The 51193-nt window shown below is 70.4% G+C and carries 46 protein-coding genes and 1 tRNA gene; 24 read left to right on the forward strand and 23 right to left on the reverse strand.

From position 1 onward, the window contains the following. Window positions 1–91 precede the first annotated feature (91 nt). The 5 genes from ACWDN5_RS23695 to pdhA form a co-directional block, all read right to left on the reverse strand. Window positions 92–2038, reverse strand: coding sequence for an ABC transporter ATP-binding protein (locus ACWDN5_RS23695; RefSeq protein ID WP_449677811.1), 1947 nt, complete (start codon window positions 2036–2038; stop codon window positions 92–94). A gap of 20 nt (window positions 2039–2058) precedes the next feature. Further along, window positions 2059–2643, reverse strand: coding sequence for a TetR/AcrR family transcriptional regulator (locus ACWDN5_RS23700; protein WP_310969700.1), 585 nt, complete (start codon window positions 2641–2643; stop codon window positions 2059–2061). Between the two features lie 123 nt (window positions 2644–2766). Continuing rightward, on the reverse strand, window positions 2767–4095 hold the full coding sequence (locus ACWDN5_RS23705; RefSeq protein WP_310969628.1) for a dihydrolipoamide acetyltransferase family protein: 1329 nt from the start codon (window positions 4093–4095) through the stop codon (window positions 2767–2769). A gap of 16 nt (window positions 4096–4111) precedes the next feature. Further along, window positions 4112–5104 carry an alpha-ketoacid dehydrogenase subunit beta gene (locus ACWDN5_RS23710; protein ID WP_449677812.1) on the reverse strand — a complete coding sequence of 331 codons (993 nt, stop codon included), beginning with the start codon at window positions 5102–5104 and terminating at the stop codon, window positions 4112–4114. Beyond that, on the reverse strand, window positions 5104–6309 hold the full coding sequence (gene pdhA, locus ACWDN5_RS23715) for a pyruvate dehydrogenase (acetyl-transferring) E1 component subunit alpha (RefSeq protein WP_310969626.1): 1206 nt from the start codon (window positions 6307–6309) through the stop codon (window positions 5104–5106). The genes ACWDN5_RS23710 and pdhA overlap by 1 nt, the downstream gene beginning before the upstream one ends. A gap of 360 nt (window positions 6310–6669) precedes the next feature. Here pdhA and ACWDN5_RS23720 point away from each other — a divergent pair, with 360 nt between their 5' ends. After that, window positions 6670–8088: a M20/M25/M40 family metallo-hydrolase gene (locus tag ACWDN5_RS23720; RefSeq protein ID WP_449677813.1), complete on the forward strand. Its 1419-nt coding sequence runs from the start codon at window positions 6670–6672 to the stop codon at window positions 8086–8088. Here ACWDN5_RS23720 and ACWDN5_RS23725 read toward each other — a convergent pair. Further along, entirely contained in the window at window positions 8085–8645 is a 561-nt protein-coding gene (locus ACWDN5_RS23725) for a TetR/AcrR family transcriptional regulator (RefSeq protein ID WP_310969624.1), read from the reverse strand. The genes ACWDN5_RS23720 and ACWDN5_RS23725 overlap by 4 nt on opposite strands. 81 nt (window positions 8646–8726) lie before the next feature. Here ACWDN5_RS23725 and ACWDN5_RS23730 point away from each other — a divergent pair, with 81 nt between their 5' ends. Then, complete coding sequence (locus ACWDN5_RS23730) at window positions 8727–9725, forward strand: hypothetical protein (protein ID WP_449677814.1); 999 nt, start codon at window positions 8727–8729, stop codon at window positions 9723–9725. On the opposite strand, the gene ACWDN5_RS23735 is transcribed toward ACWDN5_RS23730, so the two are convergent. Genes ACWDN5_RS23735 through ACWDN5_RS23745 form a run of 3 tightly spaced genes read right to left on the reverse strand, consistent with a single transcriptional unit; the run spans window position 9722 to window position 13177 of the window. Next, complete coding sequence (locus tag ACWDN5_RS23735; protein ID WP_310969622.1) at window positions 9722–10564, reverse strand: transglutaminase family protein; 843 nt, start codon at window positions 10562–10564, stop codon at window positions 9722–9724. The two genes, ACWDN5_RS23730 and ACWDN5_RS23735, sit on opposite strands and share 4 nt — an antisense overlap. Continuing rightward, window positions 10561–11508 carry an alpha-E domain-containing protein gene (locus tag ACWDN5_RS23740; protein ID WP_310969621.1) on the reverse strand — a complete coding sequence of 316 codons (948 nt, stop codon included), beginning with the start codon at window positions 11506–11508 and terminating at the stop codon, window positions 10561–10563. Before ACWDN5_RS23740 ends, ACWDN5_RS23735 begins: the two co-directional genes overlap by 4 nt. 10 nt (window positions 11509–11518) lie before the next feature. Next, window positions 11519–13177: a circularly permuted type 2 ATP-grasp protein gene (locus tag ACWDN5_RS23745; protein WP_310969620.1), complete on the reverse strand. Its 1659-nt coding sequence runs from the start codon at window positions 13175–13177 to the stop codon at window positions 11519–11521. Window positions 13178–13326: 149 nt separating this feature from the next. Between ACWDN5_RS23745 and ACWDN5_RS23750 the strand changes: the two genes are divergently transcribed. From ACWDN5_RS23750 to ACWDN5_RS23770, 5 genes are all read left to right on the forward strand, one after another. Further along, complete coding sequence (locus ACWDN5_RS23750; RefSeq protein WP_310969619.1) at window positions 13327–14265, forward strand: ABC transporter substrate-binding protein; 939 nt, start codon at window positions 13327–13329, stop codon at window positions 14263–14265. A 15-nt stretch (window positions 14266–14280) separates the two neighbouring features. Then, entirely contained in the window at window positions 14281–15213 is a 933-nt protein-coding gene (locus tag ACWDN5_RS23755) for an amino acid ABC transporter permease (protein ID WP_310969618.1), read from the forward strand. Next, entirely contained in the window at window positions 15210–15983 is a 774-nt protein-coding gene (locus ACWDN5_RS23760) for an amino acid ABC transporter ATP-binding protein (protein ID WP_310969617.1), read from the forward strand. The genes ACWDN5_RS23755 and ACWDN5_RS23760 overlap by 4 nt, the downstream gene beginning before the upstream one ends. A gap of 56 nt (window positions 15984–16039) precedes the next feature. Beyond that, the gene (locus tag ACWDN5_RS23765; RefSeq protein WP_310969616.1) at window positions 16040–18343 is read left to right on the forward strand and encodes an oxidoreductase; all 2304 of its coding nucleotides are present in this window, start codon (window positions 16040–16042) and stop codon (window positions 18341–18343) included. 176 nt (window positions 18344–18519) lie between these two features. Then, window positions 18520–18990 (forward strand): SRPBCC family protein, encoded by a 471-nt coding sequence (locus tag ACWDN5_RS23770; protein WP_449677815.1) that lies wholly within the window; start codon window positions 18520–18522, stop codon window positions 18988–18990. On the opposite strand, the gene ACWDN5_RS23775 is transcribed toward ACWDN5_RS23770, so the two are convergent. Continuing rightward, window positions 18980–19555: a hypothetical protein gene (locus tag ACWDN5_RS23775; RefSeq protein WP_449677816.1), complete on the reverse strand. Its 576-nt coding sequence runs from the start codon at window positions 19553–19555 to the stop codon at window positions 18980–18982. The genes ACWDN5_RS23770 and ACWDN5_RS23775 overlap by 11 nt on opposite strands. Window positions 19556–19720: 165 nt before the next feature. On the opposite strand from ACWDN5_RS23775, the gene ACWDN5_RS23780 reads away from it, so the two are divergent. The 3 genes from ACWDN5_RS23780 (at window position 19721) to ACWDN5_RS23790 (ending at window position 24252) form a co-directional block, all read left to right on the forward strand. After that, the gene (locus ACWDN5_RS23780) at window positions 19721–21538 is read left to right on the forward strand and encodes an NHL domain-containing thioredoxin family protein (RefSeq protein WP_449677830.1); all 1818 of its coding nucleotides are present in this window, start codon (window positions 19721–19723) and stop codon (window positions 21536–21538) included. A 1-nt stretch (window position 21539) separates the two neighbouring features. Further along, on the forward strand, window positions 21540–21872 hold the full coding sequence (locus ACWDN5_RS23785) for a GroES family chaperonin (protein ID WP_013230909.1): 333 nt from the start codon (window positions 21540–21542) through the stop codon (window positions 21870–21872). 322 nt (window positions 21873–22194) lie between these two features. Then, on the forward strand, window positions 22195–24252 hold the full coding sequence (locus ACWDN5_RS23790) for a VanW family protein (RefSeq protein ID WP_449677831.1): 2058 nt from the start codon (window positions 22195–22197) through the stop codon (window positions 24250–24252). Window positions 24253–24256: 4 nt separating this feature from the next. On the opposite strand, the gene ACWDN5_RS23795 is transcribed toward ACWDN5_RS23790, so the two are convergent. Both ACWDN5_RS23795 and ACWDN5_RS23800 read right to left on the reverse strand, forming a co-directional pair. Next, entirely contained in the window at window positions 24257–24964 is a 708-nt protein-coding gene (locus ACWDN5_RS23795; RefSeq protein ID WP_449677817.1) for a leucine-rich repeat domain-containing protein, read from the reverse strand. Further along, window positions 24961–25800, reverse strand: coding sequence for a helix-turn-helix transcriptional regulator (locus ACWDN5_RS23800; protein ID WP_310969611.1), 840 nt, complete (start codon window positions 25798–25800; stop codon window positions 24961–24963). The genes ACWDN5_RS23795 and ACWDN5_RS23800 overlap by 4 nt, the downstream gene beginning before the upstream one ends. 111 nt (window positions 25801–25911) lie before the next feature. On the opposite strand from ACWDN5_RS23800, the gene ACWDN5_RS23805 reads away from it, so the two are divergent. After that, a complete protein-coding gene (locus ACWDN5_RS23805) occupies window positions 25912–27315 on the forward strand; it encodes an MFS transporter (protein ID WP_449677818.1) in 1404 nt (467 codons plus the stop codon). Between the two features lie 63 nt (window positions 27316–27378). On the opposite strand, the gene ACWDN5_RS23810 is transcribed toward ACWDN5_RS23805, so the two are convergent. The 4 genes from ACWDN5_RS23810 to mug form a co-directional block, all read right to left on the reverse strand. Next, window positions 27379–27654 (reverse strand): GlsB/YeaQ/YmgE family stress response membrane protein, encoded by a 276-nt coding sequence (locus ACWDN5_RS23810; RefSeq protein ID WP_176173976.1) that lies wholly within the window; start codon window positions 27652–27654, stop codon window positions 27379–27381. Window positions 27655–27791: 137 nt separating this feature from the next. Next, window positions 27792–29627: an acyl-CoA dehydrogenase gene (locus tag ACWDN5_RS23815; protein ID WP_449677819.1), complete on the reverse strand. Its 1836-nt coding sequence runs from the start codon at window positions 29625–29627 to the stop codon at window positions 27792–27794. 159 nt (window positions 29628–29786) lie between these two features. Then, the gene (locus ACWDN5_RS23820) at window positions 29787–30572 is read right to left on the reverse strand and encodes a response regulator transcription factor (protein ID WP_310969608.1); all 786 of its coding nucleotides are present in this window, start codon (window positions 30570–30572) and stop codon (window positions 29787–29789) included. 261 nt (window positions 30573–30833) lie between these two features. Further along, the gene (gene mug / locus ACWDN5_RS23825) at window positions 30834–31394 is read right to left on the reverse strand and encodes a G/U mismatch-specific DNA glycosylase (RefSeq protein WP_449677820.1); all 561 of its coding nucleotides are present in this window, start codon (window positions 31392–31394) and stop codon (window positions 30834–30836) included. 195 nt (window positions 31395–31589) lie between these two features. On the opposite strand from mug, the gene ACWDN5_RS23830 reads away from it, so the two are divergent. Next, on the forward strand, window positions 31590–31766 hold the full coding sequence (locus ACWDN5_RS23830) for a hypothetical protein (protein ID WP_003058066.1): 177 nt from the start codon (window positions 31590–31592) through the stop codon (window positions 31764–31766). On the opposite strand, the gene ACWDN5_RS23835 is transcribed toward ACWDN5_RS23830, so the two are convergent. Further along, window positions 31707–32333 carry a VanZ family protein gene (locus tag ACWDN5_RS23835; RefSeq protein WP_449677821.1) on the reverse strand — a complete coding sequence of 209 codons (627 nt, stop codon included), beginning with the start codon at window positions 32331–32333 and terminating at the stop codon, window positions 31707–31709. The genes ACWDN5_RS23830 and ACWDN5_RS23835 overlap by 60 nt on opposite strands. A gap of 208 nt (window positions 32334–32541) precedes the next feature. On the opposite strand from ACWDN5_RS23835, the gene ACWDN5_RS23840 reads away from it, so the two are divergent. The 4 genes from ACWDN5_RS23840 to ACWDN5_RS23855 all read left to right on the forward strand — a co-directional run bounded on the left by ACWDN5_RS23840 (window position 32542) and on the right by ACWDN5_RS23855 (window position 36611). Continuing rightward, a complete protein-coding gene (locus tag ACWDN5_RS23840) occupies window positions 32542–33621 on the forward strand; it encodes a Gfo/Idh/MocA family protein (RefSeq protein WP_449677822.1) in 1080 nt (359 codons plus the stop codon). 39 nt (window positions 33622–33660) lie between these two features. After that, window positions 33661–34440 (forward strand): alpha/beta fold hydrolase, encoded by a 780-nt coding sequence (locus ACWDN5_RS23845; protein WP_449677823.1) that lies wholly within the window; start codon window positions 33661–33663, stop codon window positions 34438–34440. Window positions 34441–34554: 114 nt separating this feature from the next. Next, window positions 34555–36246: a bifunctional metallophosphatase/5'-nucleotidase gene (locus tag ACWDN5_RS23850; protein ID WP_449677824.1), complete on the forward strand. Its 1692-nt coding sequence runs from the start codon at window positions 34555–34557 to the stop codon at window positions 36244–36246. A 38-nt stretch (window positions 36247–36284) separates the two neighbouring features. Continuing rightward, window positions 36285–36611 carry an MmcQ/YjbR family DNA-binding protein gene (locus tag ACWDN5_RS23855; protein ID WP_310969602.1) on the forward strand — a complete coding sequence of 109 codons (327 nt, stop codon included), beginning with the start codon at window positions 36285–36287 and terminating at the stop codon, window positions 36609–36611. Here the strand turns inward: ACWDN5_RS23855 and ACWDN5_RS23860 are convergent. Both ACWDN5_RS23860 and ACWDN5_RS23865 read right to left on the reverse strand, forming a co-directional pair. After that, complete coding sequence (locus tag ACWDN5_RS23860) at window positions 36604–37131, reverse strand: GNAT family N-acetyltransferase (protein ID WP_449677825.1); 528 nt, start codon at window positions 37129–37131, stop codon at window positions 36604–36606. The two genes, ACWDN5_RS23855 and ACWDN5_RS23860, sit on opposite strands and share 8 nt — an antisense overlap. A gap of 2 nt (window positions 37132–37133) precedes the next feature. Beyond that, window positions 37134–37511, reverse strand: a complete 378-nt coding sequence (locus ACWDN5_RS23865) for a nitroreductase family deazaflavin-dependent oxidoreductase (protein WP_449677826.1) — start codon at window positions 37509–37511, stop codon at window positions 37134–37136. An 86-nt stretch (window positions 37512–37597) separates the two neighbouring features. On the opposite strand from ACWDN5_RS23865, the gene ACWDN5_RS23870 reads away from it, so the two are divergent. Then, on the forward strand, window positions 37598–38248 hold the full coding sequence (locus ACWDN5_RS23870) for a hypothetical protein (RefSeq protein WP_310969599.1): 651 nt from the start codon (window positions 37598–37600) through the stop codon (window positions 38246–38248). Here the strand turns inward: ACWDN5_RS23870 and ACWDN5_RS23875 are convergent. Next, window positions 38245–39444, reverse strand: coding sequence for a cytochrome P450 family protein (locus ACWDN5_RS23875; protein ID WP_449677827.1), 1200 nt, complete (start codon window positions 39442–39444; stop codon window positions 38245–38247). The genes ACWDN5_RS23870 and ACWDN5_RS23875 overlap by 4 nt on opposite strands. 118 nt (window positions 39445–39562) lie before the next feature. On the opposite strand from ACWDN5_RS23875, the gene ACWDN5_RS23880 reads away from it, so the two are divergent. After that, window positions 39563–39913 carry a YciI family protein gene (locus ACWDN5_RS23880; RefSeq protein WP_310969597.1) on the forward strand — a complete coding sequence of 117 codons (351 nt, stop codon included), beginning with the start codon at window positions 39563–39565 and terminating at the stop codon, window positions 39911–39913. Then, on the forward strand, window positions 39910–41136 hold the full coding sequence (locus ACWDN5_RS23885; protein WP_310969596.1) for an RNA polymerase sigma factor: 1227 nt from the start codon (window positions 39910–39912) through the stop codon (window positions 41134–41136). The genes ACWDN5_RS23880 and ACWDN5_RS23885 overlap by 4 nt, the downstream gene beginning before the upstream one ends. On the opposite strand, the gene ACWDN5_RS23890 is transcribed toward ACWDN5_RS23885, so the two are convergent. Next, a tRNA-Gly gene (locus tag ACWDN5_RS23890) sits at window positions 41128–41198 on the reverse strand. The genes ACWDN5_RS23885 and ACWDN5_RS23890 overlap by 9 nt on opposite strands. A gap of 110 nt (window positions 41199–41308) precedes the next feature. On the opposite strand from ACWDN5_RS23890, the gene ACWDN5_RS23895 reads away from it, so the two are divergent. Continuing rightward, complete coding sequence (locus ACWDN5_RS23895; RefSeq protein ID WP_449677828.1) at window positions 41309–42502, forward strand: oxygenase MpaB family protein; 1194 nt, start codon at window positions 41309–41311, stop codon at window positions 42500–42502. A 22-nt stretch (window positions 42503–42524) separates the two neighbouring features. Then, on the forward strand, window positions 42525–43106 hold the full coding sequence (dcd, locus tag ACWDN5_RS23900) for a dCTP deaminase (protein ID WP_003058109.1): 582 nt from the start codon (window positions 42525–42527) through the stop codon (window positions 43104–43106). On the opposite strand, the gene ACWDN5_RS23905 is transcribed toward dcd, so the two are convergent. Then, window positions 43103–44296: an FAD-dependent oxidoreductase gene (locus tag ACWDN5_RS23905; protein WP_310969594.1), complete on the reverse strand. Its 1194-nt coding sequence runs from the start codon at window positions 44294–44296 to the stop codon at window positions 43103–43105. The two genes, dcd and ACWDN5_RS23905, sit on opposite strands and share 4 nt — an antisense overlap. A 73-nt stretch (window positions 44297–44369) precedes the next feature. Between ACWDN5_RS23905 and ACWDN5_RS23910 the strand changes: the two genes are divergently transcribed. The 3 genes from ACWDN5_RS23910 to ACWDN5_RS23920 all read left to right on the forward strand — a co-directional run bounded on the left by ACWDN5_RS23910 (window position 44370) and on the right by ACWDN5_RS23920 (window position 50169). After that, window positions 44370–44846: a MarR family transcriptional regulator gene (locus tag ACWDN5_RS23910; RefSeq protein WP_449677829.1), complete on the forward strand. Its 477-nt coding sequence runs from the start codon at window positions 44370–44372 to the stop codon at window positions 44844–44846. A gap of 105 nt (window positions 44847–44951) precedes the next feature. After that, complete coding sequence (locus ACWDN5_RS23915; RefSeq protein ID WP_449677832.1) at window positions 44952–49322, forward strand: DUF7507 domain-containing protein; 4371 nt, start codon at window positions 44952–44954, stop codon at window positions 49320–49322. 145 nt (window positions 49323–49467) lie between these two features. Then, a complete protein-coding gene (locus ACWDN5_RS23920; protein ID WP_310969591.1) occupies window positions 49468–50169 on the forward strand; it encodes a CAP domain-containing protein in 702 nt (233 codons plus the stop codon). A 7-nt stretch (window positions 50170–50176) separates the two neighbouring features. On the opposite strand, the gene ACWDN5_RS23925 is transcribed toward ACWDN5_RS23920, so the two are convergent. Next, window positions 50177–51121, reverse strand: a complete 945-nt coding sequence (locus tag ACWDN5_RS23925; protein WP_449677833.1) for a cation diffusion facilitator family transporter — start codon at window positions 51119–51121, stop codon at window positions 50177–50179. Window positions 51122–51193: the final 72 nt, after the last annotated feature.

Genomic DNA, 51193 nt, shown 5'->3' on the forward strand with positions numbered 1-51193 from the left:
CCGCCGCCATCTGGCACAACCGCACCACCAGCCAACCCATCACCCGATCCCTGACCGCCTACGACCACTGACCGAGTTACGCATCACTCGTCTAGCTCGGCACCTCGTCCAAGTACGCCCGCGCCTGCAACGTGAACAGCTCGGCGTACCCCGCCTTCGCCGCCATCAGCTCCTCGTGCGTGCCGTACTCGGCCACCTTCCCGTGGTCCAGCAACAGGATCCGCTCCGCCTGCCGGACCGTCGAGAACCGGTGCGAGATGTACAGCGTCGTCCGCCCTTCGGACAGCGAACGCAACCGCGAGAACAGGTCGTGTTCGGCCTGTGCGTCCAACGCCGACGTCGGCTCGTCGAGGATCAGGATCGGCGCCTCCCGCTGGAACGCCCGGGCCAGGGCGATCTTCTGCCACTCGCCGCCGGACAGGCTGACGCCCTGGTCGAACCAGCGTCCGAGTGGGCTGTCGTACCCCTGCGGCAGCCGCTCGATGCGCTCGTCCGCTCCGGCCCGCCTGGCCGAATTCTCGATGTGCGGCCGATCCTCCAGCCGGGAGAGTTCACCCAGGCCGATGTTCTCCGCCGCAGTTCCCTGGTACGTCACGTAGTCCTGGAACATCGCGCTGATCCGGGCGCGCAGTTCGACCGGGTCGTACTCGCGGATGTCCACGCCGTCGAGGCGGATGACGCCGCCGGTCGGGTCGTACAGCCGGCACAGGAGCTTGAACAATGTCGACTTGCCCGCGCCGTTGCGGCCCACCACCGCCACCGTCTCGCCCGGGCGGATCTCGAAGCTGACGTCCTCCAGCGCCGGCTCGTCCGAGCCCGGGTAGGCGAAGGTCACCGAATCGAACTCGATGTGACCATCCACAACAGACGGGAACGGCCGGGGTGCCGCGGGCGCCGTGATCTCCGGCTTCGTGTCCAGGAACCGGTACAGCGTGTCCAAGTAGAGATTGTTCTCGTACATCCCCGAAAACGCCGTGAACAGGCCGGACACCGACGTCTGCACGGACGTCGCCGCGGCCGTGTACAACGCCAGGTCGCCCAGGGTGAGCCGGCCGCCGACCGCCTCCAGGGCGATGTACAGCGCGATCGCCGAGCCCGCGAGCGTGCTCAGCAGCCCCCAAGCCGTCGAGCTGACGTTGCGGTTGATCGTCAGCTTCCGCTGCCGCTCGTACGAGACCACGCCGAGCCGGCGGAAGCGGTCGACGAAGTACGGGCCGAGCCCGAACAGCTTCGTCTCCTTGGCGTACGTGTCCGTTGTGACCAGCGAAGACAGGTAATCCATCCGCCGCTTGATCGGTGACATCAGGAACGTCAGCCAGAACGCGCGCGAGCCGTACTTGGACTGCGAGATGAACGCCGGGATCGGCGCCACCAGCGCGACCAGCGCCAGCAGCGGGCTGATCGCGACGAGCAGCGCGATCATGCTGCCGAACGTGATCAGCGTCCGCACGAGCCCCAGCGCGGAGTTCATCATCGACAGCGGCCGCGTCGGCGCTTCCTGCGCGGCCTGGCGCAGCATGTCGTAGGACGCCGACCCCTCGAAGTACGCGAGGTGCAGCTCGCTCGCGTGCGCCATCACCTGGTGGCGGATGGTCAGCGTCATGCGCTCCTGCAGCAGCGACTGCGCGATCGACGTCAGCGCGCTGCTGATCGCGGTCGCGGCGAGCACGCCGAACTGGAACAGGGCGACGTTCACGATGTCGCCCGTGGTCCCCTTGCCCTGGATCGCCGCGACGACGGCGTCGAGCAGCAGCTTCGCGACGTACGCGGTCACTGTCGGCAGGAGCCCCGACAGCAGCGTGATCAGCGCCAAGAGGATCGTCAGGACCGGGCTGGCCTGCCAGGTCAGCTTGACGACCTTCGGCAGGCCGCGGACCGTGCCCGCCACCGACGTCTTCGCGCGCCGCAGCCGCGAGCGCAGGTCCTTCGGCTGGTCGTCCTGCTTCGGTTCGGGAATGTCGACGGGCCCGGTGAGCCCGCTCTCCGGCACCGTGACGGCGTGCCGCCGTCTTCCTCGCCGAGCCAGCATGAACTCCATGCCGCCCCCACCGCCCGGGATCACTGAGCCTCCACCGCGCCGTGCAGGAAGACGTCGACCACCTGGCGCGTGGTGGGCGCGTCGTCGACCGGGGCCATCCGGCGGCCGCCGAACAGCAGGGTCAGGAACAACGCGGCCAGCTGTTCGGGGCTCAGCCGCAGCCGGTCCTTCTCGGGCTCGAACAGTTCGGTGATCGCGCCGCGCATGGCGGCCATCGACTCGCTGCGGCCGCCCTTCATCGTGCGGTTCTTCAGGCGCTGCTCGGGGTCGCGCTGCTTGTGCCTGCCGGTCGCGTGCAGGGCGCCCATCAGCGCGCCCATCCGCTCGAAATGCGCGCCGAGCGCTTCGGCGGCCTCGACGAGCCGGTCCGCCAGGGGTTGTTCGATGGGGATTTCGGCGATCGCGTCGAGGACGTGGTCGGGGCGCAGCACCTCGGCGGTGCAGGCGTCGAACAGCTCGTCCTTGTCCTTGAACGCGCGGAAGATGGTGCCCTCGCCGATGCCGGCGGCGCGGGCGATCTGGCTGGTCGTGACCGCCGTGCCGTGCTCCATCAGGAGCGGCAGCACCGCGTGCACGATCATGGCGCGCCGGTCTTCGGCGCTCATGCTCGGCGCTCTGCGCCGGGTCTCGGGTGCTGGTGTCATGCCACCAGTGTGCGGAGTGAGCACTCACTCCGTCAAATGAGTAAAAGTGAAGGCCGCCCGAAGGCGGCCCTCACCTGCGAAAACTCAGTACGTCATGGCCATCGCCGGGTCGGCCAGGAGGGCGCCGACGTCGGCGAGGAACTCCGAGCCCTGCTGGCCGTCGACCACTCGGTGGTCGAAGCTCAGCGACAGCTGGAGCACCTTGCGGACCTTGATTTCGCCGTCCACCACCCACGGCTGGTCCTTGATCGCGCCGAGGCACAGGATCGCGGACTCGCCCGGGTTGATGATCGGCGTTCCGGTGTCGACGCCGAACACGCCGACGTTCGTGATCGTGATCGTGCCGTTCGCCATGTCCGCCGGGGACGTCTTGCCCTCGCGGGCGGTGTCGGTCAGGGCCGTCAGCGCCTGAGCGAGCTCCTTCAGCGACATTGAGTCGGCGTCACGGACCTTCGGCACGATCAGGCCGCGCGGGGTGGCCGCGGCGATCCCGAGGTGGACGTAGTCCTTGTAGACGATCTCCTGCGCCGCTTCGTCCCAGACGGCGTTGACGTCCGGCGTCCGCTTCGCCGCCAGGCACACGGCCTTCGCGGCGAACGTCAGCGGCGTGACCTTGACCCCGGCGAACTCCCGCGACTTCTTCAGCTTCTCGCGGAACTCCATCATCGGCGTGACGTCGATGGTCAGGAACTCCGTGACGTGCGGAGCGGTGTACGCGCTCTGCACCATCGCGGCCGCGGTCATCTTCCGGACGCCCTTGATCGGCACGCGCCGCTCGCGGGACCCGTTGTCCGCGACGGCGGTGACGACCGGAGTTCCGTTGGCGGCACGCTCGACGTCGTCGCGGGTGATCACGCCGCCCTCGGCGGTGCCGGTCAGCGCGTGCAGGTCGACGCCGAGGTCCTTCGCCAGCTTCCGCACCGGCGGCTTCGCCAGCGGGACGTACCCACCGCGCGGAGCAGCCGGGGCCGCGGGCGCCGGAGCGGCAGGGGCCGGAGCAACAGGCGCCGGAGGAGCCGCAACCGCGGCCGCGGGAGCCGCACCCTTGCGGGCACGCCGCTGCGTGACCACCGTCTTGGAGCCGTAGCCGACCAGCGGCTTCATCTCCTCCTCGGCCGGTTCGGCGGCCGGCGCGGCCGGTGCCGGAGCGGGCGCCGCGGCGCCGCCGGGGTCGACGTCGATGGTCAGGATCGGCGTGCCGACCTCCACTGTCTGCCCCGGCTCGACGTGCAGCTCCGTGACGACCCCGGCCCACGGGATCGGCAGCTCCACGGCGGCCTTCGCGGTCTCGATCTCGACCACGATCTGGTTCACCGTCACCGTGTCGCCCGGCTTCACGTGCCAGGACAGGATGTCGGCTTCGGTCAGCCCCTCCGCCGTGTCGGCCAGGGGGAATTGCTTGTACGTGGGCATTGCGTGGAAATCCCCCTTACCAGGCGAGCGAGCGGTCGACGGCGTGCAGCACCCGGTCCAGGTCGGGGAGGTAGTGCTCCTCGAGCTTGGCCGGCGGGTACGGCGTGTCGAACCCGGTCACCCGGAGGACGGGCGCTTCCAGCGAGTAGAAGCACTCCTGCTGGACGCGCGCGGCGATCTCCGACGTCAGCGACGACTCCGAGGGCGCCTCCGACAGCGCGATCAGCCGTCCGGTCTTGCGCACCGACTCGAACACCGGGCCGAGGTCCAGCGGCGAGAGCGTGCGCAGGTCGATGACCTCGAGGGACTTGCCCTCGTCCTCGGCCGCGGCGGCCGCGTCGAGGGCGACCTTCACCGACGGGCCGTACGCCACGACCGTCGCCGTCGTGCCTTCGCGCACGACCTGCGAGGAGAACGCCGGAACCGGTGTGCCGGTGACGTCGATTTCGGCCCGCAGCGCACCCGAGTGGTACAGCCGCTTCGGCTCGAAGAACAGCACCGGGTCGTCCGACTTGATCGCCTCCTGGATGCCCCAGTAGGCGTCGACGGCGTTCGAAATGGACACGACCTTGAGGCCCGGGATGTGCGCGAACAGCGACTCCGGCGACTCCGAGTGGTGCTCGACCGCGCCGATCCCGCCGCCGAACGGCACCCGGATCACGACCGGCATCTTGATCTTGCCCTGCGTCCGGTAGTGCAGCTTCGCCAGCTGCGAGGAGATCTGGTCGAAGCCCGGGAAGATGAAGCCCTCGAACTGGATCTCGCAGACCGGCCGGAAGCCGCGCACGGCCAGGCCGACCGCGGTGCCGATGATGCCCGACTCCGCGAGCGGCGTGTCCAGCACGCGCTGCTCGCCGAAGTCCTTCTGCAGGCCGTCGGTGATCCGGAAGACGCCGCCGAGCTTGCCGACGTCCTCGCCCATGATCAGGACCTTCGGGTCCTCTTCCATCGCGCGGCGCAGGCCGAGGTTGAGGGCCTTGCCGATGGTGAGTTTCTGGAGGTCGGACATCAGTGCTCACCCGCCGATACGAAGCCGTCGAGGTAGGACAGGAACTCTTCGCGCTGCGCGTCCAGCACCGGGTTGCCCTCGGCGTAGACGTTGCTGAAGATCCGCTCCGGCGGTGGCTCGGGCATGTTGAACGTGTACTCGCGCAGGTCGGCGGCGAAGGTGTCCGCCTCGGCCTGGACGCTGTCGAAGAACGCCTGGTCGGCGTAGCCGCCGCGGGCCAGGTACGCGCGGACGCGCTCGATCGGGTCCTTGAGCTTCCACTCCTCCAGCTCGTCGGAGAGCCGGTAGCGGGTGGGGTCGTCGGTCGTCGTGTGCGCGTCCATCCGGTAGGTGAACGCCTCGATCAGCACCGGGCCGTTGCCGTGGCGGCACTCGTCGAGCGCCCAGCGCGACACCGCCAGGCAGGCCAGGACGTCGTTGCCGTCGACGCGGATGCCGGGGAAGCCGTAGCCGCGGGCGCGCTGGTACAGCGGCAGGCGCGACTGGCGCTCGGTCGGCTCCGAGATGGCCCACTGGTTGTTCTGGCAGAAGAAGACGAGCGGCGCGTCGTAGACGGCGGCCCAGACGAAGCCCTCGTGGACGTCACCCTGCGAAGTGGCGCCGTCGCCGAAGTAGACGATGGTCGCTTCGCCGTCGTCGTCGCCGACCTTGCCCTCGAACTTCTGGCCCATCGCGTAGCCGGCGGCGTTGAGCACCTGGTTGCCGATCACGATGGTGTACGGGTGGAAACCGTGCTGCCGGTAGTCCCAGCCGCTGTGGTCGGTGCACCGGAAGATGCCCAGCAGGTCCTTCATGTCGACCCCGCGCGCGTACGCGACGCCGTGCTCGCGGTAGCTGGGGAACGCCATGTCGTGGGCCTTCAGCGCGCGGCCGGAGCCGATCTGCGCGGCCTCCTGGCCGAGCAGCGGGACCCAGATGCCGAGCTGGCCCTGGCGCTGCATGGCGTTGGCCTCGCGGTCGGCCCGCCGGACCAGGACCATGTCGCGGTACAGGCCGCGGAGCGCCTCGGCGTCGACGTCCTCGACGTACTTGTCGAACTGGGGCGAGGGAACCCGTTCGCCTTCGGGGGTGAGCAGCTGAGTCAGCTCAGCGCCACCTTCGCTGGTTGCCCGCAATCCGGCGATCACCTGCTCGGGGGACGGCTGGGCCGCGACGGCGGCCGGCCCGTCTCCGGGCTCCGGGTGCGTCCACTGTTCGGACGGCATGCGCAGTACTCCTCGGTGTCGGTGCCTCTGGCGGCCGCTTGTGGCGACCACAGCGACTGCACCGGCGGGGACCAGCGCATCGGGTCCGAAGCGCTCGGTCACCGTCGGCGTTGACGGTTCACGCCGACATCCTGGCACGAAGGTCCGCGCTTTGGTGAGACGCGGTTGCTGATTTGTTGCTGAGAAAGGGGCCCTGAACAGGGGAAACGCTAGGAAGCCCGAGCATCGGACCTACGAGAGTAGGGAATCGACGCGCGCCCTCACCAGGCGTGCTTCGGCCGGGTGATCACGTGATCACCCGCCTTGGTGGCGATGTTGTGACGTGCCGCACTGTCGGACCCCCGTGGCACGATGGGCCGGGTGGAGCAGAAAACCGTGCGTGAATCCGTAGTGGCGTCGTGGACCGGCGACGTCATCCCGAGCCTGTCCGGACTGGTGGCGATCCCCGCCTTGTCCCCGGCCTTCGACGCCGACTGGGCGAACAGCGGCCACCTCGCCGCCGCCGTCGACCACGTCCGCGCGTGGATCGCCGGGCGTGACCTGCCCGGCGCCACCCTCGAGGTCGTCCAGCTCGAAGACCGGACCCCGCTGTTGCTCGTCGACGTCCCGGCGACCCCGGGCGCGGCGGACAAGGGCACCGTCCTGATGTACGGCCACCTCGACAAGCAGCCCCCGGTCGGCGGCTGGTCCGAGGGCCTCGGCCCGTGGACCCCGGTGATCCGCGACGGCCGGCTGTACGGCCGCGGGTCCGTCGACGACGGCTACTCCGGCTACGCGGCGACCACGGCGATCGAAGCCGTGCACGCGGCCGGCGGCGAGCACGCCCGCATCGTGCTGCTGCTGGAGACCGGCGAGGAGTCCGGCAGCCCCGACCTGCCCGCCTACGTCGAGCACCTGGCCGACCGGATCGGCGAGGTGTCGCTGGTGATCTGCCTCGACGCCGGCGGCAGCGACTACGAGCGGTTGTGGCTGGTCACCAGCCTGCGCGGGATGCTGCACCTGGACGTCACCGTGCAGCTGCTGGGCTCGGCGCAGCACTCGGGCATCGCGTCGGGTGTCGTCGCGAGCTCGTTCCGGATCCTGCGCCACCTGATCGAACGCCTCGAAGACAGCGCGACCGGCGAGCTGCTGCTGGACGAGCTCAAGGTCGACGTCCCGGCGAACCGGCTCTCCGAGCTCAAGGCCGTCTCGCAGGACTTCCCGGAGGCGCTGTCGAAGGCGTTCCCGCTGGTCGAAGGCGGCCGCGTGATCACCGAGGACGCGCTGGAGCTGATGCTCAACAACGCGTGGCGCCCGACGCTGTCGGTGATCGGCGCCGACGGCTTCCCGAGGCCCGCCGACGCCGGCAACGTCCTGCGCGAGAGCACGACGTTGACGCTGAGCTTCCGCCTCCCGCCGACGGCCGACGCCGAGAAGGCGCTCGAAGCCGTGAAGCGCGCCCTGACCACGGACGTCCCGTACGGCGCGAAGGTGACGCTCGGCTCGCCGCAGGCGGAGAACGGCTGGAACGCGCCGACGGAGTCGCCGTGGCTGACGACGGCCCTGCGCACGGTCAGCGACGAGGTCTTCGGCCGCCCCCACCGCGCCACCGGCATGGGTGGCTCGATCCCGTTCATGGGCCTGCTCTCCCGGAAGTTCCCGGAGGCGCAGTTCCTGGTCACGGGTGCCTGCGGAGCCGACTCGAACATCCACGTGCCGGACGAGTGGCTGCACCTGGACTACGCGCAGCAGGTCACCGAGGCCGTCGCGCACATCCTGGACGCGCACGCGCGCGGCTAGCGGCAAGCCTCCCGGAACGCTTCGGCGGCCGCGTCGAGGTAGGCCGGGAAGTCGTGGGCGCCGCCCGAGTCGATCCAGCGGTCGAAGGCGTCGCCGAGGATGATCGCCGCGACCTGGGCTGCGGGTTTCGCCAGCTCGGGCGCGGTGCCCCGGCGTTCGAGGGCGTCCCGGATCGCGGCCGTGATCGCGGCGGCCTTGCTCCGCTCGCGTTCGCGGAGTTCGGGCGTCGCCGCGATGACCGTCCGGCGTTCCGGTGACGGGTCGACGAGCTGCGTGACCCGCGTGCCGACTTCGGCCAGCGCGGTGAGCGCGGTCCGAAGCGGTGACTCGCCTTCTTCGGCGGCGAGCACCGCTTCGGCGACCGCGGGCGGCAGCTGTTCCGCGCCGGCGAAGAGGACTTCGCGCTTGTCGGGGAAGTAGCGGAAGTACGAGCGGCGCGTGATCCCGGCGCGCTCGGCGATCTGCGTGATCGTCACGGCGTCGTAGCCGTGCTCGGCGTACAGCTCCAGCGCGGCTTTCCGCAGCCGGTCCGCGGTCCCGGGATCCCATCTGGCCACGGCTCAGCCTAACCGACGTCTCAGTGTGTCATCACATGCTAGCCTCAGTGATGACACACTGAGACGTCACTGGAGGAAACCGTGGAGATCTGGGTTCTCGGCGCAGCGGGCCGCACCGGCCGGGCCGTCACCGCCGCACTGACCGCACGCGGGCTGCCGGCCGTGCTGGTCGGGCGCGACCGGGCGCGGCTCGAGGCGCTCGGCGGGGAGTTCGTCGTCGCCGACGGGGCCGACGCCATCGCGGCGGAAATCCGGCGCCGGCGGCCGGCGGTCGTCATCAACACGATCGGCGAGTACGCGGCGACGGCCCCCGCGATCGCCCGCGCGTGCCTGCCCGGGGGTCACTACCTCGACCTGGCCGCGGACCTCGTCGCCGTCTCGCGGCTGCTCGACCTGCACGAAGAGGCCCAGGCCGGCGGCAGCACCTTCCTGACGGGGGTGGGCTTCGGCGTCCTGGCCACCGAGGCCGTCGTGGTGAAGCTGTGCGAAGGACAGCCGACGCCGGCCACGGTGCGGGCCGACGCACTGGCGTCCGTCGCCGTCGAGGGAGGCGCCGTGGGGGTCGCGCTGGCCGCCAGCATCGTCGACGCCCTCACCGGGGCCAAGACCGGCGCGGCCCCCAGAACCATCGCGCTGCCGGACGGCGAGTCGGTGACGGCGGCGGGTGTTTCCTCGGGCGAGGTGATCGCCGCTCAGCGTGCGAGCGGCACGCCGGACGTCACGGTCTACTCCGGACTCGCGCCGGTGTCGCCGGTGGTCCGGGCGCTGGTGCCGCTGCTCGGCCGGCTGGTGGCGATCCCGGTCGTGCGCCGGTTCGCCGTCCGGCGGCTCGCCGCGGTCCGCTCGAAGCCCGCTCCCCGCCCGCGCACGCACTCCTGGGGCCACGCCGTCGTCACCTGGCCGGACGGCACGACGCGCGAAGGCTGGCTCCGCGCGGGCGAGGGCATGGACTTCACGGCGGCGGTCGTCGCCGAGACGGCCGCCAGGCTCGCCCGTGGTGACGGCAAGCCCGGCGCCCACACCCCGGCCGCGGCGTTCGGGGCCGGCTTGGCCGAAGCCGCGGGCGGGGCCTTCCTCTAGGCCAGCCGGGTCAGGTGCACCGAGACGTCCAAAGTGGACTGCCCACCGCCGGTGAAGATCCCCTTCAACGGCGCCACGTCCGCGTAGTCCCGCCCCATCGCCACCCACACGTGCCGCGGGCCGACCGGGATCGCGTTCGTCGGGTCGTACGCCCACCAGCCGCCGGTCCAGACGTCGACCCACGCGTGGGACTCGCCTTCGACCACCTCACCGAGCTTCGCGTCCGGTTTCGTGTGGAGGTAGCCCGACACGTACCGCGCCGGGATGCCGATCGCGCGCAGCATCACCAGCGTCACGTGCGCGAAGTCCTGGCACACGCCTTCGCGCGCCTGCCAGGCGTCCGTCGCCGTCGAGTGGACGCCGGTGGTGCCCGGCTGGTACTTGAGCTGCTTGTTCACCCACTCGCACACCGCCAGCACCGCGTCCGCCGGGTCGAGGCCCGTCCGCAGTGAACGGGCCTCGCGCGCCAGCGTGACGTCTCGCGGGGTGTAGTCGGTCGGGGTCAGGTACTCGGTGCGGTGGTCGATCACCGTCTCGGACCGCAGGTCCTTCCACGACGCCGTGCGGATCGGCTCCGCTTCGTCGGCCGTCTCGACCACCGAGGTCGCCAGCACGGTGAACTCGGTGTGCGGCGCGTGGAGGTCGAACGACGTCACGACCGTGCCCCAGTAGTCCGTGTACCGGTAGGCACGGGTGGCCGGGGTCGTCTCGATGCGCGTCGCGACCGTCGTCTGGCGGCGGTCCGAACGCGGGGTCAGCCGGGCCTCGTTGTACGACTGCGTCGCCGGTGTCGCGTACCGGTAGCCCGTCCGGTGCGCCACCCGCAGCTGCCACGTCACAGTGAAACCTCCGCACCGCTCCACGCCACCCACGGCGACGTGCTGAAGTACTGCAACGACACCGCTTCCCCGATGTCCCTGATCGACGTCTGCAGCGCCGCGAGCCGCCGCGGCAGATCGGTGAGCAGCTCCGACGGGCGGAGGAACTCCAGCTCGCTGCGGGCGCGGCCGAGCTCGCGCAGGGCTTCGGACTTCTCGTTGCTGCGCGAGCCACCGCCCGGATCGAGCCGCTGCAGGCATTCTTCGGCCTGCCGCAGCGCGTGGAACACCGAGCGCGGGAACAGCGTGTCCCGCAACAGGAACTGGACGACGCGGCCGGCGTCGAGCGCGCCCCGGTAGGTCCGCAGGTAGGTGTCCTGCGCGCCGGCCGAGCGCAGCACCGTGATCCAGCCCGGTGAGGACGCGCGGTCGGCGACCCGGGACAGCAGTAGCCGCACCACCATGTCGGCGCGTTCGATCGAGCGGCCGAGCACCATGAACAGCCAGCCGTCGTCGCGCGACATCGTCGAGTCGGCGAGGCCGGCGAACATCGCCGCGCGCTCCTCGACGAACGACAGGAACGCGTGCGGCCCGGCGCGGCGGGCGTAGCGCTGCCGGTCGGGCACCGCGTTCCAGGTCGCGTTCAGGCATTCCCACAGCTCGGTCGAGACGACTTCGCGGGCGCCGCGCGTGTTCTCGCGCGCCGAGTTGATCGAGCCGACGATCGACGCGGGGTTGTCCTTCCCGTACGCGACCAGCTCGGTCAGCTTCCACACGTCGAGGGACTCCGTGCCCGCCGGGTCGATGCCCAGGACGGCCAGGAGCTGGCGGCTCGCGTGGTCCGGGTCGACGGTCGCGTCTTCGAGCAGCTGGTGGACCGAGACGTTGAGGATGCGGGAGGTGTCGTCGGCGCGCTCGACGTACCGGCCGATCCAGTACAGCGACTCCGCGTTGCGTGCCAGCATGCGGACCTCCCTAGCTCTGCTGTTGCTGTTGCTGCTGCTGGGACGTCGTCAGCTCGGGCCCCTGCTCGGCGGCCAGTCCATCCACAGCGGACATGGCGCCGAGTGCGGGCCGCTCCAGTTCGCGTTCGGCCGTCGACGCCCGGGACGCGAGCACCCAGGTGTCCTTCGAGCCCCCGCCCTGCGAGGAGTTGACGACCAGGCTGCCCTCCGGCAGCGCCACCCGGGTCAGGCCGCCGGGGAGGACGAAGATCTCCTTGCCGTCGTTGACGGCGAAGGGCCGCAGGTCGACGTGCCGCGGCGCGAGCCGGTCGTCCACCTTCGCCGGCACGGTCGAGAGCTGGACCACCGGCTGCGCGATCCAGCCGCGCCGGTTCGCCCGCACCTTCCGCCGCAGCGTGTCGAGGTCCTTCTTCGACGCTTCCGGCCCGAACACGATCCCGTACCCGCCCGAGCCCTCGACCGGCTTGACGACCAGCTCGTCCAGGTGGGCCATGACGTGGTCGAACTCGTCCGGCAGCCAGCAGCGGAAGGTGTCCACGTTGGGCAGCAGCGGCTTCTCGTTCAGGTAGTACTTCACCATCTCCGGCACGTAGGTGTAGACGAGCTTGTCGTCGCCGACGCCGTTGCCGATGGCGTTCGCGACGACGACGTTGCCCGCGCGCGCCGCGTTCTGGATGCCGGCCACGCCGAGCACCGAGTCCGGCCGGTAGTGCACCGGATCGAGGAACTCGTCGTCGATCCGCCGGTAGATGACGTCGACCTGGCGCTCGCCCTCGGTGGTCCGCAGGTAGACGACGTTGTCGCGGCAGAACATGTCCCGGCCTTCGACGAGCTCGACGCCCATCAGCCGGGCCAGCAGCGAGTGCTCGAAGTACGCCGAGTTGTGCACGCCGGGCGTGAGCACGACGACCGTCGGGTCGGCGACGTTCGCCGCGGACGCCGCCCGCAACGCCCGGAGCAGGTGCGACGCGTAGTCGCCGACCGGTCGCACCCGGTGCTGGGCGAACAGGTCCGGGAAGACCCGGGCCATCGTGCGCCGGTTCTCCATCACGTACGACACCCCGGACGGGTTGCGCAGGTTGTCCTCCAGCACCCGGAACGTGCCCTCTTCGTCGCGGACCAGGTCCACTCCGGACACGTGGATGCGCACGCCGTTCGGCGGGGTGATGCCGAAGGCCTCCCGGCGGAAGTGCTCGCACGAGGTGATCAGCCGCCGCGGCAGGACGCCGTCGCGCAGGATCTGCCGGTCGCCGTAGACGTCGGCGAGGAACGCCTCGAGCGCGCGGACGCGCTGGGCGACCCCGCGCTCGAGCTTCGTCCACTCGGCGGCCTGGATCACCCGCGGCACCAGGTCCAGCGGGAACGGCCGCTCCTGCCCGGACAGCGAGAACGTGATGCCCTGGTCGACCATCGCCCGGTCGAGGGCCTGGGAGCGGGACTGCAGGTCGTGCGCGTCGAGGGCGGCGATCGACTCGTAGAGCGCCCGGTACGGGCCGCGGACCGTGCCGTCGGCGGCGAACATCTCGTCGTAGGCGCCGGCGTGCGGCCGTTCCGGCGAGAGGTATCCCTCGAACCGGTCTCCCGGACGGGTGATCCGGCTGGTCGCCGCCTTCCTCGCGCGTCGACCGGAGGGGGGCAGCCGCGGCGGGGTGGCGTTCATGGTCGACATCCTTACCCACTCCCCGGGCCGGACGCGATACCCGGCGGTACGACGAGCGACGGTCTAAACATCGCCGTAACTTCACGGTGCTGTGCTTTGGTATGGATGAGTGGCAATATGCGTGCTCTCAGAACCTGAGAACTACGAGGAGTGACGACGTGGCCCGAGGAACCCAGCTCAAGGCGATCGCCCTGCTGCCTGCGTTCGCCCTGGTCGGCTTGACCGTGGCGTGCGGCGCGGGAGGGAGCGGCGCGGGCAACGTCGGCAGCAGCAGCTCTGCTCCTGCCGCGGGCACCGGAACGGGTGACGCGGGTGCGGTCGCCAAGGACGACGCGCTGGCCGCCATGGTGCCCGCCGACATCAAGGCCGACGGCAAGATCGTGGTCGGCCAGGACCAGAGCTACCCGCCGAACGAGTTCGTCGACAACGGCAAGCCGGCCGGCTTCGACGTCGACCTCGGCACCGCCATCGGCCAGGTGCTCGGCGTCCAGATGGACTTCCAGAACGCCGCCTTCGACGGCATCATCCCCGGCATCGGCGCCAAGAAGTACGAGCTGGCGATGTCGTCGTTCAGCATCAACGCGGAGCGGCTGCAGTCGGTCGACATGATCTCCTACTACAGCGCGGGCACCTCGCTGGCCGTGCTGAAGGGCAACCCGGACGGCCTGAAGGCCGACGACCTGTGCGGCAAGAAGGTCGCCGTCCAGAAGGGCACCACGCAGGTCGAGGACCTCGACAAGAAGAACGCCGCCTGCACCGGCGCGGGCAAGCCCGCGATCGAGGTCACCCAGCTGCAGGCCCAGACCGACGTCAACCTGGCCCTCACCGCCAAGCGCGTGCAGGGCGAGCTGGCCGACTCCCCGGTCATCGACTACGCGGTGAAGCAGACCAACGGCCAGCTCGAGTCGGTCGGCGCGCCGTACGACACGGCGCCGTACGGCATCGTGCTGCCGAAGAACAGCGGTGACTACGGCAAGGCCGTCCAGGGTGCGATCCAGAAGCTGATCGACAGCGGCGCGTACAAGAAGATCCTGGACAAGTGGGGTCTCAACGCCGCCGGCGCGGTCACCAAGTCGGAGATCAACCCGGCTTCCTGAGATAGGACGTAGTTCGTGAGTTCCTCCGAAGCGCCTCCCGGCGAGGCGCCGATCGAAGCCGAGCCCATCAAGGCCGTCCCGGTGCGCCACTACGGGCGCTGGGTGGCCGGGGTGATCATCCTCTTCCTGGCGTTCATCGTGATCCGCAGCGTGATCACGAACGACGCACTGCAGTGGCCGGTCGTCGGGGACTACCTCTTCGACGACCGGGTGCTGCGGGGCCTGCAGAACACCCTGATCCTGACCGTGATCTCGATGCTGATCGGGATCGTCGGCGGCATCCTGCTGGCCGTGATGCGGCTGTCCCCGAACCCGTTGACCTCGGGTGCGGCGGCCATCTACATCTGGCTGTTCCGCGGCACGCCGCTGATCACGCAGCTGGTGATCTGGAACTTCCTGGCGCTGGCCTACCCGCGCCTGGGCCTGGGCATCCCGTTCGGGCCGGAGTTCGTCAGCTGGGACACCAACCAGCTGATCACCCAGTTCACCGCGTCGCTGCTCGGCCTCGGGCTCAACGAAGCCGCGTACATGGCGGAAATCGTGCGCGGCGGCATCCAGTCGGTCGACTCCGGCCAGCTGGAGGCGGCGAGCGCGCTCGGCATGAGCCGGACGAAGACGCTGCGGCGGATCATCCTCCCGCAGGCGATGCGGGTGATCATCCCGCCGACCGGCAACGAGACGATCTCGATGCTGAAGACGACGTCGCTGGTCGTGGCCATCGGGTACTTCGAGCTGATGGTCGCGGTGCAGACCATCTACTCGCAGAACTACAAGACGGTCCCGCTGCTGATCACGGCGGCCGCCTGGTACCTGTTCATGACGTCGGTGCTGACGCTGGTCCAGATCCAGATCGAGAAGCGGTTCGCGCGCGGGACCTCGCGGGACGTGGTCCAGCGGCAGGGCTGGGCGTCGAGGATGTTCAGCCGGGGTGGAGGGAACGTCACATGACGCCCGTGGTGTCCGCGCAGCGGATCTGCAAGAGCTTCGGCAGCGTCGACGTCCTCAAGGGCATCGACCTCGAGGTGCACGAACGCGAGGTGCTCTGCCTGATCGGGCCGTCCGGCTCGGGCAAGTCGACGCTGCTGCGCTGCATCAACCACCTCGAGAAGATCGACGCCGGCCGGCTCTACGTCGACGGCGTGCTGGTCGGCTACCAGCAACGTGGCGACAAGCTGCACGAGCTGCGCGAGAAGGAGGTCGCGCTGCAGCGCAAGGACATCGGCATGGTGTTCCAGCGCTTCAACCTCTTCCCGCACATGACGGCGCTCGAGAACATCATGGAGGCGCCGATCCAGGTCCGGCGCGAGCCGAAGGCCCAGGTCCGGCAGCGTGCGCTCGAGCTGCTGGAGCGCGTCGGCCTCGCCGACAAGGCGAAGAACTACCCGGCGCAGCTGTCCGGCGGGCAGCAGCAGCGCGTCGCGATCGCCCGGGCGCTGGCGATGCAGCCGAAGCTGATGCTGTTCGACGAGCCGACGTCCGCGCTGGACCCGGAGCTCGTCGGCGACGTCCTGGGCGTGATGAAGCAGCTCGCCAAGGACGGCATGACCATGGTCGTCGTCACGCACGAGATGCAGTTCGCGCGCGAGGTGGCGGACAAGGTGCTGTTCATGGACGGCGGGGTCGTCGTCGAAGAAGGGCCGCCCGACCAGGTCATCGGGGAGCCGCGTGAAGAGCGGACGAAGGCGTTCCTCGCCCGGGTGCTCAACCCGAACGCCTGACGAAACCCGTTCGGATTCGCTAGTTTGAAAGCGGGTGAGGGAGGGGGCGGGGACTTTTGTCGACCGAAAGCGCGCTGCCCCCTCTCGACCCGTTCGCGGGCATTCCCGACCGCCGCTACGAGGTCAAGGCCTCCGAGCTGCTGAAACCCGGCAACGCGGGCCTGATGCGCTGGCGGCGTCAGGCCACCAACGCCCCGATCGTCTACGTCGAGGACGCCTACATCACCGGGACGCTGGACCTGCGGGCCGCGGACCTGAAGTACCTGTTCCGGTTCGAGCGCTGCCGGTTCGAGCAGCCGCCGGACGTGCGCGAGGCGAACCTGCTCGGGCTGGTGTTCCGCAAGTGCTGGCTGCCCGGGCTCAAGGCCCGCAACATGCGCAGCCGCAACGACGTCCGGCTGATCCGCAGCGTCGTCCAGGTCGACGGCGATCGGCGGGAGATCGAAGAGACGACCGTCCAGCGCGGCGACGACCGCGAGCGCGGCATGCCGAACGCCGCGGTCAACCTGACCGATGCGGTGATCGAAGGCTCGATGGTGCTCACCCGCACGGTGATCTCGCACCCGCACGGCAAGGCGATCCAGGCAGACCGGCTGGTGCTGACCGGCGCGTTGCTGGCCTACCGGATGGTCGCGAACGGCGAAGTCCGGCTCCCCGGCGTCCGGACCGGCGGTAACGTCAACTTCTCGGGCGCCACGCTGAACAACCCGGACGGCTTCGCGCTCAACGGCAACGGCCTGCACATCGGCGGCAGCCTGCTGTGCGAAGTCGACAACTACGGGCCCGCCAGCCAACGGAAGCGCTTCTCCGCCACCGGGATCATGTACCTGCCGAGCGCCACCGTGGACAGCGACATCTCGCTGCGCGAGGCCAAGCTGACGGTGTCCCAGCACGGCCCGATCGCGGTCGACGCGTGGAAGTCCAACGACCCGTACATCGACCCGCGGCCGGCGCTGGTCGCCGACCGGATGCGCGTCGACGGCAACGTCGAGCTGTCGGACGGCCTGCAGGCGCTGGGCACGCTGCGCATGGTCAACGCCCGCATCGGCGGCTCGCTGCGCCTGGCGGGTGCCGAGATCCGCGTCGAGCGCGGCAAGACGGTGCCGTACTACGACCGCGCGCTGCACCTGGACGGCACCGAGATCGGCGGCGACATCGAGGCGACGAGCCTGCGCGTGCCGACCGGCCAGCTGCGCCTGGCCGACGTCACCGTCGGCGGCAACTTCCTGGCCTGGAACTCGATGTTCCGCCACCCCGGCCGGGACGTCTTCTCGGCCCGGCGCTCGAAGATCGCGGGCAACTTCCAGCTCACCGACGCCACCATCCACGGCACGCTGCGCCTGCAGGGCGTGGACGTCGGCGGCTCGATCAACCTGGCGGGCACCCGGTTGACGGACCCGGGCCGCCGCGCGACCAGCAGTTATTCGCTCGACGTCCGCACGGGCCGCGTCGGCCGCGACCTGACGCTCCGGGACAACAACGGCCGCCCGTTCGTGGCCGAAGGCGGCGTCAACCTCGACGGCGCCCAGGTCGCCCGCCGCGTGGACCTGCGCGGTTCCCAGCTCGGGTCGCTGCCCCCGTTCGGCGTGGCCCTGGACGCGGGCGACGTCGCCTCGGACGAGTTCATCCTGACGCCGAGTTCGCCACCGGCCGGCCGCGTGGTGCTGAGGCGAGCCCACTGCGGAACGTTGAGCGACAACAACCAGTTCTGGGCGGCGTCCGACGGCATCGAGCTGGAGGACTTCCGCTACGACGCGTTGAAGAAGGGGATCCCCCTCGACGACGACAAGGCCCTCGACGAGCGCATCGAGCTCCTGCGCAGCGCGATGCGCGGCTACCGGCCGGGCCCGTACGACCAGCTCGCGCAGATGCTGCGCGCGGCGGGAAACGAAGAGCACGCGTCGACGGTGGCGTTGCGCAAGCAGCAGTTCCGCTACGAGGCATTGGCCCGCGGCTTCAAGTTCTTCGGCCCCGGTGTGCGGCTGTGGAGCTGGCTCCAGCGTTCGATGGTCGGGTACGGCTACCGCCCGGTCCGAGCGCTCGGCTGGCTGCTCACGCTGCTGGTGCTGGGCAGCCTGTGGTTCGGCTTGGGCACGGACGACTGCATCCACGACAAGTCGGGCCGGGTGGTGGCCAACGGCGAGCGCTGCGTGGTGAACCAGCAGGACACCGGGCTGCAGTGGAACCCGGTGATCTACACGGCGGACCTGCTGGTCCCGATCGTCGACTTCGGCAACAAGTCCAGGTGGTACATGCACGGCCCGGACAATTGGGTAGCGGCAGGCTTCACGGCGTCCGGCTGGATCTTGGCAACCACCGTGGCGGCCGGCGTGAGCCGCATGCTGCGCCGGGACAACTGAGCCCCCGGGCCACCAGCCGCCCAAACCAGCCCCGCCCTCTCCGGGGGCGTCCCCAGGTCCGGTTTATCGGCGGGCTCTGACAAGACCGGCCGTAACAGCGTTTTCGGTCCCGGCTCGTTTCCCTGACGCCGGTCTCTGACATACCCTCGGTATGTTCCCTCAACGTGGAGGTCCAGGTGCACGCACCGAACGCCACCGGCCGGATCGAGATCGATGCGGCTCCCGAGGCCGTCTACTCCCTGGTCAGCGACCCCGGGCAGCTCGCCGGCCTCGCCGAGGAGTACGCCGGGCACCGGTGGGTCGGTGGCGCCGGCGGGCCCGCCGTCGGGGCCAAGTTCCGCGGTCGCAACCAGCGCGGGTTCCGGCGGTGGAGCACCCTCTCCACCATCACCGACGCCGATCCCGGGCGCCGGTTCGGCTTCGAGGTCACCTCCGTGGCCGGGCTGCCCGTCGCGCGCTGGCAGTACGACTTCGAGCCCGCTCGCGATGGCTGCGTCGTCGTCGAAAGCATGTGGGAGCGACGGCCGGCGTGGTTCAAGGTGGCGAGCTCGACCGTCACCGGGGTCTGGGACCGGGAGCAAACCAACGCCGCCAACATCGCCGCCACCCTGGCCCGGCTGAAGCGGGCCGCCGAAGCTAGTCGATGAAGCGGGACCAGAACGGGATGTAACGCGGGCCGTCCGGTGGGGCCGTGCTGATGCCGCCCGTCGCGAACTCGCGGTGCAGGTAATCGCGCAGGTCGGAGCCGTAAACGATGATGTCCGTCTGGTACACCGACAGCACCGGGTAGCCCACCGTGCCCGGCAGGCCGGGCAGGTAGCGGTGCCCGCACACCGGCACCAGCTGCGGCACGTCGGCCAGCCGCCGGCGGGCCTCGCGGACCGCGTCCTCCGGGCCGACCGGGCGCGTGCCCCAGTCCGGCAGCCAGAAACCGTTGTGCTCGACGTCGTACAGCACGCCGTCGACCGGCCATGCCAAACGTTTGCGCAGTTGCTCGGCGTTGCCGCAGCGCCAGTCGGGCCAGCGGTCGCCGATCGGGACGCCCGCGGACAGGAACGTCCGGTGGTCCTCGGCGAAGCGGAAGCCGAACCGGCGCTCGACGTCGTCGAGCTCGGTTTCGCTCAGCCCGGGACGCACGGGTTCCCGGAGGTTCTCCTGCAGGTGCCGCGCCTCCTCCGGAGTGAGGGCGCCGGCCGGTTGGACGGGGGTCATGGCCCGAGCCTAAGCGGCGGCTCACCCGCCCGCGCGTCCTTTTTCGTGCCGACCTGGGGACCCACGGCCGGGTGAGTTTGTTCTCTCATCGGGGCGGATCGCGGAACAGAGCGTGAGCGCGTGTAGTTCACTCATGCCGTGACTTCTCCACGACCGCAGAGCCGCGTGCGTGCTCCCGAGCTGCGCGGCGACGTCTGGCTGAACACCGGCGACCGCCCCCTCACCCTCGCCGAACTGCGCGGGCGCATCGTCCTGCTGGACTTCTGGACCAGCGGCTGCATCAACTGCCTCCACGTGCTGGATGAACTGCGCCCGCTGGAGGCCGAGTTCGCGGACGTGCTGGTCACCATCGGTGTCCACTCGCCGAAGTTCCTGCACGAGGGCGAGCGCGCCTCGATCGAAGCCGCGGTCCGGCGCTACGACGTGCACCACCCGGTGGTCAACGACCCCAAGATGGAGCTGTGGTCGCAGTACGCGGTCCGCGCGTGGCCGACGCTCGTCGTCGTCGACCCCGAGGGGTACGTCGTGCACGTCGCCGCGGGCGAAGGGCACGAAGAGGCGCTTCGCCGCGTCATCGCCGACCTCGTGACGAAGCACGAAGCGAAGGGGACGCTGCGGCGCGGCGGCAGCCCGTACGTGCCGGTCGAGGAGCAGCCCGGCGAGCTGCGGTTCCCGAGCAAGGCCGTCGCCACCGCCGAAGGGCGCGTCCTGGTCGCCGACACCGGGCACCACGCGATCGTCGAGTTCGCTTCGGACGGCGAGACCGTCATCCGCCGCTTCGGCAGCGGGGCCCGCGGTGGCCAGGACGGTCCGTTCGACATCGCGACCTTCACCGAGCCGTCGGGCATCGCGCTCCTGCCGTACGACGTCGCCGAGCGCGTCGGCTACCACGCCGTCGTCGCCGACACGGCCGGCCACCGGCTGCGCGGCCTCGACCTGATCACCGGCGAGGTGACGACGGTCGCCGGCACCGGCGCCCAGTGGCGCAGCGGACCGGACTCGGGCAAAGCCGTCACGGTCGACCTCACGAGCCCGTGGGACGTCGCCTGGTGGGGCCCGGCCGGCGGGGTGGTCGTCGCCATGGCGGGCAACCACACGCTGAGCGTGTTCGACCCGGTCGGCGGCACGATCCGCCGCTTCGCCGGCACGACCGTCGAAGGCCTGCGCGACGGCGACGTCGGCGAAGCGTTCTTCGCGCAGACGTCCGGCCTGGCCGTGGACGGCGACAAGCTGTGGCTGGTCGACGCGGAGACGTCGGCGCTGCGCTGGATCGAGCCCGACGGCGAGACGTTCACCGTGCAGACGGCGATCGGCGTCGACCTGTTCTCCTTCGGTCACACCGACGGCCCGGCCGACAAAGCGCTGCTCCAGCACCCGCTGGGCTTGGCGGTGCTGCCCGGCGACAAGATCGCGATCGCCGACACCTACAACGGCGCGGTCCGCCGCTTCGACGTCTTCACCCGCGAGGTGACCACGATCGCCACCGGGCTCGCCGAGCCCCAGGGGCTGCTGCTGCACGACGGCGAGCTGCTGGTCGTCGAGTCCGCGGGCAACCGCCTCGGCCCGCTGCCGGCCGCCGAGCCGACGGTCGTCACCGGTGACGCGCACGCGGTCCGCCGCCCGCCAACGGTGCTCGCCCCGGGCGAGATCGACTTCTCGGTGGTGTTCACGGCCCCGCCCGGCGAGAAGCTGGACGACCGTTTCGGCCCGTCGACGCGGCTGGAGATCAGCGCTTCTCCGCCATCGCTGCTGGCCGACGGCGGCGGGACGGGGACGGATCTGAACCGCAAGATCCGCCTGGCCCCGGGCGTCACGGAGGGCGTGCTGCAGGTCGTGGCGCAGGCCGCGAGCTGCGACGACGGTGGCGAGCACCCCGCGTGCCGGATCACCCGCCAGGACTGGGGCGTCCCGATCCGCATCGAGGACGGCGGCGTCAGCGAATTGAGCCTGGTCATGGCCGGTACGCCCGCGACCGGCGGGTAACATGCAGGCCGTGTCTGACGGGCCGAAACTCGAAATCCAGATGCTGCACGACCGGGTACTCGTGCGGCTGTCGCCGGAAGAGGGAGAGCGCCGCAGCAGCGGCGGCATCGTGATCCCCGCAACGGCGCAGGTCGCGCGCCGCCTCGCGTGGGGTGATGTACTGGGCGTAGGCAACAGCGTGCGAAACGTCAAGACCGGCGACCGCGTGCTCTTCAACCCGGAGGACCAGCTCGAGGTCGAGATCCAGGGTGAGGGGCACCTGGTGATGCGCGAACGCGACATCCACGCGGTGGCGACCGAGCGCACCGAGCACGGGACGGGGCTCTACCTGTAGGTCGGGTCCCGCGAAAGGCAGGCGCGTGGCAGACGAAGAGGTAAGCGAGGGCGCGGAGATCCGCAAGCTCGCCACCGAGGGGGCGACTGCGGAGTCGCCGGCCACGGCCGCCGAGCCGGGGCCCGCGGACGCCGCCGGACCGCCCGCGACTGACGCCGCGCCGACTGCGGCTGAGCTCGCGCCTGCGCCTGGTGAGCTGCCGGCCGCGGCTGAGCCGGAGCTGGCGCCCGCGGAGGCCGCCGAGCCGAGGCCTGCGCCTGGCGAGCCGCTGACCGCGGCCGAGCCGGAACCGGAGGGTGCCGAGCGGCCCGTCGCCGTTGAGCTGCCAGGTGTCGCCGCGGCTGGGGCGCCTGCGCCGGCCGCCGAGCCCGAGACCGCTCAACCACCTGCGCCTACCGCCGTTGAGTCGCCGGTGGCCGGGTCGGGCGGGGAGCCGGTCGATCCAGCGCCTGAGTGGCCCACTGCCGTCGAGGTGCCCGCGGTTGCCGCCGAGGCGCCGACCGCGGTCGGGGTGATTGCCGCGCCCACGACCGAAGTCGTTCCTGCTTGGCCTCCTGTTGTCCCCGCGCCGGCTCCTGACAATGGCGGGACCGATCTCTTCTCCGATGATCTGCTCGGCGAGCTCCTCGAGACCCCCGCGCCGCCGCCGGTTCCCGATACTCCCGCCCGGAAGCTGCGCAAGGGTGTTGCCCGGACCATGATGACCATCGGGCTCGCCCTCGGGCTCTTCGTCATCCTCTACGCCATCGATCTCGCCGTCAGCGCCGGGGACGTTCCGCGCGGGGTCACCGTGGCCGGGATCGACGTTGGCGGGCTCAGCCATGCCGAGGCCGAGGCCAAGCTGCGGAAGGAGCTCGAACCGCGGCTGATTCGGCCCGTCGTCGTGCACGGCGGGGATGTTCAAGGCGAACTCGTGCCCTCGCAGTCCGGGCTGGGGCTCGACTGGCCGAACACCCTGGGGCTCGCCGGGCACCAGCCGCTCAGTCCGATCACGCGGATCATGTCCTTCTTCACCAGCCGCGAGGTCGGGGTCGCCACGCGCACCGACCAGAACCGGATCGCCGAGGCCGTTCGGGAGCTGGCCGAGGGCAAGCTGAACCACCCCGCCACCGAAGGCTCGGTCGGGTTCACCCCCATCGAGGGCAGCGACGGCGGGGTCAGCGCCCACCCCATCCTCCCGCGGCAGGGGCAGCAGCTCACCGATCTGGCCGGGGCCGTGCACACCGTCACCGATCACTGGCTCGACCGCGGCGGGGTCACGCTCGCCATGGCGATCACGCCCGTGCGCGCGACCGCCGCCGGGGTGCAGGCCGCCTGTCAGCAGATCGTTGTCCCCGCCGTCGCGAAGCCCGTCGTCGTGCACGGCGAGGGCAAGGACGTTCCGCTCAAGCCCGCCACTATCGCGTCGTCGTTCCAGTTCGCCGCCGTCGAAGGCGGGGCCGTGGAAGTCCGCATCGACCAGGGCAAGCTGCAGGCCGCACTCAAGGACCCGCTCGCGAGCACCGAGACCGACGGCAAGGACGCGCAGATCGTCTTCACCGGCGACCAGCCGACCGTCGAGCCCTCCGAGGACGCCCGCAAGGTGGACTGGGAGAAGACCTTCCTCCCCCTCATCGACGTGCTCAAGAAGACCGACGGCCGAGACCTGCCCGTCGTCTACAGCGCGTCGACACCCAGCGTGACCACCGACGCCGCCAGCGCGCTCGGCATCAAGGAGGTCATCGGCGAGTTCACCACCGGTGGCCTGACCGGCCCGGCCGAGACGAACAACCGGACGCTCGCCGCGCGCGTGTCCGGCACGATCGTCAAGCCCGGCGAGACGTTCAGCCTCGGCGGCCGCTCCGGCCCGCGCACCGCGGACGCCGGCTACGTGCCCGCCCCGGTCGACGAGGACGGCACCGGCCCGGACGTGGTCGGCGGCGGCGTCTCCCAGCTGGCGTCCACTTTGTACAACGCCGCCTACCTCGCCGGCCTGACCGACGCCGGCCACCTCGAGCACGACCACTACCTCGACCGCTACCCCGTCGGGCGCGACGCCAAGGCCGTCAACGCCGACGGCAGCCCCGTCGAGCTCAAGCTCACCAACGATGCGACGACCGGCATCGCCGTCCAGGCCACCGTCTCCGGCGGCTCGGTGACCGTCCGGATCTGGGGCACCCGGCACTTCCGCGTCGAGGGCCAAACCGGCGCGCAGACCCCCGGCGACCCGCCGCCCATCCAGTTCGGCTCCGGTGGGGCGGCCGCGTGCCAGCCGTCGATCGGCTCGTCCGGTTTCAGCGTCACCGACACGCGCGTGCTCTACGACCTCGCGAGCGGCACCGAGCTCCGGCGGACGTCGCACACGGCCACCTACGGCCCGCGTCCGACCATCCTTTGTTGAGTTGTCAGCGAAGGACCATGCACCCCGCCTCCTCGAAGTCGCGCAGCCACGCAGGCTCTCGCAGCTGCTTGTTCCACCGGAGATCCAGTTTGTCCAATTTGGACAGCCGGGCGAGCGACGCCGGCAACGTCGTCAACGCGTTCTCCCGCAGGTCCAGCTGACGCAGCTCGCTCAGCAAGCCGATCGACGACGGCAGGGACGTGAGCCGGTTGCCGCGTAAATGCAGCTCCCGCAACGCACCCAGCGCGCCGATCGACTCGGGCAGCGAGGTCAGCTCGTTGCGGTACAGCCGGAGCTCGCGCAGCGCCGCGAACCCCGAAAGGTCCGACGGCAACGACGTGAGCCGGTTGTCCGTGCACCCCAGGTACCGCAGCTTCCCCAGCCCGCACCAGGCGTCCGGGAACTTCGTCAGCCGGTTGTCGCTGACGTACAGGTACTCGGTGAGCCCGGCCAGCTCGCCCAGCTCGCCGGGCAACGACTCGAACCGGTTGTGCGCCAGGTCGAGCGTGTGCAACGACGTCAGCGCCGAAATTCCCGGCGGCAGCACCGAAATCCGGTTCGCCGCCAGGTTCAGCACGCGCAACGACGTCAGCGACCACAGCGACGCGGGTACCTCCGAGATCGCGTTCTGGTACAGATCGAGCCGCGTGACATCGGGTGGAAGCAACGGCACCGACGTCAGCCCCTGATCGCTCAGCTCCACTGACGTCATGACGATCTCCGGGTCAACGGCAGCAGCGCCCACGTCGATGCGTCGTCCGGAGTGGACACCTGGATCCGCAGGCCCGGCGCCTCCGACACGGCCAGCTCGGTCAGCCGGAGGCGCATCCGGCCCGCCCGCGGGTGCTGGAACTCCCGCAACCGCGGCCGCGGTTCCGCGACCTCGTGCCGCGCCCACAGCTCCGCGAATTCGGGGCTCAGCTCCGCCAGCCGCCGGATGTCCTCGTCCCACGACGGGTCACCGACGTGCCTGCCGTACTCGGCCCGCATCCGCGCGACCATGTGCGGGACCTCCTCGTCGTAGTTCAGCAGCATCCGCCGCGCGTTCGGCTCGGTCACGCAGCACCACAGCAGGTTCTTGTGCAGGCACGGCAGGCTGTGCCACTCCCAGAACAGCTCCTCCTGCGCCGCGTTCGACGCGAGGATGTCGAACCGGCCGTTGATCACCGTGGCCGGCAGCGGATCGAGCGCGCGCAGCACCTCGCGCACCGCGTCCGGCACGACCTCGACCGACGACGGCAGCCGCGAGGGTGTCAGCTCCGCCAGCCGGTACAGGTGCTCCCGCTCGGGGTGGTCCATCCGCAGCGTGCGCGCCACCGCGTCGAGCACCTGCGAGCTCGCGTTGATCGGCCGCCCCTGCTCGAGCCACGTGTACCAGGTGACGCCGACGCCGGCGAGCAGCGCGACCTCCTCCCGCCGCAGCCCGCTGGTGCGGCGGCGCACCCCGGGCGGCAGCCCGACCTCCTCCGGGCCGATCCGCGCCCGGCACGCCTTGAGGAACTGGCCGAGTTCCTCCCGGCGGCTGGTGTGGACCTGCGTTGACGTCATACCGAGCATGGTGCCGGAGGGGTACGACAATTTTCGCCGAAGCGGGTGCTGTCGGTACCAGCATCAGCAGGCTCTCTCCGCCCGCAACCGAAGAACCCCAAGGTCAGAGCCATGACTCTGACCACCGAAGCCCCGGCCATCCCGGACCGGGCCGCGCGGCCGTGGTTCATGCTGGCCGTCCTGCTGCTCGGCCAGTTCATGGCGCTGCTCGACGTCACCGTCGTGAACGTCGCCATGACCGACATCCGCACCGACCTGCACGCCTCCGGCGCCGCGCTGCAGCTCGTCGTTTCCGGCTACACCGTGGGCTACGCGATGCTCCTGATCACCGGCGCCCGCCTCGGCGAGCTGTTCGGGCGGCGACGGCTGTTCGTCACCGGCGTCGTCGCCTTCACCGTCTGTTCGCTGCTCTGCGGGTTCGCGCCGGACCCGGTCACGCTGATCGTCGCGCGGATCGCCCAGGGCGCCGGCGCGGCGCTGATGATGCCGCAGGTCATCAGCGTCATCCAGGCGCAGTTCAGCGGCGCCGCGCGGGCCAAGGCGCTCAGCGCGTACACCGCGGTCATCTCGGTCGCGTTCGTGTCCGGCCAGGTGCTCGGTGGCGTGCTCGTCGGCGCGGACCTCTTCGGCGCGGGCTGGCGCCCCATCTTCCTGGTGAACGTGCCGATCGGGGTGCTCGTCGCCGCGCTCGCCGTGCGTCTCGTACCCGGCGGGGCGGCGAAAGCGGGCCGCCGGCTCGACCTCGCCGGCCTGGCCCTCGCCGTGCCCGCGGTGGTGCTCGTCGTCCTGCCCCTCGTCCTCGGGCACGAAACCGGCTGGCCGGTGTGGACGTTCCTCTCGCTCGCGGCGGGCGCCCTGCTGGCGGTGCTGTTCGTGGTCGTGGAACGACGGGTGCGCGACCCGCTCGTCAACCTCGGCGTCCTCAAGATCCGCGGGGTCGCACCGGGACTGGCCGCGCTGGCCACCGGCGTGGCGTCCTACGGCGGTTTCCTGTTCTGCGTGGCCTTGCACCTGCAGGCCGGCCTCGGGGAGACGGCGCTGGCGGCCGGGCTCACCATGGCGCCCGGCGGCGTGGTCTTCGGCATCTGCGGGTTCTTCTGGCACAAGCTGCCCGAACGCGTCCACGCGGCACTGACGCCGTGCGGCTACGCGGGGTCCGCGGCCGCCTACGCGTTGCTCGGGTTCAGCCTGAAGGACGGCGGAAAGGGTGGTGCGCTGTTCTTCGCCGCGCTCCTGCTGTTCGGCCTCTCCATGGGTCTGGCGTTCGGGTCGCTGATGGCGCACGCGCTGACCCACGTCCCGCTCGAAAGCGCGGCCGACGCGAGCGGCCTGCTCACGACGACGTTGCAGCTCGGCCAGGTGGTCGGCGTCGCGACGTTCGGGAGCCTCTTCCTGACGCTCGCCGCCAAGTCGTCCGCGCACGCCATCACCACGACGATGACCTGGGCCGCGGCTCTGCTGCTGGTGGGCGTCGGGTTCGCCGTCGCGCTCGCCCGCGCGTCGGCCCGGCGGTAGCCACGAAAAAAGGCCCGGCCGGTTCACCCGAAGGTGTACCGGCCGGGCCGAAAGCCGAAAGCGTTACCTCGTTACCCCGCGACGGCCGTAGGCACCCGCGGCGATGCTGACACCGATCGCGGCCAGCACGACCTGGGTGAGGATCTCCAGCCAGTCGATGCCGTTCGTGTCGGCGTAGCCCAGCCCACGGGCGATGGCCGTACCGATGAAGGCGGCGATGATACCGATCACGATGGTCAGCCAGATCGGGATGTTCTGCTTGCCGGGAGCGACCAGCCGGCCCAGAACGCCGATGATCAGCCCGACGATGATGGCGCTGATGATGCCGGCGACAGTCATCACTTTCTCCTCTCGGTGATCGCGGGTCCGGCCACTCGGTCCCGCGAACTCGCAGACGGAATTCCCCGGCTTCCCGACCCCGAAACGCGAAGGGCCCCTTCCCGGGTGGGAAGGGGCCCTTCGGCGGAACGCGTTGATCAGAACGCGGCTTCGTCGATCTCCATGAGCGCGTTGTCGGCGGCCTCCACGATGGCGCGGCGGGCGGTCAGCTCCGGCAGCACCTGCTTCGAGAAGAACGAGGCCACGGCGATCTTGCCCTCGTAGAACGGGACGTCCTTGGCGGACGCGCCCGCGTCGAGCTTGCCGATGGCGACCTCGGCGTGCTTGAGCAGCTGCCAGCCGATGAGCAGGTCACCGACCGACATCAGCAGGCGGACCGTGTGCTGGCCGACCTTGTTGATGCTCTGCGGGTCATTCTGCGACGCGGTCAGGTAGCCGATCAGCGAGCCGAGCATGCCCTGGGTGTCCTCGAGGGCCTGCTTGAGCAGCGCGCGCTCGTTCTTGAGCCGGCCGTTGCCCGCCTCGGACTCGATGAACTTGGTGATCTCGCCGGCCACAAAGGCCAGCGACTGGCCCTTGTCGCGGACGATCTTCCGGAAGAAGAAGTCCAGCGACTGGATGGCCGTGGTGCCCTCGTACAGCGAGTCGATCTTGGCGTCGCGGATGTACTGCTCGATCGGGTAGTCCTGCAGGAAGCCGGAGCCGCCCAGCGTCTGCAGCGACTGCACGAGCTGCTCGGTGGCGCGCTCGGAGCCGACGCCCTTGACGATCGGCAGCAGCAGGTCGTTGACGCCGTGCGCGAGCTTCTGGTCGCCCTCGCCGGTCCACAGCTGGTCCTGGAAGGAAGCGGTGTAGAGGTACACCGCGCGCAGGCCCTCGGCGTACGCCTTCTGCAGCATCAGCGAGCGGCGGACGTCCGGGTGGTGCGTGATGGTGACGCGCGGGGCGGTCTTGTTCAGCATGTTCGGCAGGTCGGCGCCCTGGACGCGCTCCTTGGCGTACTCGAGCGCGTTGAGGTAACCCGTCGACAGCGTCGCGATGGCCTTCGTGCCGACCATCATCCGGGCGTACTCGATGACCTGGAACATCTGCGCGATGCCGTCGTGCACCTCGCCGAGCAGCCAGCCCTTGGCCGGGGTGCCGTGCTGGCCGAAGGTCAGCTCGCAGGTCGTCGAGGCCTTGATGCCCATCTTGTGCTCGACGCCGGTGACGAAGGCGCCGTTGCGCTCGCCCAGCTCACCGGTCTTGGTGTCGAAGTGGAACTTCGGCACGAGGAACAGCGACAGGCCCTTGGTGCCCGGCTTGGTCTCGATGCCCGGGCCCTCGGGGCGGGCCAGCACGAGGTGCATGATGTTTTCGCTCATGTCGTGCTCGGCGGAGGTGATGAACCGCTTCACGCCGTCGATGTGCCAGGAGCCGTCCTCCTGCTTGGTGGCCTTGGTGCGGCCCGCGCCGACGTCGGAGCCGGCGTCCGGCTCGGTCAGCACCATGGTGGCGCCCCAGGCCCGGTCGATCATGATCTGGGCCCAGTGCTTCTGCTCTTCGGTGCCGTTCTTGTCGACGATCATGGCGAAGTTCGGGCCCGCCATGTACATGAACAGCGGGGCGTTCGCGCCGAGGATGAGCTCGGACGCCGCCCACTGCACCGTCGGGGGGAGACCGAAGCCGCCGAGGTCGTTGGTCAGGCCGAGCCGCCACCATTCGCCCTCGATGAGCTGCTGGTAGCTCTTCTTGAAGGACTCGGGGATCTTGACGCTGAACGTCTTCGGGTCGTACACGGGCGGGTTGCGGTCGGCGTCGGCGAAGGACTCGGCGAGCGGGCCGGTCGCGAGCTTGTTCAGCTCGGACAGCACCCCGCGGGCGGTCTCTTCGTCGGATTCGGCGAGCACACCCTTGCCCAGGCGCTCCTGCACGCCGAGTACCTCGAAGAGGTTGAACTCCAGGTCTCGGACGTTGCTCTTGTAGTGGCCCATGTCGTCACTCCAATGTGTTCGGCTCCCCGGCCGGGCACATGTTCGCCTTACTCGCCGGTAACTTCAGGATATTACCTGCGGGTAACCAGGGCAAGCAGATCCGCACTTCCGAGTATCGGAAATCCACTCGAATGTTGTCTTCTTCCTGGGGATGAGACGTCAGCGGTGGCCCGGGATCGCCGTTGTGTCCGCCGTCACCGGGACGTAGCCGTCTTCGGGCCGGGCGATCAGGATCCCGCTGCGGAAGGCGATCGTCACGGCATGTGTCCGGTCCCGGGCGGAAAGCTTGCGCAGGATGCTCTTCACGTGGGTCCGGACGGTTTCGACGGACAGGAACAGCAGCTTCGCGATCGCCGAGTTTTCGAGCCCTTCGGCGACCAGCTGGAGGACTTGGTACTCGCGCCTGGACAGCGGCATCCCGCCGCGCGGCGACGGCGGGCTGTCGTGGGCGAGGTCGCCCTTCGGGGCGGTCGTGCGCTTCGGCCGGGCGGTCAGGGCGGCCAGCGCCGGGTCGATGTAACGGCGTTCGCTGTGTGCCCGCCGGATCGCTTCGGCGAGCCGGCGTGAGTCGATCGACCGCGGCACGATCGCGTGCGCGCCCGCGGCGATCGCGGCGGCGAGGTACTGCTGGGTGCGATTCGTGTCACGGATCAGGGTGACCAGGATCAGCGCCGGGTCGCCGGCGTTGAGCAGTTTGGTCAGGTGGCAGTTGGGGTCCAAAGCCGAGTCCAGGACGACGACGTCCGGTTTGACCTGTTCGCAGAGCTGCAGGGCGGCGTGGTGGCTGGCGGCCTGTCCGGCCCAGTGCAACCCCTGGCTGCGGTGCACGAGCGCGGCGAGACCGTCGCGGAAGATGGGCACCGGATCGACGACCGCCACGCCGAGGCTGCGCGCGCCTGGTCCGGCGGGCCCCGCGGGCCTGCGGGTGGGCTCGATGCCGTGCATCGCGGGCCTCCGTCTCTGCGCCGTCGCTCCTGGGACGCCTCCCGGCGCCGCCCGGTCCCCCTGCCAGGACCGGTCAGAAGTGACTCCTCCTGCTTGGTACGAGTCGCGATTGCGCAGCTCATGACGCCAAATCCCCCTCATGGCCCAATCCGCCGGTCACAGCAAACTTTCCGTAGAAGACGATCTTGGAGAGCTGGCTCGGCCGGGCGGGAAGGGGCCTGAAGGGGCAGTCGGCGCTACTGAGGGTGGCCCGCAGTCCGTTCAACGATTTCGACAGTCTTCGGATGCGGTCCGAAGCAGGGCGAACTCGGCCGCTAGGCCGGCCGGTGTCCAGTGCGCGTTGAGCCCGCTCGGGTTGGGAAGCACCCACACCCGGGTGTCACCTACCCGGTGCTCCTGACGGCCGACGCGCGCCTTCGGGAAGCCGAATGCGGTCCGGTAGGCGGTGATCCCGACGACGGCCAGCCACCGCGGCCGGTACTCGAGGACTTTGGCTGTCAAGATCTGCCCGCCTTCGCGGAGCTCGTCGTCGGTGAGCTCGTCGGCGCGGGCGGTGGTCCGGGCGACGACGTTGGTGATGCCGAGGCGGAGTTCGAGGAGCCGGTCCTGCTCGCTGGGTGCGTAGAGCCGCGGGGTGAAGCCGCCGCCGTGGAGGGCGGGCCAGAAGCGGTTGCCGGGGCGGGCGAAGTGCTGGCCGAGGGCGCCGGAGTAGAGGCCGGGGTTGATGCCGCAGAAGAGGACGTCGAGGTCCGGGGCGATGACGTCGGGGATGGTGGCGTTGTGCGCCGCGGCCAGCTGGTCCTTCGTGGGTCGGGTGCTCACGGATCCAGTTTCCGGCACGCTCGGGACGTGGAGGTCACCGCGGACGGCACGCCCTGCTGACCTCGGCTGACTTCGTCTTCGGCGGCCGGCTTCCCGCCCATCGGCACTGCCCGCCGTCGCGGGGGGTAGCGGATTCGGTACTGACCTGCGTAACCTGTGTGATCTCCCGCACAGCGCCGTACCGAGGAGGATTTCGTGCAGCTTCCGATCGTCCTCGGGCTGGTCGCGCTGGTCCTGGCCGTCGCCGCGCTCGTCGTCGTCCTGGAAGACCGGCGGGCCGCCAAGCGGGCCGCCCTGCAGCGGAAAGCTCGGCTAGCGCGTCTCGGCGAGGTGGACCCGCTCGCTCCGGGCCGGCTGCACGTCGACCGTTGAACGCAGGAGCGTCAGCAGCAACGCCCCGAACACCCAGCCGACGACCGCGCCGAGCGTGTTGTTCATGAGGTCGTCGACGTCGAAGATGCGGTAGACATACGGTGCCGTGCCGAAGTTCGCCGTGAGCTGCGTGACCTCGATGAACAGGGACGCCGCGAAGCCGATCAGCGCGGTGCCGGTCAGGCCTCGGCGCCAGAGGATCCGCGCGAACACCCCGAGCGGGACGAACAGCAGCACGTTCAAGCACGCCTGCTGGAACGTCTGCGTCGTGAACCACTCCCCGCCGTGCTTGAGCAGCTCCGTGTGGATGTCGGCGATCCACTGGAACGGGTGCAGCTGCACGGTCTGCGTCAGCCGGCGCGTGCCGGGCCCGGGCAGCGGGAGGAAGACGACCGCGAGCGTCATGCAGCCGTAGAGCAGCACCGCCGCCGTGGTCGCCAGCCCGCGCGGGCGCAGGCGGCCGTGGTGGGCGAGCTGGGTGATCAGCTGCGGCACGAGGACCACGGCCCACAGCGCGAGGAACCCGATGAAGCCGTACTGCAGGGCTGTGAGCTGTGCGTTCGTCATGCCACCGACGTTATGGATCTTGCCGCCGGTGCCGCTTCGGTCGATGAGCCCGCGCTCCTCGGCCACTCGGCCGACCTGTCCGGAGCCGATCGGCGGGCCGCGGGTGACCGATCTCATGTCGGCGTAACCGGATGCGCCTTGCGCCGATACGGGAATGGGCATGACGCTCGGCGCGTCGGACTCTTTGCAGGCAACGAAAGGAACCCCCATGGCACCGGTCCGGGTCGGCATCGTCGGGCTCAGCGCGAACGGCGGCTGGGCCGCGACCGCGCACGTGCCCGCGCTGGCCGCGGTGGACGGCTACGAACTCCGCGCGCTCGCCGGCAGCACCACCGAGTCCGCGCGGGTGGCCGGGGAGAAGTACGGCGTGCCGCTGACCTTCGGTGACGCCGGGGAGCTCGCCCGGCATCCGGAGGTCGACCTCGTCGTGGTCGCCGTGAAGGTGCCGGAGCACCGGGCGCTCATCGAGCCGGCGCTCGCCGCGGGCAAGCAGGTGCTGAGCGAGTGGCCGCTCGGCGTCAGCCTGGCCGAAACCGAGGCGCTGGCCGAAGCCGCCCGGGAGAAGACGACCGCGGTCGGCCTGCAGGGCCGCTCGGCGCCGGCGTTGCGCTACCTGCGCGACCTCATCAAGGACGGCTACGTCGGCCGCGTGCTTTCGACGTCGCTCATCGCTTCGGGCGCGAATTGGGGCCCCAACGTGCGGGCCGGCCGCGACTACCAGCTGCACCCCGCGGGCGGGGCGACGATGCTGACCATCCCGTTCGCGCACACCGCCGACACCCTCGCCATGGTCCTCGGCGGCTTCGCCGAGCTCTCGGCGACGATGGCGACCGTCCGGCCGCGGGTGCGCGACGAGGTCACCGGCGAGTCCGTCGAAATGACCGCGCCGGACCAGATCGCCGTCAGCGGCGTCCTGGACGGGGGCGCCGTCGCGTCGGTGCACCTGCGCGGCGGGACGTCGCCGGCCACCAACTTCCACTGGGAGATCAACGGCACCGAAGGCACGCTGGTCGTCGAGGCCGCGGATCCGCTGTTCTGGATCGCGAAGCTGACGCTGCGCGGCAGCCGGACCGGCACGCTCGAGAAGCTCACCGTGCCCGCGCGGTACGAGCTGCCGCAGCTGGTCGGCCGCAGCGCCGAGCCGTCGTACAACGTCGCGCACGCCTACGCCCGCCACCTCAAGGGCGACCTGCCGGACTTCGCGCACGCCCTGCGCGTGCACCGGGTGCTCGACGCCGTCCAGCGGTCGGCCGACAGTGGCGCCAGGGTCGTGCTGGACGCAAAGTAACTGTTACTGCCGGTCGTAGGTTTCCGTTACCCTCGGGTCATGGACGACGTTGTCTACGACCGCGCGGGCCGCGGCGAGCCGCTGGTGCTGATCCACGGCATCGGCCACCGCCGCCAGGCGTGGGCGCCGGTGTTCCCGCTGCTCACGGCCCAGCGCGACGTCATCGCCGTCGACCTGCCCGGCTTCGGCGAGTCGCCCGAACCGGCCGGCGGGTACGGCATCGAGCCGGCGCTGGTGATGTTCAAGGAGCTCTTCACCGATCTCGGGCTCGACCGGCCGCACGTGGCCGGCAACTCGCTCGGCGGCCTGCTCTCGCTGGCCCTCGGGCAGGCCGGGCTGGTCCGCAGCGTCACGGCGTTGTCGCCCGCCGGGCTGTGGACCCGGTCCCAGAAGGTCTACGCGATCGCCACGCTCAAGGCCCACCGCGCCCTCGCCCGGCGCACGCCGCCGCACGTCGTGCGCCGCATCGCCGCGACGGCGTCCGGGCGCCGCGCCCTCACCGGGATGATCGTCGGACGTCCCGAGCTGCAGACGCCCGGCACCGTCGTCGAGGACGCCCACGCGCTCGCCACCGCCCCGGGCTTCGAGCCGACCGCGGCGCAGTCCCGCGGGGACTTCCGGTTCACCGGCCCGGTCACCGGTGTCCCGGTGACCGTCGCCTGGGCCGAGCGCGACCGGATCCTCGCCCGGCCGCGCCTTGCCGACCTGCGGAAAGTCGCGCCGCACGGGGTGTTCCGGCTGCTGCCCGGCTGCGGGCACGTGCCGATGAACGACGACCCGGAGCTCGTCGCGCGGGTGCTGCTCGACGGAAGCCGTTAGGTGACATTCGCTTTACGTCCGTCTTTTGACCCTGGTAGGTGACTGCTCCGCGAGGCAGAATCCTCCGCCGTGCGCCCGTTCGGGGACCCTGGGCGCGAATCGGAGGAAACACTCATGAGGCTTTCGACCCGGCTTGCGGTATTGGCCGCGGCCGCGCTGGCGACGACAGCGGTGACCACCGCACCCGCGTCCGCGGGCCAGCGCCCGGATCCCACCACCGACGTCCGGATCATCGGGTTCAACGACCTGCACGGCAACCTGGAGCCGCCGTCCGGTTCCAGCGGGCGCGTGGTGCAGTCGGACGGGACCACTGTGGACGCCGGCGGCGCCGCTTACCTGGCCACGCACGTGAAGCAGCTGCGGGCGCAGGTGGCCAACTCGTTCGTCGTGTCCGCCGGTGACAACATCGGCGCGTCGCCGGTGGTTTCGGCGCTGTTCCACGACGAGCCGACCATCGACTTCCTGAACATGCTGGGCGTCAGCACGTCCGTCGTCGGCAACCACGAGTTCGACGAGGGCTACAAGGAACTGCAGCGCATGCAGTTCGGCGGCTGCCACCCGACCGACGGTTGCCAGTTCGAGAAGCCCTTCAAGGGTGCGAACTTCCCGTTCATCGGGTCCAATGTGTACTTCACCAACGGCCTGCCCGCGCTGTTGCCGTTCACCGTCAAGTTCGAGGGCGGCATCCCGGTCGGCGTCATCGGCGCCACGCTGAAGGACCTGCCGACCGTCGTCACGCCGGAGGCCATCAAGGGTCTGAAGTTCGGTGACGAGGTCGAGGCGATCAACCGGACCGCGAACCTGCTCGACTTCTTCGGCGTCAAGGCCCAGGTCGTGCTGATGCACCAGGGCGACGGCACCGAGGTCGAGGGCCCGAACGACTGCAAGCTGCGCCCCGGCCCGGCCGCCGCGATCGCCGCCGCGGTGACGCCGAAGGTCGACGCGTTCTTCACCGGGCACAGCCACCAGCAGTACAACTGCGTGATCAACGACCCGGCCGGCCAGCCGCGCCCGGTCATCCAGGGCTCGTCGTTCGGCCGGCTGCTGTCGGTGGTGGACCTGAAGATCAGCCGCAAGACGCGGGACGTCGTGCGGTCGCAGACCAAGGCGTTCAACGAGATCGTGACCCGCACGGTCACGCCGGACCCGGCCGTGGCCGCGCTGGTCGCCGACGCCAAGACCAAGTCCGCCCCGATCGCGAACAAGCAGGTCGGCACCATCACCGCGGACCTGCCGGCGGCGGGCAACGCGGCCGGCGAGTCGCCGCTCGGCGACGTCATCGCCGACGCGCAGCTCGCGGGCACGCAGGCGAACAACGCGGTCATCGCCATGACCAACCCGGGCGGCATCCGCGCCGACCTGACGTACAAGTCGTCGCCGAACGGCGAGGGCGACGGCGTGGTGACCTACGGCGAGGCGTTCACCGTCCAGCCGTTCGCGAACATCATGCAGACGATCACGCTGACCGGCGCGAACCTGAAGAACGTGCTGGAGCAGCAGTGGCAGGGCTCGGCGACGCGCTTCCTGCAAATCTCGAGCTCGCTGCACTACAGCTACTCGGCGTCGGCGCCGCAGGGCTCGCGGATCTCGGGCATCACGGTCAACGGCACGCCGGTCGACCCGGCGGCGTCGTACCGCGTGTCGGTGAACAACTTCCTCGCCGCCGGCGGGGACGGCTTCACCGAGTTCACCAAGGGCACCAACCTCTCCGGTGGCCCGGTGGACCTCGACGCCCTGATCGCCTACCTGGGTGCTCACCCGAACCTGGCCCCGCCCGCGGCGGACCGGATCACGCGCCTGCCGTAGGTCCGGTTTCTCCAAGACACCGGGTCGACAATGAACCCATGACGACCTGGGAAGACGTCGTCGGCCTCGCCTCCGCGCTGCCGGAGGTCGAGGCGTCGACGTGGTATCGCACGCCCGCGCTGAAGGTGGCGGGCAAGGGGTTCGCGCGGCTGCGCACCGAGGCCGAAGGCGGCCTGGTCGTGCTGTGCGGGCTCGACGAGAAGGCCGCGTTGCTGGAATCCGGCGACGCGGCCTTCTTCACGACCCCGCACTACGACGGGCACGGCTCGATCATCGTCGACCTAGAGCGGGTGGACGTCGATCAGCTACGTGAGCTCCTCGAAGAGGCGTGGCGGCGGAAGGCGCCACGCCGGCTGCTCACTTGAGTTCGCCGCGCAGCATGCTCATCAGGATCATGTCGTGGCGCTCGCCTTCGGCGTCGATGAAGGACTCGCGGTGGCGGCCCTCCTCGACGAAGCCGATCTTGCGATAGACGTGCCGGGCGGCTTCGTTTTCCGCGACGACCCACAGCGTGATCTGGTGCAGCCGCATGGCGTTGAAGCCGTAGCGGCACATCATGCGCAGGGCCTCGGTGCCGTAGCCGCCGCCCCGGTATTCGGCGTCGCCGATGTAGACGTCCAGGTAGGCTTCGCCGACCTCGGGCTCGGTGTCCCGCAGGTCGATGACGCCGATGAGCTTGCGCTCGGCCTTGGCCTCGATGCCGAGGACGACCTTTTCGTAGGAGTTGAGCGCGCGTTCTTCGCAGCGCTTGCGCACCTGGGCCAGCGAGAGCGGGTGCTCGTTGTTCATCCAGCGGCCGACCTCGGGATCGTAGGTCCACGGGTGCAGCCGTTCGGCGTCCTCCGGTTCCAGCGCGCGCAGCCGGACGAGTTCCCCCTCGATCATCACTACTCCCGTTTCACCAGCAGAAAGTCGTTGACGTTGAGCAGGCCGAGGAACTGCCGCACGGGGGTCGGCATCGCTCGGCGCGACTCATCATGCACGAGTTCGGGTGAGTGCACGCGGTAATTTTTCCGCTGGGTGATGATGGTGGCACTCTCCGCGGCCAGCACGTTCTTCACCCAGTCGGTGTCCGGGCCGTAGGTGAGCGCGATGGCGAAGCCGTCATCGGTGCGGAAGACGTTCAGCGGCGTGCGGTACTCCTTGCCGGATTTGCGTCCTGTGTGGACGAGCATGCCGAAGCCCGGAGCCCAGTTCACGACGTACTTGTTGATCCGGTTGGTCACCACGCGGTTGAAGCGGGCGAGTCCCTTGGGCAGCACCATGACCCGATAATATCAACGCACGATGAATTAATCGAGCGGTGACCCCGGCTCGCGGCTCGAGGTCGCCCGATGGTGGGATATGGCGCATGTCGACCGCATGGCCGCTGCGCCAGGACCCGGAAGGGCCGGTCATCATCGCGCTGGCCCTGGTGAACGACCCCGACGCGCTGGGCTTCGTCGTCCTGGACGACGAGGACGACTGGTTCATCAGCGACGGCACCGAGCTGTCCGATGACGTGCTGGTCAACCGCGAGAGCTTCGGCAAGATGTCGCTGCGCGAAGCCGTCGAACTGCTGCCGCAGCTGGGCGCGCTGAAGGACCTGCCGACCGGGATGGCCGCCGACTGGGACCCCGAGCGCCGCACGTGGCTGCTCTCGTCCGTGACCGGCTCCGACGACGAAGACGAGGACGTCCGGCTGCTCGCCCAGCGCCGCGCGGCCTGGAAGTTCGAAGGCTCGCCGGACGACGAGGCCCAGATCAGCAGCGGCCTCACCGAGATCCCGACCGGCCCCGAGCAGCCGGTGCGCGCGGTCCGTCAGGTCGTCCGCGAGCAGGACGGCACCTGGCTGTTCGTCGGCTTCGAGGTCCCCGAAGCGGAGGACTTCGAGGTCGAGGGCCTGGAGCTGGAGCACGTCGCGAACCTGTACCCGGACGTCCGCACGGTGCTGAAGGCCGCGCCGGGGCAGGTCTACGACCGCGCGACGCCGGACTCGGACTGGGAGCTCGTCGAAGGTTAGAGCTCGATCGGGAGGTGGAAGAGCCCGCGCGTGATCGGGCTCGGCCACCAGGTCAGCTCCTCTTCGGGGACGGCGAGGCGGGCCGTCGGAAGACGCCTGAGCAGGGTCTCGAAGGCGACGTCGGCCTGCAGCCGGGCCAGGGCCGCGCCGATGCACAGGTGCGGCCCGGCGCCGAAGGCGATGTGCCGCCGTTCTCCGGCACGCTGTCCCGGCCGGAAGGCGTCCGGTTCCGCGAACGCCGCGGGGTCGCGGTCGGCGGCCAGCACCGAAACGAGGATCGGGTCGCCCGGCCGCATCAGCCGGCCACCGATCTCGACGTCTTCGGTGGGGAATCGCCAGGTCGCGTTCTGCAGCGGCGCGTGCAGCCGGAGCGTCTCCTCGATGACGGCGGCGCGGTGCCGCGGATCGGTTCTTGCTCTGGCCGCTTCGCCGGGGTGGGTCAGCAGCGCGAGCGCGCCGGTCGCGATCAGCCCGACGGTCGTCTCGTGGCCGCCGATCAGGATGAGGAACGCCGTCGACGTCACCTCGTCCGCGGAGAGCGTGCCGGTGGCCTCCTGGGCGACGAGGTCGCTGATCAGGTCGGTGCCGCGGGTCGCCCGCTTGGCCTCGACGACCTCGGTGACCAGTCGTTCCAGCACGTCGGTGGCTTCGCGGACCTTGGAGCCGTCGGTGTCGTCGGCGGAGTCGATGACGAGCGACCACTCGTGCACGTCCTCGCGGTGGGACCCGGGCACCCCGAGCAGGTCGCAGATGATCGCGATCGGCAGCGGGTAGGCGAGGTCGGCGACCAGGTCGCCCTGCCCGCGCGCTTCGACGACGTCGAGCAGGCCGTCGGTCACCTGCTGGGCGCGCTCGCGCAGGCGCTGCATCCGGCGCGGCCCGAACGCGCCGGCGCAGGCGCGCCGCAACCGGGTGTGCTCGGGCGGATCGGTGTTGATCATGTTGGACGCCAGCGACGGCCGGTGGTCGAGCGGCAGGCCCATGCCCGCGCGCTGCCACTGCTCGTTGCCGGCGGACGGGCTCTTGACCAGGGCCGGGTGGTTGAGCGCCGTGACCGCGTCGTCGTACCGCGTGATCAGCCAGGCCCAGGTGCCGGTGGGGAAGTCGAGCCGGTGCGGCGGTCGTTCGCGCAGCCAGGCGTAGGCCGGTGAGGGGTCGCGATCGAAGTCCGGACCGAACAGCGCGGGCTCTCCCATGCGTCCACCCTGCCCGCCGAACTTTCTCCGCGACAAGTGTCCCGGCGCGGGTGCGCCCGTTCGTCCTTACAGTGAAAGCCGGCGATCGGCGCCGGTCAGGACCTGCGAGGAGCACCTCATGCCCAAGTACGCCGCGATCATCTACGCCACCGACATCGACCCGACCACGCCCGAAGCCACGGACATGATGAAGGACTACGACGAGTTCGGCGCGGGGGCGGCGGCGGTGATCCGCGGCGGCGCGGCCCTGTACCCGACGGCGACGGCGACGACGGTCCGCGTCACCGGCGGCAAGGGTGGCGACGTCGTCACCAGCGACGGCCCGTACGCGGAGACGAAGGAAGCCCTCACCGGCTTCTACCTGCTCGAGTGCGCCGACCTCGACGAGGCGGTCAAGGTCGCGTCGCGGATCCCGGGCGCCTGGGACGGCGCGATCGAGGTCCGGCCGGTCGTCGACTTCGGCAAGTGACCGGCGCCGGGGACGCGGTCGCGCGGCTGGTCCGGGACGAGGGCACCGGGGTACTGGCCACGCTGGTTCGCGTCACCGGCAGCGTCGACCTGGCCGAGGACGCGGTCCAGGACGCCGTCGTGCGCGCGCTGGAGACGTGGCCGCGCGACGGCGTCCCGGCCAATCCCCGCGGCTGGCTGCTGGTGGCGGCCCGCCACCGCGCGGTCGACGTCGTCCGCCGCGAGGCGAAGCGGCAGGGGAAGGAGGCCGTCGCGATGCCGGCGATCGATCCGAGCCCGGACCCGGTGTCGGTCCGCGACGACCTGCTGCGGCTGGTGTTCACGTGCTGCCACCCGGCGTTGTCGCTGGACGCCCAGGTGGCGTTGGCGCTTCGGACGTTGGGCGGGTTGTCGACCGCGGAGGTCGCCCGGGGCTTGCTGGTGCCCGAAGCGACGATGGCGAAGCGGCTGACGCGCGCGAAGCAGAAGATCGCGCAGGCGCGGATCCCGTATCGAGTGCCTGCGGCGGAGGAGTTGCCGTCCCGCTTGGCCGGCGTCGCGTCGACGGTGTACCTGATCTTCAACGAGGGCTACACGGGCCGTGTTTCGTTGCTGGCGGAGGGCGTCCGGCTGGCGCGTTTGCTGGTTTCGCTGATGCCGGACGAGCCGACGGCGCTGGGGCTGCTCGCGTTGGTCCTGCTGCAGGACGCCCGCCGCGCGGCGCGTTTCTCTTCGGGGGTACCGGTGTTGCTGTCCGCACAGGACCGTTCGCGGTGGGACGCGGCGCTGATCAAGGAAGGCGTCGAGCTGGTCGGCCGGGGCCTGCGCCGGACGCCGTCGGTGCCGAACGCGTACGTGGTCCAGGCGGCGATCGCGGCGTGCCACGACCTCGCGCCGTCTTACGAGGAGACGAACTGGGACGCGGTGATTTCCTGGTACGACGTGTTGTTGTCGGTCCAGGACACCCCGGTGGTCCGCTTGAACCGCGCGGCAGCGGTCGCGGAGCGGGACGGACCTGCGTCGGCATTGGCGCTGGTGGACGCGCTGGCCGGGTTGGAGGACTACCCCTGGTGGCACGCGTCACGGGCGGAGTTGTTGCACCGCTTGGGTTCCCCGTCGGCGTTCGACGCGCTGGAGCGGGCGGAGAAAACCGGGCTGCCTGCGGCTCATGTGGCGCATTTGCGAGCCAGAATGGAAAGCGAAAACCCCGGGCAGAACGCCCGGGGTTTCGATGAGAGCGGATGACGGGAATCGAACCCGCGTATTCAGCTTGGGAAGCTGATGTTCTACCATTGAACTACATCCGCAGTGCGTCGTCAGCATACACGGCACCGTGATCCCCTTGTCCAGCGCCCTCCTCCTTGACTCGTGCACGTCAAGTGACAACACTTGTTGTCGACTGGTGGAGGTGAGCGTCATGGACGAGCCCGAACTGTTCCGGCAAGGCGGGTTCCGGCTGGCCCAGCGGCTGTTCATCGAGGGTGACATCCGGGGTGACGAGCGGCAGGTCGCGCGGCTGCGGGAGTTCGCCCAGGTGCAGGACAGGCTCGCGGACGACGTCGTCGCCTGGATGGCGCAGCAGCCCAAGGGGCGGGGGCGCGCCCTCTTCGAAGAAGCGCTGGTGGACCGGGCCGCCGCGGCCGGGCCGCTCAAGGACTTCTTCGACCAGGTCGACGCCAAGCCCTACTGGGTCGACGACGAGCGGCTCGAGCGCGGCGCGAAAGCCATCACGCGGGCCGGGTTGCTGGGGCTCTTCCCGCTCGGGGACATGTCGCTGATGGGCGGCTACCTCGCCTCGCGCGCCACGAAATCGCTGGTCGGGACCGGGGAGATCGAACACAAGGCCACGCGGCGGCTCGTCGAGACCGCCGCCTGGTGGATCGACGTCACCACGCCCGGCGCCCTCGAGCACGGTGAGAAGGGGTACGCCTCCGCGCTGCGGATCCGGCTCGTGCACGCCCACGTGCGCGCCGCCATGAACCGGCGGGACGACTGGGACTACGCCGCCTGGGATCGGCCAGTCAACCAGGTGCAGACCGCCGGGACGCTGCTGCTCTTCTCGCTCGTCTACGTCTTCGGCACGCAGCTGCTCGGCCTCCGTTACTCGGTCCGCGAGCGCGGCGACATCCTGCACCTCTGGCGCTACATCGGCTGGCTCATGGGCGTCGACGACGAGCTGCTGCCCACCTCCGAAGAGGACGCCTGGCGCCTGCTCTGGCTGCTCGCGGCGACCGAGTTCATCCCGGACGACGACTCGAAGCGGCTCGCCAAGGCGTTGATCGAGGCCAACGCCGCCGTCGGCGAGGGGCGCGGGGCCGTGGGAAAGGTGCTTTCGCACGTTTCGGTCGCCGTGCACTCGTCGATCAGCCGGCTCGTGCTCGGGAAGACGAACGCCGACTTCCTCGGCCTGCCGAACGACCCGGTCGCGCAGGCCGCGATCGTCGCCGTCGCGGGGGTCAACTTCGCCGCCGAGACCGTGCGGCGGTTCATCCCCGGGGCCACCGCGCTGCAGGAACGGATCGGCCAGGCCGGGCGCCGCGGGTACGTGAAGCGGCTCGAGAAGATCTTCGCGCCGGACACGACGTACGCGCAGCACATGCGGGCCGCGTGAACCCACCGGATAGGCTTCGGCCGTGCTGCTCAGTGACCGTGACCTCCGCAAAGAGCTCGACGCCGGCCGGCTCGGCATCGACCCCTTCGATGCCGGCATGGTCCAGCCGTCCAGCATCGACGTCCGGCTCGACCGGTTCTTCCGCGTCTTCGACAACAGCAAGTACACCCACATCGACCCGCAGCTGCAGCAGGACGAGCTGACCTCGCTGGTCGAGAAGGAGGGCGACGAGCCGTTCGTGCTGCACCCCGGCGAGTTCGTCCTCGGCTCGACGTTCGAGCTCGTCACCCTGGCCGACGACCTGGCCGGCCGCCTCGAGGGCAAGTCGTCGCTCGGCCGCCTCGGGCTGCTCACGCACTCGACCGCCGGGTTCATCGACCCCGGCTTCTCCGGGCACATCACCCTGGAACTGTCGAACGTCGCCAACCTGCCGATCACGCTCTGGCCCGGCATGAAGATCGGCCAGCTGTGCATCTTCCGGCTGTCGAGCTCGGCCGAGCACCCGTACGGCTCCAGCGAAGCCGGGTCCCGCTACCAGGGACAGCGCGGCCCGACCCCGAGCCGCGCGTACAAGAACTTCCACCGCGTCGACACCTGGCGCTAAGCGGCGACCTTCTCGTCCCAGTCGATGTGGTGGTTCCACATGAAGGCGTTCGGGTCCTCGTCGAACGGCTTCGAGAACACCCGCTTGATGAAGAAGTCGCGGACCACGCGCCCGACCGGGCCGATCACCTTCTGGTCGCCGTTGCGCTTCCCGGCCGCGACCACCGCTTCGACGCGCCCGCGCCGCAAGCTCTCGTAGGTGGCCAGCGCGCGCTCGACGTCGGGCACGTCGCGGAGGCATTTGCCCAGCGTGACGGCGTCTTCGATGGCCATCGAGGCGCCCTGGCCCGCCGCCGGTGACGTCGCGTGCGCCGCGTCGCCGATGATCACCATGCGGCCGCGGTGCCAGACCGGGACCGTCGGGAAGTCGTACGTCGGCCAGGCCGGGTAGAGCTCCCGCGTCGCGCGGATGATCTCGGTGGCCGGCGTCCGGTCGCGGGCCACTAGGTGCAGTAGCTCGGCGCGCAGCTTCTCCCCGGCGAGCGTGGCCAGTTCGGACGCGGTCGGTTCGGTCTTGCGGGCCGGGTTCGCGAACCACCAGACGCGACCGTCCGCGCTGACGACGTGGCAGAAGAACACGCGCTTGCCGAACACCATGTTCAGCACGCCCGGCTCGTCCGGCAGGTCGAGGCCTTCGGCGAACCCGCCGGTGTTGAGCAGCGGCACGTACCGCGGTGCCGGCGCGTCCGGGTCGATGATCGTGCGGACCCGGGAGCGGAGGCCGTCGGCGCCGATCAGGAGGTCGCCCTCGATGTGCGAGCCGTCGGCGAAGTCCGCTCTGACGTGCGTGTCCGTCTGGCTCGCGCCGATCAGCCGCTTGCCGTACTCGACGCGGATGCCGCGTCGCGCGGCTTCGTCGCGCAGGGCGACGTAGAGGTCGGAACGCAGGACGGTCTGGCTCACCGTGCCGTCCGGGAGAGTGCCGCCCAAGGGGAATTCGGCGAGCTTCGTGCCGTTGCCGAGCCCGATCGACATCCGCGGCGAGTCGAAGCCCGCGCTGCGGACGACGTCCTTGAGGCCCAGCGGAAGCAGCGCGTCCAAGCCGTTGACGGCCAGCGTCAGGAACGCGCCGACGCCCTCGGCGCCGCGGTCGTAGGCCTCGAACAGCAGCGGCTCGTGCCCGGCTTCGTGCAGGGCGATGGCCGTGATCGTGCCCGCGACGCCGCCCCCGATGATCAGTGCCCTTGTCATATCTTTCGACCCCTCGAATGTCTTAGAAACTAATTCGTTCTGTCGAACTAAAGAGTGGGCTAGGCTGGTCGCCGTGTCAAGCGAGCGAACGGAACTCGTCGAAGAAGTCCTGCTCAGGTCGCGGGAGCTGTCGACGGAGACGGTCATGTTCCACACCGCCATCTCCGAGACCCGGGGGCTGTCGGCGGTGGAAAGCAAGGTCCTGGACTACCTCGCGCGCTTCGGCCCGCAGACGCCGAAGGACCTCGCGCGCCTGTCGGGCCTCGCGCCGGCGTCGGTGACGGCGATGATCGACCGGCTGGAGCACAAGGGCATCGTCAACCGCGAGCCGCACCCGGACGACCGGCGCAAGGTTCTCATCGCCCTGGACCTGCGGTCCATCGTGAGCGGCCTGCACCTGTGGGACCACCTGGTGAAAGGCATGTACGAGCTCTGCGACCGCTACACCGACGACCAGCTCCGGACGATCATCGGGTTCGTCCGGGCCGCCACCGTCCTCACCCACGAGTCGACGGCGAAGCTGACCGGCTCCGACCCCACGAACGAGTGAGTTTGAAGGCGTAAAACCGGGTCTCGTGCCACGCTCCCAAGGTCGTCTCGGCCCCGGAGGTGGCGAGGAGTGCCGTTGCCCGAAAGACCGCTTCGCCCGATTCTCGTGCTGGCACTGGTCTTCCTGGCCTCGGCCGTCGTACCGGCGGCGGGCGCGGCCGCCGCCGGTACGTTCGCCGTCGGATACGACGACGTGGTCTACGGCGACTTCGCCTACGCGGGCAACGGCGTCCTGCGCTGCCCGGTCACCGCCGACGGCGCACCGGCCGGCGGGACGGTCGCGACCCCGGCGGCGTGCGCGAACACCGCCGACCGCAAGGACACCCTGGCCAACGACGACTTCTTCATGCAGTGGGCCGACGTCGACACCGACCCGGCGACGTTCGACTCGGCAAGGGCGTCGGTGGGCATCCCGCCGGGGTCTCGCGTCGTCTTCGCCCGGCTGAACTGGGCCGGCAGCGTGAGCTGCGGCCCCTCGGCTGTCGCGCCGCCCGGGACGCCCGCGAAGCAGAACGTCCGGCTTTCCGTCGGCAGCGCGGAATCCGTGGACATCGCGCCGTCGGGGTACGCCGAAGACGGCGGGTATTACTCGGCGCACGCCGACGTGACCGGCCGCTTCGCCGGTGTCCCTTCGGTTTTCGACGTGACGGTCGGCAATGTCTGGGCGTTGAAGGGCTTCGACTGCGTCGGCGGCTGGTCGGTCGCGCTGGTCTACGCCTACCCCGAGCGCAACGCGGACTACGCGCCGCACAAGCGCAAGGTGGTCATCTACGACGGCCACGCCCGGCAGACCCCAGGCGCCCCGCCGGCCGAAACGACGATCGCCGGCTTCCGCGCGGCGGCCGCCGACGCGCACCTCGGCGTCACGGCGTACGACGGCGACTGGGGCAGATCCGGCGACCAGTTCCTGGTCGACGGCACCCCGGCCGCCGAGCCCGCGACCGGCGGCACGTCGAACTTCTTCATCTCCAACGCCGACAACGCCGCGCTACCGAACAACTTCAGCGTCGACGCGAAGGCGTTCAACGTCGACAGCGTCCATGCCGGCGCAACGAGCGTGAAGCTCGGCGTCGTCACCAGCGGCGACGACGTCCTGGCGCAGAACCTGGCGTTTTCGGTGCCGGTGCCCGAACTCCAGATCGCCGTGCGCGCGACCCAGCCGAAGACGCACGCCGGCGAGCCGGTGCCGTTCGCCGTCGTCGTGACCAACCCGGGCGACGTCCCGGCGTCCGGCGTCGAGGTCACCGACCCGGCCGTCCCGGAGTGCGCGAAACCGCTCGGCACGCTCGCCCCCGGCCAGACGGTGACCTATTCGTGCACCGGTACCGCACCGCCCGACGACTTCACGAACACCGCGAAGGTCACCGGCACGAGCGCGCTCGGCGACGCCCTTGACGGAGTCGCGAGCGCACGCGTCGACGTCCTGCACCCGGCGCTGGGCATGACGAAGACGGCCGACCGGCCCGCGTACCGCGCCGGCGACCTCGCGACCTTCACGATCAAAGTCACGAACACCGGCGACACCGGGCTCTCCGGCCTCCAGGTGACCGACCCGAAGACGCCGGCGTGCGCGCTCACCGGAGCGCTCGCGCCGGGCGAATCCCGCACGACGACGTGCACCGCGAAGGCCCCGATCGCCGAGGGCGTCAACACGGCGAGCGCGCTGGCCGCCGACGAGCTCGGCAAGCAGGTCACGGCGACGGCCGACGCGCCGGCGCCGACGATCGCGCCCGCGGTCGAGGTCACCAAGACCGCGGACCGGCCGGTGATCCACGCCGGGGACGCCGTCACGTGGACGGTCGCGGTCCGCAACACCGGCGACAGCCCGCTGGCCCCGGTCAAGGTCACCGACGACACGACGACGGCATGCGCGCGCACGTTCGCCGGCCTACCGGCGGGCGCGACGCAGACGTACACGTGCACAGCGAACCCGTCCCGCACCACGACGTCCCAGGCGACGGCGACCGGCACCGACCTCTCCGGCCGGCCCGTGACAGCCACCGCGTCGGAGACGGTCACGGTGATCATCCCGGCGCTGACCCTCACCGCGGTCGCCACGCCGAGTGTCGCCCGCGCCGGCGACCCGATCACCTACACGCTGACCGTCGCCAACGCCGGCAACGCATCGCTGACCGAGGTGGCGGTGGCCCACGACGTCCCCGCGTGCGCCAAGGCGATCGGCGCCCTGGCCCCGGGCGGGACGACCACGTACACGTGCACCGCGCCGGCCCCACCGGACGACGTGGCCACCACGGCCACGGCCACCGGCCAGGACCAGCTCGGCCGCACGGTGAAGGTCACCGACGACGCGGCGGTGGACGTGATCCACCCGGCACTCCGGCTGGCGGTCCGCGCGACACCGGCCGCGGTCCGCGAGGGCGACACGGTGACATGGACGATCACCGCAGCCAACACGGGCGATGTGCCGTTGACGGACGTCACGGTCGCGGACGCCGAGGTCGCCTCGTGCGCGAAGCGGTTCGGCACGCTCCAGCCGCAGGCGCAGCAGGAGGCGACATGCACGACGATCGCGGGCCCGGCCGGGTTCGCGAACAAGCCGACGCTGACCGGCACCGACCCCACGGCCCGCTCGGTGACGGCCGCCGCCGAGGGCACGTTCGCCGTCCAGCACCCGGCTGTCGCGATCGCCGCGGAGGTGACGGGCGGCCCGTTCCGCGAGGGCGACAAGGTGCCGTTCCGGATCACCGTCCGCAACGCCGGCGACGTGCCGCTGACCGGCCTCCGAGTGATGGACACACAGGCCACGGGCGCACGAGCCGCGCCCACCAGCTGCACCCAAACCCTCGACGGCACCCTCGACCCCGGCGCCACCCGGGACTTCGCCTGCACCACGACCGCTCCCGCCGACGACGTCACCCGGACCCTCCGGGTCGTCGCCACCCCGCCCGTCGGACCCGACGTCACCGCCGGTGCCAGTGCCGGCCTCGACGTGATCCACCCCGCCATCGCCGTCACGCGGACCGTCGATGCCGCCGTCGTGCACGTCAGCGACTCGGTGACCTCGACCATCACCGTCACCAACACCGGTGACACCCCGCTCCAGGACGTCTCCGTCGGCGATCCGCTGGCCCGGGACTGCACCAAATCCCTGGGCCGGCTCGAACCGCGGGCGAAGCACACCTACCGCTGCACCCAAGCCGCCGGTGACACGGACTTCACCGCCGTCGCGAACGTCACCGGGACCGATGCCACGAACCGGCCGGTGAGCGCCTCCGCCGGCGCCGCCGTCGACGTCATCCACCCCGCGCTCAGCCTCACCAACGACGCCACGCCCACGCGCGTCCGCCAAGGCGACACCGTCACGTTCATCCTCGTCGTCGCGAACACCGGTGACGTCCCGCTGACCGATGTGTCCCTTGTGGACACCCGGACTCCGGCGTGCGCTCACTCCATCGGCACCCTCCTTCCCGGCGCCAGCCAGCGCCGCTCCTGCACGGTAAACGCCGGCACCGACAGTTTCGTGAGCTCCGCCACCGCAAGTGCCACCGATCCGGTGAAACGCCAGGTCAGTGCGACCGACGATGCGTCGTACACGGTCCTGCACCCCGCCCTCGCGCTCACCCAGGACATCCACGGCGGTCCCTTCCGGACCGGCGACACCGTGACCTCGACCCTCACCGTCACCAACACCGGCGACGTCCCGCTGACCGCCGTCAACGTCCAAGCCGAGTCCTGCACCAAGGCTTTCGACCAGCTCGAAGCCGGTGCCACGCAGAGGTTCGACTGCACCACGACCGCCCCCGCCGACGACGAAGCCGGCGCCGCGAAGGCGACGGCGGACGCCCCGGTCGGCCCACCGGTCACGGCGACGGACACCGACGAGATCGACGTCATCCACCCGGCCGTGCAGCTCACCGTCGACGCGACACCCAAGACCGTTCGCGCGGGCGACGACGTCACCTTCACCGTCACCGCGCGCAACACCGGCGACGTCCCGCTCACCGCAGTGTCTATTGTGGACAACCTACGCGAGCAATCGACCTGCGCGAACAAGCTGGACACCGTAGAAGCCGGAGCGGTGAAGACCTACACCTGCACCCGCAAAGCAGCCGCCGACGACTTCGGCCAAACCCTCGAGATCACCGGAATTGACCCGACCGGTCGCACCGTGCAATCAGATGGTGACGCAAATGTCGACGTCGTCCACCCCGAGATCGCCGTGATGAATGACGCCGCACCTTACGAAGTCCGCGCAGGCGACACCGTCACGTTTTCGATCCTGGTCAAGAACACCGGCGACGTCCCGCTCGCCGGCGTGACGGTCGTCGACGACCACACGCCCTCCTGTGCGCATACCGCAGAGGAACTGGCCGTGGACGCCGAAATCTCGTACTCCTGCACAACGACGGCGGGCAAAGTTGGCTTCACGGGCAAAGCAACCGCCACCGGTCAAGACCCGACCCGTCGTCCGGTGACAGCTTCCGGTGAAGCGACGTTCGTCGTCCGGATGGGCTGAACGGACTAACGCGCAAGCGGCCGATTGCCCCGAAAACCGTGCCTGTCGCCGACCGGAAATGTGACCAGTGCGTTCGTAGGGTTCTCGCCTTAATTGTTCCGTGATACGTTCCTGCGCCGTGTCCCCCATTGGTGAACGTGCTCACGTGGTGATGGTGTCACTCAGTGTGCTGCTCGGCGTTTTTTCCGCCGCCGCAGGCACCTGGATGGCCACCGCCGAAGGAAACACCGCCGAGCTCGGCGCCGCGGCGCTCGTCCTGCCCAACGCGCCCGCCGGCGCCGGCAGCGGCAGCGGAACCGACCTCGCCGGCGGCCAGGTCCAGACCACCGACCCCGGTCAGCCCGCCGCCCCCACGACCTCGGCCCCCACCCCGACGACGTCCAGCGCGGCACCCACGCCGACCGAGACGTCCGCGGCCCCGCAGCCTTCGACGTCCGAAGCCCCGCCACCGACCACCAAGCCCGCGGCCCGGGTCGCGCCTTCGGTGGCCGCCCAGGTCGTCACGCTGGTCAACGACGAGCGCGCCAAGGCCGGGTGCTCCCCGCTGGCCGAGGAATCGCACGTCACGAAGGCCGCGCAGGACTTCAGCGACAAGATGTCGGCCGAGGACTTCTTCTCGCACACCAGCCCGGACGGCACGACGTTCGACCAGCGCATCAAGCAGGCCGGTTACTCGAAGCCGGGCGCGGAGAACATCGCGCGCGGGCAGACGTCCGCGGCGCAGGTCATGGACTCCTGGATGAACTCCGAAGGCCACCGCGCCAACATCCTGAACTGCTCGCTCAAGAAGATCGGCGTCGGCGTCACCACCGACGGCTGGTACTGGGTCCAGGACTTCGGTTACTGACGGCCGCTCACGGCTTGCTCCACCGCTCGGCGATGTCGCCGTAGCGCGCCAGCACCGTCGCCCGCAGCTCCGGGTCCGACCGCGGCACCGGCTCGATGAACACCTCGGTGACGTCGTGGAACTTCTCCGTCAGCTCCGACGCGAGCCGGACGCACGCGCGTTCGAGGTCCGCGGCGCCGAGAGAGTCGTCGAAGTCCACGCGCGTGCAGACCAGCACCTGGTCGGTCCCCATCAGCATGGTCTGCAGGTCGACGACGGCCTCGATCTCCGGCGCGTCGGTCAGGTGGTCGCGCACGCCGCGGACGATGTTCGGGTCGGCCTGGCGCCCGACCAGCAGGCCGCGGTTGGTGCGGCCGAGCAGGTAGGCGACGCAGGCGAGCAGGAGGCCGATGGCGATCGACGCGATGCCGTCCCAGACCTCGGAGCCGGTGAGCTGGTGCAGCCCGATGCCACCGAACGCGAGCAGCAGGCCGACCAGCGCCGCCGAGTCCTCGAACAGCACGGTCTTCGGCGTCGGGTCGTCGATGAGCCGCAGGTACGTCCACAGCGAGCGGTTCTCCGCCCGCGACTCCCGGACGACCTGGCGCACCGCTTGCAGCCACGACGTGCCTTCGAGCAGGAACGCCACGGCCAGGACGATGTAGCTGAGCAACGATGTGCTCTGCGCTTCGCCGTGCCCGAACAGCGTCGAGACGCCCTCGTAGAGCGCGAACATCGCACCCGAGGCGAAGATCGAGACGGCGGCGAGCAGCGACCAGAAGTACCGCTCTTTGCCGTAGCCGAAGGGGTGCACGCGGTCGGCCGGCCGCTCCGAGCGCTTCAACGCCGTCAGCAGCAGGACTTCGGTGATCGTGTCGGCCACCGAGTGCGCCGCTTCGGACAGCATCGCGCCCGAGCCGGTGATGATGCCCGCGATCAGCTTCATGATGGCGATCGCCAGGTTCACCGGCATGTCGTCGACCAACCGCAACAACCTGCTGAAGGCGCTGCGCAACGTCGGGTTCGCAGCCTGGTACCGCACGCC

This window comes from Amycolatopsis sp. NPDC003731, assembly GCF_053586895.1.

What these genes read in the sequence shown, in the direction of transcription:
- ACWDN5_RS23695 (WP_449677811.1), bottom strand. Translation starts at nt 2,038, where the DNA reads ATGGAGTTCATGCTGGCTCGGCGAGGAAGACGGCGGCACGCCGTCACG.
- ACWDN5_RS23700 (WP_310969700.1), bottom strand. Translation starts at nt 2,643, where the DNA reads ATGAGCGCCGAAGACCGGCGCGCCATGATCGTGCACGCGGTGCTGCCG.
- ACWDN5_RS23705 (WP_310969628.1), bottom strand. Translation starts at nt 4,095, where the DNA reads ATGCCCACGTACAAGCAATTCCCCCTGGCCGACACGGCGGAGGGGCTG.
- ACWDN5_RS23710 (WP_449677812.1), bottom strand. Translation starts at nt 5,104, where the DNA reads ATGTCCGACCTCCAGAAACTCACCATCGGCAAGGCCCTCAACCTCGGC.
- pdhA (WP_310969626.1), bottom strand. Translation starts at nt 6,309, where the DNA reads ATGCCGTCCGAACAGTGGACGCACCCGGAGCCCGGAGACGGGCCGGCC.
- ACWDN5_RS23740 (WP_310969621.1), bottom strand. Translation starts at nt 11,508, where the DNA reads ATGCTGGCACGCAACGCGGAGTCGCTGTACTGGATCGGCCGGTACGTC.
- ACWDN5_RS23745 (WP_310969620.1), bottom strand. Translation starts at nt 13,177, where the DNA reads ATGTCGACCATGAACGCCACCCCGCCGCGGCTGCCCCCCTCCGGTCGA.
- ACWDN5_RS23760 (WP_310969617.1), top strand. Translation starts at nt 15,210, where the DNA reads ATGACGCCCGTGGTGTCCGCGCAGCGGATCTGCAAGAGCTTCGGCAGC.
- ACWDN5_RS23775 (WP_449677816.1), bottom strand. Translation starts at nt 19,555, where the DNA reads ATGACCCCCGTCCAACCGGCCGGCGCCCTCACTCCGGAGGAGGCGCGG.
- ACWDN5_RS23785 (WP_013230909.1), top strand. Translation starts at nt 21,540, where the DNA reads ATGCAGGCCGTGTCTGACGGGCCGAAACTCGAAATCCAGATGCTGCAC.
- ACWDN5_RS23795 (WP_449677817.1), bottom strand. Translation starts at nt 24,964, where the DNA reads ATGACGTCAGTGGAGCTGAGCGATCAGGGGCTGACGTCGGTGCCGTTG.
- ACWDN5_RS23800 (WP_310969611.1), bottom strand. Translation starts at nt 25,800, where the DNA reads ATGACGTCAACGCAGGTCCACACCAGCCGCCGGGAGGAACTCGGCCAG.
- ACWDN5_RS23805 (WP_449677818.1), top strand. Translation starts at nt 25,912, where the DNA reads ATGACTCTGACCACCGAAGCCCCGGCCATCCCGGACCGGGCCGCGCGG.
- ACWDN5_RS23810 (WP_176173976.1), bottom strand. Translation starts at nt 27,654, where the DNA reads ATGACTGTCGCCGGCATCATCAGCGCCATCATCGTCGGGCTGATCATC.
- ACWDN5_RS23815 (WP_449677819.1), bottom strand. Translation starts at nt 29,627, where the DNA reads ATGGGCCACTACAAGAGCAACGTCCGAGACCTGGAGTTCAACCTCTTC.
- ACWDN5_RS23820 (WP_310969608.1), bottom strand. Translation starts at nt 30,572, where the DNA reads ATGCACGGCATCGAGCCCACCCGCAGGCCCGCGGGGCCCGCCGGACCA.
- ACWDN5_RS23835 (WP_449677821.1), bottom strand. Translation starts at nt 32,333, where the DNA reads ATGACGAACGCACAGCTCACAGCCCTGCAGTACGGCTTCATCGGGTTC.
- ACWDN5_RS23840 (WP_449677822.1), top strand. Translation starts at nt 32,542, where the DNA reads ATGGCACCGGTCCGGGTCGGCATCGTCGGGCTCAGCGCGAACGGCGGC.
- ACWDN5_RS23845 (WP_449677823.1), top strand. Translation starts at nt 33,661, where the DNA reads ATGGACGACGTTGTCTACGACCGCGCGGGCCGCGGCGAGCCGCTGGTG.
- ACWDN5_RS23850 (WP_449677824.1), top strand. Translation starts at nt 34,555, where the DNA reads ATGAGGCTTTCGACCCGGCTTGCGGTATTGGCCGCGGCCGCGCTGGCG.
- ACWDN5_RS23855 (WP_310969602.1), top strand. Translation starts at nt 36,285, where the DNA reads ATGACGACCTGGGAAGACGTCGTCGGCCTCGCCTCCGCGCTGCCGGAG.
- ACWDN5_RS23860 (WP_449677825.1), bottom strand. Translation starts at nt 37,131, where the DNA reads ATGATCGAGGGGGAACTCGTCCGGCTGCGCGCGCTGGAACCGGAGGAC.
- ACWDN5_RS23865 (WP_449677826.1), bottom strand. Translation starts at nt 37,511, where the DNA reads ATGGTGCTGCCCAAGGGACTCGCCCGCTTCAACCGCGTGGTGACCAAC.
- ACWDN5_RS23870 (WP_310969599.1), top strand. Translation starts at nt 37,598, where the DNA reads ATGTCGACCGCATGGCCGCTGCGCCAGGACCCGGAAGGGCCGGTCATC.
- ACWDN5_RS23875 (WP_449677827.1), bottom strand. Translation starts at nt 39,444, where the DNA reads ATGGGAGAGCCCGCGCTGTTCGGTCCGGACTTCGATCGCGACCCCTCA.
- ACWDN5_RS23880 (WP_310969597.1), top strand. Translation starts at nt 39,563, where the DNA reads ATGCCCAAGTACGCCGCGATCATCTACGCCACCGACATCGACCCGACC.
- ACWDN5_RS23895 (WP_449677828.1), top strand. Translation starts at nt 41,309, where the DNA reads ATGGACGAGCCCGAACTGTTCCGGCAAGGCGGGTTCCGGCTGGCCCAG.
- ACWDN5_RS23905 (WP_310969594.1), bottom strand. Translation starts at nt 44,296, where the DNA reads ATGACAAGGGCACTGATCATCGGGGGCGGCGTCGCGGGCACGATCACG.
- ACWDN5_RS23925 (WP_449677833.1), bottom strand. Translation starts at nt 51,121, where the DNA reads ATGCCGGTGAACCTGGCGATCGCCATCATGAAGCTGATCGCGGGCATC.